Here is a 56,865-nt window from a genome sequence, read left to right as displayed (position 1 = left end):
TACCGTAAAACACGTTTTACAGTGCAAAAGCATATGCTTTCATACCATAAAACACGTTTTACAGTGCAAAAGCATATGCTTTCATACCATAAAACACGTTTTACAGTGCAAAAGTATATGCTTTCATACCATAAAACGTGTTTTACAGTACTAAATCGCATGACAAAGTACCATAAAACGTGTTTTATGGATAATGCAATAAGTTTTTTATATATGAATGCAATTTAAATTTACTACGATGAAAAAGGAATATATCATTTACAAACTGTCTGACGCATCCAAAGAGGCTTGCAAAATAGACAACGATTTGTTTCCAAAATACAATGTGAAGCGCGGGCTTCGTAACGAAGACGGTACGGGTGTACTGGTCGGTCTGACAAAAATAGGTAACGTTGTCGGCTACGAACGTCTGCCGGAAGGCGGCTTGAAAGCAATCCCCGGAAAGCTCTTTTATCGCGGATACGACGTGGAAGACATCGCGCATGGTCTGATCAAGGAAAAACGTTTCGGTTTCGAAGAGGTTGCCTACCTGCTCCTGTCCGGAAAGCTTCCCGACAAGGAAGAGTTGGCGGGTTTCAGGGAACTGATCTGCGACAGCATGCCGCTCGAACAGAAAACGAAGATGAACATCCTCGACCTCGAAGGACAGAACATCATGAACATACTGGCACGTAGCGTGCTCGAAATGTACACTTTCGATCCGAACCCCGACGACACGTCGCGCGACAACTTGATGCGCCAGTCGATCGAGCTGATCTCGCGCTTTCCGACCATCATCGCCTATGCCTACAATATTTACCGTCACAGCCAGCAGGGCCGTTCGCTGCATATCCGCCACCCGCATGAGAACCTGTCGATTGCCGAGAACTTCCTCCATATGCTCAAGAAAGACTTTACCGACCTGGAGGCACGTACACTGGACCTGTTGCTTGTCTTGCAGGCAGAACACGGCGGTGGTAACAACTCGACTTTCACTGTCCGCGTGACCAGTTCCACTGGTACGGACACCTATTCATCCATTGCCGCCGGTATCGGCTCGTTGAAAGGCCCGTTGCATGGAGGCGCCAATATTCAGGTAGTCGATATGTTCCACCACTTGAAGGAAAACATCGCCGACTGGAAGAACATCGACGAGATAGATACTTATTTTATGCGGATGCTGAATAAAGATGCGTATAACAAGACCGGCTTGATCTACGGTATCGGCCATGCCGTCTATACGATCTCCGATCCCCGTGCCGTCGTCCTGAAAGAGTTGGCACGCGATCTGGCGAAGGAGAAAGGACGCGAAGAAGAGTTTGCCTTCCTCGAATTGCTCGAAGAACGTGCCATCGAATGTTTCGCCAAGCATAAGGGAACGAAGAAACGTGTCTCCTCAAACGTCGATTTCTATTCCGGCTTCGTTTATGAAATGATTGGGCTGCCACAGGAAATTTACACGCCGTTGTTCGCTATGGCCCGTATTGTCGGCTGGACCGCCCACCGCATCGAAGAACTGAACTTCGAAGGAAAACGCATCATCCGCCCGGCCTACAAGAATGTACTCGAAGAGCAGACTTATACGCCGATTGCCGAAAGGTAAACGCTGTATGTACGACCGTATGTTAAAGTTTCATTTATAGCGTCTGTGTCCTGGCGGGCTTGACCCGCCATCTCATACTAAACTGGTTTACAATGATTAGTATGAGGTTGCGGGTCAAGCCCGCAATGACACGCTAAAGCGTTAGGACTTACTTTTGACACATCCCGCAATGACATGCTAAAGCATTAAAACTTACTTTAGACATATCCCGTCATGGTATTGATGCTATAAAAATTAATCTTTAAGAAGGAACGGCATTACAAGAGATTGATGCCGTTCTTTTTTATGTATTCTTCTATAAACGCCTCCCGGTAACTGTTTCCGATCGCAATTTCGTATTTTCTGATAAAGACATCATTATTGTCGAACGACTCGATATGCGTCGTGTTGACGATATAAGACTTGTTTATCCTCAGAAAGGTGTTATGCGGGAGCAGCTCGTTGATCGACTTCAGATTCATCCGGGTAATGATGCGTTGGTCGACAGTCTGTATCACGACATAATCTTTCAGCCCTTCAACGAAAAGAATGTTCCGGAAGAAGATTTTGAAGAAGCGCCGTTCGGCTTTCACGAACATACAGTCGTCTATCACCGATTCGATACTGCTGCTTGGCGTCTCCACTGTCAGCAGGCGATGATAGACAATGGCCTTTTCCACCGCCTTCCGGAAACGTTCCTGTTCGATCGGTTTGACGAGGTAGTCGATGGCATCCACTTCATAACTATCCAACGCATATTCGACGTAGGCGGTCGTGAAGATCACCAGCGTGTTGCGGTGGATGGTACGGGCAAAATCCAGTCCGTTGATACCCGGCATCTTAATATCCAGAAAGACCAGGTCGACCGGATGTTGTTGCAGGAACAGCCCGGCTGTGGCTGCGTCGCCGAAGCTGCCTGCCGGATGCAGTGCAGGTGTTTCCTGTATCAGTAATTCGATAGCTTTGCGGCCTAACGGTTCATCATCTACTATAATGCAATTCATAATTTTATTTGTAAATCGATTGTATATGTTATCTTGTTTTCTTCTATACGCAGCGTATGGTCCTTCCCATACAGGAGTTGCAGGCGCCGTTTGATATTGGCAAGCCCTAAGCCTCCGTCCCGTTTTTCCTCCTGACTGAAAGTGGGCTTTGAATTGACGCATATAAACTGCAGGCATCCTCTTTCCACCCTAAAAAGGAGATGGACATACGAGAGATTGCAGTTATCATTATTGTGCTTCACCGCGTTCTCCACAAAAGGTATCAGCAGGAGCGGAGGGAGCGAGACTTCTTCGACCGGACCTTCGCGGGTGATAATAAAATTGAAGTTATCCCGTCTCAACTTTTCCAGATTGAGGAAATCGGTTAGGAAATGAATCTCATCTTCCAGCCGGACGGACACTGCGTTGCGGTCGTTCAGCTGATATTTTAGCAGTTCATTCAGCTTGCGAAGCACCTTTGCCGCCTCTTCCGGATTTTCCTGCGTCAGCACATTGGCATTGTTCAACATATTGAAGAGAAAATGCGGGTTGATCTGGTTCTTCAGTTGTTCCAGTTCCGACTGCATCGTGGTTTCTTCCAGCTCCCGTATCTCCTGTTCATAAATGACCCAATGCTGGAAAAGCAGAATGGAAGTCGTACCGGCAATCGTCAACGCCAGCGAAAAGACCGAAGAAAAGAAGTTCAGAATAATAATCGACCAATCCGCTTCCTGTAAATTCTTTTGAAGATCATTGTTCGAAATCAATTGCAGGCATATAACCAACAGGATGGTCATAAAAACTACTGCCGCCATCATCATCAGATAGGAAAAGAACCGGTTCCTGAACAGCAAGCGCGGAACCAATATATACACGTTTGCATAGATCGGTATCAAAAATACCGCCATCAAAAGAGAGCCGACTATGGGATGGTCTCCGAATGGATATTCGTTATAGAAATTTGCAATTGCCATAATAAGGCTCACTGCCAACAGTAAAGAATGGCGGAGGATATGGTATTTACGGCTGATCAGAAGTTCTACGATTGCATTCATCGGCTTAGAGTTAAGTGCATATTAATCCTGTTTTCCGTATCGCCTTGTACTTCTTCTAAGGAGTATGTTTCGTATAACAGTTCTAACCGGCGACGGATATTGTCGAGCTTGGAAACATCATGATGCCGGACGGAACTGGCACAACTGAAGATGAGTTCTCCTTTTTCCACCCGGAAGGCCAGATGGATGTAGTATTCTTTCTCTATCCGTTCGCTCTGATAGATGAAATATTCGACGAACGGGATAAAAAGCAGGGGCGGAACCAACAAATAATTGACCGGTCCTTCTTTTGTGATCGTAAAACGCAGCATCGGGTTCAGCATCTTTTCCAGATTCAGGAAGTTTTCTAAAAAAGAGAGGTCGGCCGAAAGGAATACCTTTTCCCGGCTGCTGTCGTAGAGCTGATAGCGGAGCAGTTTTCCCAACTGGACGAGGATAGCGGATGTTTGTCGTGGGTCTACGACAGCCAATTCCGTTGCCTTGGATAGCATATTCAGCAGAAACTGCGGGCTGACCTGGTTCTTCAACCGTTCTAATTCCGAATGGAGCTTTTCTTTTTTCAACTCGCTTGCCCGTTGCCCGTAGTCGAGCCAGTGGCGAAGCAATGTGATCATCGAAGGACCGATGCAGCAAATCATAAATAGCAGAAAATTCGACACGATTTCCAATGGAAAGAAACGGTTCTTATAGAAATACGAATATTGCCCAAACTCCACTCCGTATGATTTATAGGTACAATAATCGTATAGAAATGCGGTCAGTATCAGGAAAGAAACCACTAAGAAAAGTGCCAGCCCGTATAGTCCGTACTTTTTCTTCAGCATCAACCGGGGGATCAGCACATATATATTCAGGTAGATCGCCGCAAGAAAGAGCATGAGGGAACCGGCGCTTTCAAGCAGGATGGCGCGGCGGAAAAAGACGTTGTCTTCATAAAATGTGAAATGCGCCAGATTGATCGAGATCATCATTACGAAGAAAATCAGGATAAGATGCCTGTATATCCTGTAGCGTGGAGCCATCAGGAAATTCATAAGCATATCGTCCGAGATGTTCTGTCTTGTCTGCATATTTGTTTTATCTTATATCCGATAAAGATGGTTATTTTTCTTAGAACCCGTACTTAATTGCCGCACTAATATAAGGGGAAAGCGAAAAATGCGGATCGAAATCTTTTCCCGTATCCTTGAAGAAGGCCTTTAAGGTACGGTCTGTATAGAACGCTGTCCGGTAAGGGGAGATGCCGAGCGTAACAGGGAGCGTCAGGTTTTTGCCCAATACAAACTCCGGTTGAAGCCCGGCTACGATATATTGTTGGGTGAACATTTGCTTTTTATCGTCTTGCTCCGTAAAGGCAAGCATACCATCCATAGAGGCAATCAGTTTCAGGTTGAACGACTCGTTGAGCCGGACGCCGCACGACATCTCGATCGCATTCACCATGGATATTTCCACCGTATAACGCCCCGTCAGTGTCCAGTTGATATAAAAGCCCGGGAAAACCATCGGATAGCCAAACGTACTGTTCAGCATAATCCCTCCGCCTATATCGAGGTTGGGCTTCAGATGGCAGACAAAGAGAACGCCTCCATTTCCCATCAGATCCTTGAAAGAGAATTTGGAGAACTTACCGGCATCCGTATAAATCCCGATCCCGACGGAAGCGATCAACGACCATTTTTCACTGATCGGGCGCGTATGCATCAGACCGATTTGCGCATCGAGGATGGAAGAGAGGTTTATTTCGGCGGCAAGTCCGTCGTTGTTCATCGTGGTATATGATCCTCCGCACGTAATGCCCCATGCAGAGATCAATTTATCATGCTCGTCTGTTTTCGCAACGATCGGGATATTAAAACCGGCCTGCACGACTTTGGCATCCCCTTTTCCTCCGGTCTTATTGTTGTCTACGTCCCGGAAATTTGTTGCAGACATATACTCTGCTTTCAGAAATGCCTGCGCCATTACCGGTTGGCTGCCTGTCAGGACGGCAAGAATCAAACTTCCTACTAAATATTTCATACTCTTTTTTTATAATGTGTCTGCAAAACTATAAAAGTCGGCAACGCTGTTATTTTAAAGAGATGAAAAGGGGAAATACATAGATGAAATACCTGTTTTAATATACTTTCGCCCGGATTTCTCCGGCATCGACCTTTTCTGTTTGTGTCAGGATGATCTTGCCGGTCTGGTCGGCAAGGAAGACGCGGGGAATGGTGTTATCGGCAAAAAGGGAGTAGACTTTCCGTTCCGGGTCCGTGAAAAATTCCATATCATAGCTGTGTTTCCGGAAATAGGCCGAGACTTGTTCCTCCGTTTCGTCGCGGGCAATCAGGAGGACGCGGACGGACGGGTTGTCTTCGTATTCTTTATATAGGGCGTTTATATTTGGAAAAGCCTGCTGGCAATCCCGACAGATCGTGCTGAAGAAAATGATCAAAGCTGTTTTGTCTTTCAAATCATTTACCGATATCGTTTCATGCCGGTTGGCAATGCTGAACGCGGGTAACGGGTCGCCTTCCTTCAAGGCAAAGCTGCCGGAAGAAGGTACATCTTCCCGGACACAAGCCTGGAAAGATAACAGGCTGATTATGCAGAATAAAAGGTGTTTCATAGCGACAAATATATAGTTTAATCGTTATACTTCATATCTTGTTGCATGGTTATTTGTATATTTCCTGTATATTTGCCTCTCGATTTCTAACAAGAAAAGTAAAATGGCAGAAGTTACACCTGTAGTCCGGTTTATGCTGATTGGTACATTGAATGCACTGATTACGGTCGCTGTAGTCTGGTTGATGATGGATGAATTCGACTGCAATTATATTGCAACGAATATCACCGCCTACATCATTGCCCAGATCAATAACTTCTTCTGGAGCAAATACTGGATCTTTACTTCCCGCGAAGGGAAATTCCGCCGCGAGGTCCCCTTGTTCCTGATCGCTTTTGGTTGTGCCTATTTCGCCCAGTTCCTTGCCCTGCTCGTGATGGTCGAAGTGCTCGACTTGAATGAATACCTGGCACAGTTCCTGGGGCTTTTCGTGTATGGAGCTGTCAATTATCTGATGAACAAGCGGGTGACGTTCTTGCATCGGTAACTATAATATCCGCCACCTCCGCCCGTGCCTCCCGGATCAAATCCGCAGGGGCAAGCTGTATCTGCAAGCCTCGCTGTCCGGCGCTTACATAGATATGGTCGAATTGTTCGGCTGTATGGTGGATGTAAGTCGGGAAATGTTTCTTCATGCCGATGGGAGAGCAGCCGCCGCGAATATAACCGGTGAGCGGGAGCAATTCCTTGACGGGGATCATTTCGCAGCTTTTGTTGCCGGAGACTTTGGCGGCTTTCTTCAAATCGACTTCGTTGGCTCCGGGGATGACACAGACGAAATAACCGTTTTTATCGCCATGCAGGATTAACGTTTTGAAAACCTGTGCTACATTCTCGCCCAACTGAGCGGCAACGTGTGTTGCGCTCAGATCGTTTTCATCTACTTCGTAGGGGACCAGCTGGTAGGCTACTTTGGCCTTATCCAGCAGGCGTGCTACGTTTGTCTTGTTAATTTTCATTGTTTATATTCCTTTCATAGAAAGTTGAACCCGCTTACGGACGAGATCAACGCTTAAAACCTTTACTTTCACATGCTGGTGGATCGAGACGACCTGGGTCGGATCACTGACGAAACGGTCCGCTAACTCGGAGATGTGCACCAACCCGTTTTCCTTTATACCCACATCGACGAAACATCCGAAGTTTGTGATGTTCGTGACGATACCCGGCAAGACTTGTCCCTCTTTCAGGTCTTCGATCGTCTTGACCGTCGGGTCGAAAGAGAATACTTGGATGGCCTGGCGGGGATCGCGTCCCGGTTTGTCAAGCTCTTCCATGATGTCGAGCAGTGTCGGCATACCGACTTTGTCCGTAACGTATTTCTTCAGGTCGAGCTTCTTCTTCAACTCCTTGTTGGAGATCAGTTCGGCAACCGTGCATTTCAGATCTTTTGCCATCTGTTCCACGATCGGATAACTTTCCGGGTGTACAGCCGAATTATCCAGCGGATTCTTACCTTCCTGAATACGGAGGAAACCGGCGCTCTGTTCGAATGCCTTTTCACCCATACGGGGAACTTTCATCAGTTCGCGGCGGGATTGGAAAGGACCGTGCTCGGTACGGTAATCCACGATGTTCTGCGCCAGCGTTGGACCGAGGCCGGAGATATAAGTGAGCAGATGCTTACTGGCCGTATTGACATTGACGCCGACCAGGTTCACGCAGCTTTCGACGGTCTGGTCGAGGCTCTTTTTCAGCGCGCCTTGTTCGACGTCGTGTTGGTATTGGCCTACGCCGATGCTTTTCGGATCGATCTTAACCAATTCGGCAAGCGGATCCATCAGGCGGCGGCCGATACTGACGGCTCCACGAACCGTCACGTCGTATTGCGGAAACTCGTCGCGGGCTATCTTGGACGCCGAATAGATGGAGGCGCCATTTTCGCTGACAACGAACACCTGCACCTTGCGGTCGTAACGGATGTTGGTAATGAACTGTTCCGTCTCGCGGCTTGCCGTCCCGTTGCCGATAGCAATTGCGTCGATGGCATAGGTCGAAACCAGCTGGGCTACTTTTGCTGCAGCCTTACCTTTTTCGTTCTGGGGCGGATGCGGATAGATGGCTTCGTTGTGCAGCAACGCCCCTTGTGCGTCGAGACAGACCAGCTTACAGCCGGTCCGGTAACCGGGATCGACTCCCAACACGCGCTTTTGTCCCAATGGGGGAGCCAGCAACAGTTGGCGCAGGTTCTCGGCAAATACGCGGATCGCTTCTTCGTCGGCTTTCGCCTTGCTGAGATTGGCAAACTCGGTTTCGATGGAAGGCTTCAGAAGACGTTTGAACGAGTCATCGACGGCGGTCGCTACCTGTTCGGAGGCTTCATTCCGTCCCCGTACGAAACGGCGTTTCAGGCGGTCCAGGCAGTTATCCGTATCCGGTGAGATGCCGACACGCAGGATGCCTTCGGCCTCTCCCCGCCGAAGTGCCAGCAGACGGTGCGAACTGGCCCGGTTCAACGGTTCGCTGAAGTCGAAGTAATCACGATATTTGGCGCCTTCTTCCTCTTTTCCTTTGATCACTTTGGAGGTGATGATTGCTGTGTGTGAAAAGGAATTACGTACGGCGTTACGGGCTTCTTCGTTCTCGTTCACCCATTCGGCAATGATATCGCGGGCTCCCTGCAAGGCTTCCTCGGCGTTTTTTACTTCTCCCTTTATGAATGCTTTTACCCGTGCGAGCAGGTTCGGTTCGTTTTGCATCATCACGACCTTGGCAAGCGGTTCGAGACCTTTCTTGCGGGCTATCTCCGCCTTAGTGACGCGCTTGGGTTTATAGGGAAGGTAGATGTCTTCTATTTCCGTACTGTCCCACGAGTCCTCGATACGCTTTTTCAGTTCGGGGGTCAGCTTCCCTTGTTCTTCTATAGAGGAGAGGATCGTCTCTTTTCTCTTTTTCAGCTCGGTCAGCTTATCCAGCTGGTCCTTGATATTCCCGATCTGTACTTCATCCAGTCCTCCGGTTACTTCTTTCCGGTAACGACTGATGAAAGGGATGGTTGCACCTTCGTTCAGCAATCCGATGGTTCGCTCCACCTGTCCGGCGGGGATGTTCAGGATGCGTGAGATGAGTGCATGGAATGATGTGATCATATAGCTTTTAAAATCTTTATGTTTAAGTCGCAAAGATAATAGTTTGGCGTTTATTTAGCTTCCGCTCACGAGTTCTTTCTCGAAATATTTGCAAGTGACGTTTATTTTCAAGACATTTGTCACTCGAATGTTTTTCTTATATCATAAAATTTTGCATGTATGATGTCAGTCTTTCCTGATGAAAAAGTATTAGAACAAGAATATAAGGATTTATCCGGTTTGCTTTCAAATATCGTTAGTTCCGTTCCGATGTATCTCTTTGTGAAGGATACGGGTAATGATTTCCGCTATGTTTATGCCAGTCCGATGATGGAACAGTTATTTGGGCAGTATCACGGAGATATTGTCGGAAAAACTGATTTTGAACTATTTAACGATCCCGTAGTGGCACAGGCTTTCCGGGATAAGGATCTGGATGTGTTGAAAAGCCGGAAAACACAGCGGTTTGTTGAGCAAATGATAGACAGGGAAGGTGTCCTTCGCTCGATCGATACGATGAAGATGTTGGTTCCCCGTGAAGGAAAAGACCCTTATTTGTTGGGAATGTCCTGGGATATCACCCGTCAGCAACAGATCGAAGAGGAGCAGCAGGAAAACAACAAGCGTCTGGCCCTTTCCTGTCAGGCCGGGAAGATATATCCCTGGATTTGGGATGTGATCAATGAGACAGCCGAGCTCTCTTTTGCCAAAGACGGAGAGATTATTCATACGTTTATTACCCACGAAAGCTTTACTGAAAAGATACATCCGGATGAGCAACAAATGTACCGGGATGTGGTGAATGCTTTTGCACGGGGAGAAACCGATTCGCTCCGCCTGAGTTTCCGTTGCCATTATTTCTCTGACGAATATGTGTGGCTGGAAAAGATAGGGGAAGTCTATGAATATGACAAGGACGGCAAGCCATCCAAAGCAATTGGTATTCTGCGCGATATTACGGTGGACAAGCAACATGAGGAAGATGTCCGGGCCAAACATCTGGCAGAGGAAAGCGACCGGATGAAATCGGCCTTTATCGCGAATATGAGCCATGAAATCCGTACGCCGTTGAATGCGATCGTAGGTTTCTCTACTCTGCTGGCACAGGCCGATACGGAAGAAGAGAAGCAGGAGTATCTGCAGATTATCCAGTCGAGCAACGAGTTTCTGTTGCAGCTGATCGGAGATATTCTGGACATCTCCAAGATCGAATCCGGCAAGTTGGAGTTCGTGTACACTACTTTCCGTCTGAATGAGATATTCCAACCGCAGGAGCGGGCCTTTTCCCTTCGGGCCGAAACGGGTGTGAAGGTCTGTTTCGAGACCGATGGCAATGATTATTATATCGAATCGGAAAAGACGCGGTTAACGCAGGTGATTACCAATTTCCTGTCTAATGCGATAAAGTTTACCTCTTCCGGTTCCATCCGTTTCGGATATAGAATTACGGAAACGGGAATTTATGCGTATGTCACAGATACGGGAACCGGTATCGCGAAAGAACATCTGTCGTCTGTCTTTGACCGCTTTGTCAAATTGGATATGTTTAAACAGGGAACAGGGCTCGGGCTTTCCATCTGCAAAACCATTATTTCGATGCTAAAAGGGGAAATAGGCGTCGAGTCGGAAGTAGGAAAAGGGTCTACCTTCTGGTTTGCGATTCCCTGCACGCCGATAAAAGTTTCCTAATCCGGCTGGTTCAGCCGGATGATCCGGTCAGCCAATAATCGCAATTCTTCCGGATTATGGGAGGAGAAAAGAACCGTTTGACCGCTTATGGCCTGCCGCTGGCGAATACGTCCGATAATCCGGCTGCACAAGGCTTCGTCCAATCCTTTGAACGGTTCGTCCATCAGCAGGAGCGGGGAAGGATAGGCGAGGGCGCGGGCGATTGCAACCCGTTGTTGCTGCCCGAAACTCAATTCATACGGAAAACGGTTTTCCAGCCCCTCTAATTCCATCTCCTTTAGTAAGGAAACAGCTTGTTGCAAAGCGGCCTCTTTCTTTAAATGAGCCGCTAAAGGGAAAGCGATGTTTTCTGTTATTGTCAGTTGGTCAAGCAGTTCCGGTTCTTGGAATACGCAGGCTATTCCTCCTTTACAGGCCTTTTCGATCTCTCCTTGTGTCGGTTGCAAAATGTTGCCGGCAAGGTTGAGCAATGTTGTCTTGCCGGTTCCGGAAGGTGCTGTGATTCCGTAGATAACACCTTTCTCAAAGGTATAGCTGAAATGGGACAACACAGTCTGTGTGTCGTATTGGAATGAAACATTGTCCATCCGGATTTCGCAATAACCCTTTGGTGCCAGCAATTCGGAGGTATGTTTGTTATAATATATAGGAAATTGCTGTTTCCCCAACCAACTGATCCCTTTATCAAAAAGATAACTGATCAGTATCGCTACAATCGTCCACGCCATCAGTTCGGGAACTGCAATGAAGACTTGTGCCTGTTTCATCTCCCCTCCGATACCCGGATTACACTGCGCCAATACTTCTCCCATGATAATGGCACGCCAGCCGAAGCCGGATGCAGAAGCGAGGCCGCTATACAGGAATGGTTTCAATTGTGGATAGATGACTTGCGTCAACTTGTTCCACCGTCCGATCCGGAATTGGCGGGCCATGATTGAAAGTTCTTTCCGCTGGTTGCGGATTCCTTTTGTCAGGTTTTCCGTAAGGAGCGGAAACATGGTCAGGAAAGCAATCATCAGGGGAATGCTTTCCTGACGGAGGAAAATCAATGCCAGAAGGATAAAGGAGATAACCGGAACGGACCGCATAATTGCCAGCAAGGGACGGAACAACTCGTATATCCATTCCCGCTTATTGAACAGGAAAGCGATTCCCGTAGCAGCGATCAAAGAGATTAGCATGCCTGTAATGCCCCGTAGCAGAGTGGCTGCAACAGACTGATAGAACGATCCGGATGTGAAAAGCGTAACGAGTGTCTCCAACAGGCGGGGCACGGACGGCACCAGGTCCGGCAAGCCGACAAGCATTGCCAGCAGTTGCCAGGCGAGCAATAAAAGGCCGATCGATATGAGTGTAAAGACGCTTTTCTTCATGATCCGGCTATTTATAGAAGCCTTCGTCCGGGAGTTTCCCGCCGAGGGCTTTCGGTTCATATTCTTCTATCAATTGTAAGAAACGGACTATGTTTTCTTTTGCTTCGGAGGCAGGCTTATAATCGATCTTACACCGTTCAACGCTTTCGGGAGTCAGCATTCCCGGTGCAAAGACACCTTCCGTTTCCAGTATGCAGATCGCCTGTTCCGGATGCCCGGTTGCAAAACGGCAGGAAGATCGGAGCAGGCTGTCCATTTCAGCCTGTTTTTCTTTTAGGGCAGGTGCATAGAGTACCGCTGTCTGGGCGAATCCGGAAAAGGCGGAATCCGGCCTGTTAAGGTCTGCCAGGATTTGCAGCGTGCTGTCCTTACGCAAAGCCATACTCAGGAATGGCTCCCCCAAGACGGCGTTGTCCACCTTTCCGGCCAGCAGTCCTTGCATCACTTCGCGTGCAGTCGTGAATGTGTAGTTTCGGGAATAATCGAGTTTATGCCTGTCGAGATAATAACGTGTGAGGATATCCGGCGTAGTTCCTGCACCGAATATATGCAAAACGGGCTTACCCCCTTCGGAAGTTTCTTTGGTGGGTTTGCCGACCAAGTAGAGAGTGCCCCATATCGGACATCCGGCCAAATGGTATTGTACACCTTTATTATACAGGTTGGCGGCGCTGATCATAGGCAGTACGGCGATATCGGCTTCTCCCTTAATCATTTCAGCCTGCATCAAGTCAGGAGAATCGACCAGCCGTACAAGAACCGGCTTGCCGTCAATTTCCGGCGCATTACCCATCCATTCGGCAAAAGCAATGGCAGACGGGCCGCGAAGGACGGAGACGCGTATCGCTTCGGCTTCTTTCTTCGGACTGTTGCAACAGCATAAAATAAATAGCAAACAAAGGCATCTGAGAAATGTCATCGCTTCAAAATTTACGCAAACTTAAACAAAAACGCTGGATTTGCAGGAAGGAATGTATATAAAAAATTAAAGGCTGTCTCACGACAACCCCTAACCAACTTTGTTAACCTTAAATCTAATACTATTATGAAAAAACCACAGTGCAAATATACGGGTATTCCTGTAGCTGTCAATAGATAATGTATTAAATTTTGTTCTTTCGCTTTTAATAAAAGCTAATATCTTTAAACTGCTTGTTTTTTATACGTCATCAGGCTTACCAAAACCATTGCAAGAACTGATAACGGCAATGCAAACAGGATCGGATCGATAGCAAACCAGGGATAAACATCGATCAAGACATCCCGGCCACATAACATTTTGCAGAGGCCGACTGCACCTGCTTCCGCTTTATGAAGGAACAACATCGCAAAAAGACTTGCCAACGCCCCTGTCCATAAACTGGCAAGCGCTCCTTCCTTGGTCGCTTTCTTCCAGAAAAGGGAACAGAAGTAGGCGGGAAGGAAAGTAACGGCACAAACCCCCATGAACAGGGCTGTTCCGCGTGCGATAATACCTGCACTCAGCGTATAACAGATAATGTAACTGACCAAAATGGCACAAAGCACGCCGATACGTACGCCCATTGTCGAGTTCGTGTTGCTCTTCTTATGTCCCAACCCGGGGAAAATATCGGCGCCGAAAGAGGCTCCCATTGTATGGAACTGCGCACTGAGCGTGGACATACTTGCCGACAGGATACACAACATAAACACGGCGCTGAACCATTCCGGCATCGCCCGGCCGATAAACAGCGGGATAATTTTGTCCATATCCTTGATCGCTTCGGAAGCAACCACGCCTTCCGTTTTCAGGAAAAACAGGTTCGACAGGGCACCGACATGATAAATGGCTCCAACTGTTACAATCAGGAAGACACAGCCGATCAAGACGCCCCGGTTCAACTGCTTGGTGCTTTCCACCATCATAAAGCGTACCACCAACTGGGGTTGCGCCAGGCAACCGATACCGACACCCAAAATGAGAGAAGTCACCAGCGTGTACCACTGTGGAGATCCGGTTACCGGCATTGCCGTCCATCCCTGATGCCCCAATTCTTTAAAGCGTTCCGGAACCAGCGGAGCTATCTCCGTCAGCTTATGGTTGGCTTCGATGAAACCCATATCCATCACCCGGTAGAACCAGAAAAGGAGGAACAGCATACAGGCAAACATGATGACCGCCTGCAGGGCATCCGTGTACAGCACACCTTTGATACCTCCCGTGATCACATAGGCGGCAACAATAAGAGTGAAGATCAGCAAGGCCAGATGCAGGTCTATATGGAACATCTGTTCGATAAACACGGCACCTCCCTTCATCACGACTGCTGCATAGAGCGGCATACCGATAAAGATGACGGCTGCGATAAAAACCTGTATGGAGCGCGACTTATAATGAGCTCCCAATAGTTGCGGGAAAGTACGGGCATTATACTTCTCGCCTAATTTGCGGGTGTTACGCCCGAAGACGATAAAAGCGATGACAACGCCCATAAACATATTCAACAAACACAGCCATTGGATTCCCATACCGAATGTGGCGGCAACACCCCCGAAGCCGACAATGGCGGATGCGGAGATAAATGTCGCCCCATAGGAAAGGGCCATAATGATGGGGTTTACTTTCCGTCCCCCCAGCAAATAGTCGCTGGCATTTTTCGTCTGTTTATATCCGATGTATCCCAGCCATGCCAGGATAAACATATAGATGATTACTACGATACCTAAAGTCAGTGTATTCATTTTTCCGGCTCTTGTGAGTTAGTACTGTCTTCGTCGCCTTTATTCCAATGGGTTACGCCAAACCAAATGGAATAGAACAGGCATATCAAGGCTAACAGATAGGCAAGCCAGATGCCAGGGTCGCTAATTCCGAACATGTAGAGTTGTTTTATAGTTTAATCAAATCGCTTTCGCAAATATATTCCAGATTCTGGCGGCGGATCACTTCGCGGGCTGCTTCCCGGTTGTTTGTGCGCAGGATCAGGATCGATTTCTCTTTGACGGAGAAACAATACATGTATTCAATGCTCAATCCGGCTTTTGTGAAGCAGGACAATGTCTGTGCAAAGCTGCCTGCACAGGAATCGGTGACGATTGCCAGTACGTCGGTCAGGTTTGCACTGACGTTATTACTTTTCAGGATTTTGTACGCTTCTTGCGGGTCGCTGACGATAATGCGCAGGATACCGTATTCGGATGTGTCGGCAACGGTAGCAGCAATAATCCGTATCTTTTCTTCGGCCAGCATTGCGAGGATTTCACTGAGCTTGCCATATTTATTTTCCAGGAAAATAGAAATCTGATTGACTGTCATTTTGAATTATGAATTATGAGTTATGAATTTTGAATCTTTAGCAAAGTTTGCGTAAGTCTTTTACACGGACTGCCTTTCCTTCCTGTACCGGCAGGGAGCCTTTGGCCACAAGTTTCAGGTGGGGAGTCAGCAGCAACTCGTCTTTCAACTGACGGGTAACGTCTTTTGCCAAACGTTGCAGCACGCTGTAATCGTCGGTAAAGAGATCGCTCAATTCTACTTCGATCAGCATTTCGTCGTTGTTTCCTACCGTTTCGATCGTGATCAGGTAGTTGCTGCCCAGTTCCTTGAACTGCATCAATATTTTTTCTATCTGGATCGGGAAGAGGTTGACACCTTTCAGGATGATCATGTCGTCGCTGCGGCCTTTGAAACGTGCTAACCGTCTGTGTGTACGTCCGCAAGGACAGTCTCCCGGCAAGAAGCAGGTGAGGTCGCGTGTACGGTAGCGGAACAAGGGCATGGCTTCCCGGTTGATAGTGGTCAGGACCATTTCTCCGACTTCGCCTTCTTTTACCGGCTGCAAAGTGACCGGATCGACAATCTCCACGATTACGTTGTCTTCCCAGATATGAAGCCCGTTTTGTTCCGTACATTCGAATGCGACACCCGGACCGTTCATTTCCGACATTCCGAAACAGTTATATGCTTTTACGCCTAACAGCTGTTCGATGCGGCGGCGTTGCTCTTCCGAGTGAGGTTCGGCACCGATACAAACGGTATGCAACTTGGTATCACGGCGGGGATCGAGACCTATTTCATACATCACTTCCGCCAGACGGGTCGCATAGCTGGGGATGATATGGAGGCAGGTCGTTCCGAAATCCGTAATAAACTTAATCTGCCGTTTGGTATTCCCGGCTGCGGCAGGCACTGTCAGGCAACCTAATTTTTCAGCTCCGTACTGGAATCCCAAGCCGCCGGTAAACATACCGTAGCCGGATGTGTTCTGGAAAACATCGGTGTCGCGTATGCCGACCATATACATACAGCGTGCAACCTGATTTGCCCATTGATCGAGGTCTTTTGCCGAGTGCAACACGACAGTCGGGTTACCGGTCGTTCCGCTGGACGAGTGGATACGTACGCAGTCTTTAATAGGTATGGCAGCCATTCCATAGGGGTAATTGTTGCGGAGATCGTCTTTCGTCGTAAAAGGGATCTTTTGCAAATCATCCAAGGATTGAATACTATCGGCTGTTATGCCGTTTTCTTTGAATACTTTACTGTAGAAAGGAGAATTTCCGGCTAATTCTATTGTCTTTTTTAATCGCTCCAACTGTAGCTTTTCCAGATCTTTGCGACTCATGGTTTCAATATCTTTCTGCCAATATTCCATCGTTTTTCGTATTATTATGTGTTTAATTCATGAAATTAGACTGCAAATGTATCTTTTATTTTGGATAGATTGTATATTTCTGGTCGAAAATATGGAAGAGGAAATTTTTTTAGGATTGTTAGCTGAAATATTTTTAGTACATTTGTCAAGTTAGGTAATGTAAGAGTTGTGACCCTTAAATAATTTCACAAATGAGTAAATATAGCGATTTCTCGAAAGAAGAACTGATCCATCGCATTGAAGTGCTGGAAGCCGGGATGACGTTTTACGAAAATCAACAAAAGTCTGAAATACAAGATGAAAACCTTCTTAATCAAAGAAAGTTGAATTTTTTGAATATTCTTATGAATACGATCTTGTCCAATATTTTTGTGGCAATATCGGTAAAGGATATTTTTGCCGGTTTCAAATATATCTACTTTAATCAGGCGGCGGAACAATTCACTGGAGTTAAAGCTGATGATATAATCGGAAAGACCGATTTTGAATTGTTTCCTGATTCCCGCCGGGCGCATGAAATGCGTACGGAAGACTATTCGACCATCAAAAACGGGCGACTGGAAAAATATATGGTGGAATATGAAAAACCGGATGGCGGAATCCGTATCGTGAATAATATCCGTTTGCTGATTACCAATCCGGACCCGGAGGCTTCTCCGTTGATTTTAACGATGATGTGGGATATTACCGAACAACGGGAGAATGAGCTGAACTTGATCAAAGCGCAAGAAGCAGATAAAATGAAAAACGCTTTTATTGCGAATATGAGCCATGAAATCCGGACTCCGTTGAATGCAATCGTCGGATTCTCCCATCTGATTACGGAGACGGACAATGCCAGCGAGGCACAGGAATACCTGTCCATTATCAGTAACAGCAGTGAACAGTTGTTGCAGCTGATCAACGATATGCTCGATTTTGCGAAAATAGAATCGGGTACGCTTAATTACAACAAATCGTGGGTGGATTTGAAAGATGTTTGCCATAATATATATGTAAGCCAATCTCTGAAAATGACATCGGATGTTGCTTTGTTGTTCAATGAAAGCCTTTTGCCTTCTATCCGGGTATTTACAGATGCACAACGGATAGAACAAGTGCTAAACAATCTGATGTCCAATGCGATCAAATGCACGACTTACGGTTTCATTTCCTTGTCTTACAAAGTCGAAAAAGAGTGTGTCCGCTTATCCGTTACCGATACCGGTGTCGGGATTGACTCCGATAAGCTGTCAACGGTATTTGAACGTTTTGTCAAACTGGACAGCTTCCGCCAGGGGACAGGTTTGGGACTGTCGATCTGCAAAATGATCGTGGAGAAATTAGGTGGCGAAATCGGCGTTGAGTCTGAACCGGGTAAAGGTTCCACTTTCTGGTTCACACTTCCTATAGACAACGAAGAGGAAAAACTCGACACCGAAGGAAATGAGGATATCGTTTTTGCAAAAGACGCTGTACTTGATGCGCTGCCGGGGCAATATACGATATTGATAGCAGAAGATGTGCTGGAAAACTATTTATTATTGCAGGCGATTCTCAAAGGGAAATACCGGCTATTGCATGCCGTAGACGGAAAGCAGGCCGTGGAAATGTTCCGCAAATATAATCCGGATATAATCCTGATGGATATTAAAATGCCGGTGATGGATGGCTATGCCGCAACAAAAGAGATCCGGGCATTATCGGCAAGCGTACCGATCCTTGCTTTGACGGCTTTTGCGTTTAAACAGGAAAAAGAGCAGGCAATGGAATATGATTTTACCGATTATCTGACCAAACCGGTAGATATTCCGATGCTGAAACATAAGATTAAGTATTATTTAAATAAGATAGAGGTATGAAAAATGTATTTTTATTCCTGGCTACAGGATTTGAAGAGATTGAAGCTTTAGGTACGACGGATATCTTACGTCGGGGCGGTGTCCGGGTTTCTACGGTATCGATTATGGGAGAACTGAAGGTTATGGGCGCCCATAATATACCGGTAGTGGCCGACTACTTGTTTGAAGATGCGGACTTTAGTGCGGCGGATGCGTTGGTATTACCGGGTGGGATACCCGGCAGTAATCATTTGAATACCTGTACGCGGTTGAAAGAACTGGTCATGCAGAAATATGAGGAAGGAAAGCTTTTGGCTGCTATCTGTGCCGGGCCGATGGTATTAGGCGGATTAGGATTGCTGAAAGGACGTAAAGCGACCTGTTTCCCTTATTTCGAACCGACTATGGTCGGAGCTATACCGACAGAGAACGGGGTGGAACAAGACGAAAATATCATAACCTGTAAAGGGCCCGGTTTTGTGTTCGATTTTGGCTTGACAATCCTGAAAAACCTTAAGGACGAGGAGATCGCGGAAGAAGTCGCAGCCGCTTTGCTTGTGGCTAATCCGGAGTCGTCGAAGGCCGAATCGTGAATTTCCGGGGATAGTTGAACGCGATTGCCAATAACGCGCCGGCCCCCAATAAATAAGGATAATAGAGATATTGCATTATCTCGATAGGAGAGACGTGTCCTAAGCCTGCTGCCATCAGTAACTGTGCTCCGTACGGAATAATACCTTGTACAAAGCAGGAGAAAATGTCCAGTAGGCTTGCGCTGCGTCTCGGATCTATTTTGAAACGGTCTGCGATGTCTTTGGCTATCGGGCCTGCCATAATCAAAGCGATGGTATTGTTTGCAGTGCAAAGATTGGCGAAACTGATTAAAGCGGCAATACTTACTTCTGCACCTTTTGAGGAACGGATATGGGAAGTCAGCTTTAAAATAATCCAATCGATCCCACCATTATACCGTATCATTTCCAGCATTCCTCCGGCCAGCAAAGTGACGATAATCAGTTCACCCATATTGGTAATACCAAGCCCCATCGAAGCATTCCATCCCCAAATATCAAAACCTCCGGTAATCAGTCCGACAACGCCGGAAAGGATAATTCCGATTATCAGAACCATCATTACATTTACACCGCAAATTGCTGTTACCAAAACCACCAGATAGGGCAGAACCTTGATCCACTCAATAGGTCCCGTTTCGTATGTACTGTCTATCCCGCTACCGATCAATACATATATAATACCTGTCAGGATTGCGATAGGAAGAGCGATACGGATATTTACCTTAAACTTATCGTTCATGTTGCAGCCCTGTGTCCGGGTTGCAACAATAGTCGTATCTGAGATGAAGGATAAGTTGTCACCAAACATAGCCCCGCTCACGACTACACCCAGCATGAGCGCATCGGGCATTCCGGTTTTATCCGCAATCCCGACAGCGACGGGGGCCAAAGCGACAATTGTTCCGACTGAAGTCCCGACTGAAATCGAAATAAAACAAGCTGCTAAAAAGATGCCTGCTGCCAATAAATTGCCGGGCAGAATAGACATAGCCAAGTTTACGGTGGCATCGACAGCCCCCATCGCCTTTGCCGTTTGCGCGAAGGCTCCGGCAAGGATGAAGATCAGCACCATCAGCATGATGTTACTGTTAGCGGCTCCCCGGCAAAATTGTTCGATCCGGTTACTTAGTTTTCCCCCTTTGGAAATAGCTATGGCAACAACCGAAGCAACCACAAACGCCACTGTAATGGGCATCTTGTAGAAATCTCCGGCAATAATGGAAACAACCAGGTAGGACAACAGGAAAACGGCCAGTGGCGTCAATGCCCACGGGTTTGGGGCGTGATGGAGTCGGGAACTATTTTGATCTGTCATTGCAACCGTAATATTAGAACGTGAATCGTAGCGCAATCCTGATACCTCCCTTTTTGATATCCGGGTGATTCAGGTAAGTCAGTCGTCTATAATAATCGATGCGCAATATCTTGAATATGTTTTCCAGACCGACGCTACATTCCATATAAGGCGTATTGCCTAATGGCTGTGTTCCTTCCGGCAGCAGGAAGAGTCCCGGAGTCAAAGTCGGATTGTTTTTATCCGTCAACCCGCCGTATATCATATTAAAGGAAACCACTTCGCGCAGACGCAGCCACTTAATTCCCGGAATGCGGTTTAGTATCCAACCCTTCAGGTAGTAAGTCGCATTAAAGGATACATATTGGTCGGTGACAAACTCCAAGGCACTCATCATGTGGAACGCTTCCGGCTGGATTGTAACGGACTGGTTTGTGTTGGGTAGGACCAGCAGAGGGAAAGGAACTTTATCCCAAACCTTTCCGGCTTTCAATTGCGCATCGATATGTCCGAATGAAGACAACCAGATACGCTTTTCGGCGCTGATCTCCGTATGGTTATAATTGTAGTCACCTCCTAATACGCCTTTAATGCCCAACTGGTGGGAGAGTTTGAAGACCGGGGCATCCTTAGACAGGTTGAATACAGATTCTTTACCCGAGCGTCCGTTATAAGACCGTTCACCCGGAGCGAAGCGCAACTGTGTTCCGATCTCGGATGTCGTAAAATCTTTCAGCAGGTATAATTTGCCGGTCTCGTCGCGTTTAATGTACTGGAGCGTTCCGGCTGCTTCATTGTTTTGATTCATCAGCCATGACTTCCAAGTCAATCCGTTCAGCCATTCCTTCTCATATTGCAATACACTTTTACGGATGTACTGCATCTTTGTAACGGGCTCGCCGACTTTCCAGGCGACAAAAATGTTATCTTTACTGGTAAAAAGGAAGTCCTGCCCAGGCGTGTACACGTCATATTCCTGGATAAACGATAAGTTGTTGACCGGATTTTCCCCTTCGTGATATTCTTTTTTATTGAAACTATGCGTCAGCTTCAGGTTGTATTTTAATTTACGGTCGTTTGTCCCATATGCCAGATAGCCGCTTGCAAACCAATACGGACTAAGATTTGCCGTTGTCATTCCTCCGACACGCATACGGAAACCTTCCAGATGGTTTGCACTGAAGGTCGTATTCATCGGGCCAAAGTCGAACTTGGTCACTTTTTTATCGTTCGCAGTCGGAATATACCCCGTAATCAGTATCTCCGCCGTCTTGATAATGGCATTGAAAGCTGGGACCTTGCGCAATTGAGCCAATAAGTCTTTCAAGGCATCTTCTTTTTCTTTCAGAGGTATGGGACGGTTATGCATCCAGAAAGTATCGGGTTGCGCGGTCGCTTCCGGCAAAACATGTAACGCCCCCAAGAGGCCGAAGACCGAATCGGCATTCTGGACATTGAAATTATAGTTATCATAGTTCCTGAGCTGATGGGCATATAGTTGTTGTGTCCCTTTTACCACATAGAAATTGACAAAGGTGTTTTCCTGGTCGATCACCCAGGTACTGTCCGGCATCCGCTTGAATTCCTGTTCGATACGCAGTTTGTCTACCCAGTTCAGGTTGATGTTGGCAGGTGTGTTCAACAGTACCTTTTTGACAGCATAATTACCGTCGAGAGTTATGTAAAGCCGTCCGGTAAACCCGTAACTTTCACTGTTCGCCGGAACGAAAGCGAGGTCAACGCATTTATCACCTCCTATATCGAGCGTGTCCATGATATAGTAGTGGTAATAAGTTGTCGCCAACGTAGAGGATAAAGGGCTGACAAAACGGTTCAACAGGATAGGGATGTTATTATCAAAGATATTGACGCTCTTGAATATTTCTTCCAGATTGGAAGTGATACCACCGCCATCATCCAAAGATTTGTCGATTCCCTGCATGCGCTTGGCCCTTACTATTGTCTTCTCTGTCTTCGGACTTTTCCGGTAATAGAAATCCGACAGGTTTTCACGAACGGAAACGGTCAGGATCGGTTTACCGTTGAATTCGGATGTGTCCAGATAGTTCTTGATAAATTTAAACTTCTTCAGAAATTTATTCTTGTCAAGATTTGGGTTGAAGTTGTCCAACGACAAACTCAATTTTTCATACACTTCTGTCTGGTACTCCGGTTTGGCTTCAATCCGGTTGTCATTCTTATGTGCAATTACATTTTTGATAAGCTCGACAGCCGGATTATCTTTCCGGGTATATTTTTCCCGCTTCGGTTTGATTACGACTTCGGATATTTCGAAAGCGGTCGGTTTGAGCAAAAACACTAAATTGTCGTTCTTTTGACCGGGTTTGAGATCGATAAACTTAGTGTCATATCCTAATGAGGCGGCTGCCAGCTTCGTATATCCCTCATTATTTTGAAGAGTAAACGCTCCGTCGTCGTCTGTCATTGCCCCGATAGTGGATCCGTCAAAATATACGGACACAAATGGGAGCGGCTCGCCGGTGATCGAATCTTTTACGATACCGGAAGCCGATGTAAAACCCTGAGCGTATAAGATGGAGATGCCTGTTACTGACTGTAACAAAGCTATTAATAATATATAACCAATAAGTTTCATCATGTATGTAACGTTCTTCCTTCTCGGAAATGTAGGAACAAAGGTAGACTTTTTTATTGGTTAGATAAGTATGGCAATATTAAGTTTTTTATCTTTTAATATTTATACAGGATAGTAAAGATGAGATTTATAGATAAATTCTCCATATATTTGTTCTCTCTTAAAAAAAAAAGGAGAGATTGGGTCATGGGATTTATCAATAATTGGTTATTTGCCTTATTATCCAAGAAAAACCTCAAAATTTAATTATGATTAAAAATTTGAAGCAAACAATCGCTCAAGAAGCAAGATTGGAAGATGTAGTTCAGAAATATGCGGAATTGCATCGTGGAAGTAAATCAGGAAAAACACTAATGTGTAGTTGTCCATTTCATAAAGATGACGAAAAATCTTTTAAAATAAAAGTAACGGATCAAATCTACGAGTGTGATGTCTGTAAAGAAGCCGGTGACGTTGTCCGCTTGACACAACTGTTAGTCGGTTGTAATGAAGGGGAAGCATTACGCCTTTTGGTGGATTGGTTCCATATTCCGATTGATGAAAATGGATTGGAATGCCTTGCCCGCAAGAGTAAGCGGAAAAAGGAAAAAGAAAAGAGTATGTTTACTGCCAAGCATAGAGAAAAAGAGTTCAATATGTTATTAAACTCTTTCACCTCCAACTCATGCAGTAGTCCTCTTTTAGCCTATGCCCATCAATATTTGGAGCTTGGTGTGGCGGCAGATATCCTTCCGGATACCTATGAACAGATTTCCGGATGCAAGCTCTTCCCTGTCCGGGATGATAGCGGAAGTTTACAAGGTTTTCTTAAATACGTTCCGGAAGAAAAAGAAGAAGAAGAAGGCTTTTGCATTCCTGCAGATTTGAGAGAAACAAACCTGTTGGGGCTTTATCAGGCAATCGAGGCTATAAAACGATGCGGTTTTGCATATTTGGTATGGAACAGCAAGGATTTAATGATCATGCATGCCGCAGGTTTCACCAATACGGTAGCCTGTTGCGGGCCGGAACTGACTTATCGGCACATCGAATCGCTTTTAAAACAGACGAATCAGGTTGTCTTTATGTACCCCGATGAAATATCCAAGCAGGTCAGAGCGACAAAAGCGGCCGCCCGATTATCGCATCTTTCAATAACTCCATATCGTTTTCCTTTGCCAAGAAAAGGATTATCATCTTTATACTATAAGATGGAACCAGCCCGATTTGAGTATTTTATCCGTCAGTCTACCCGTCTGAATTATCTGGATGCGGTAAACGTACGTCTTATTGCCCGATTAGAGGAAATAACGAAACAGCTGGCAAGCGTGCAAGTATTGGAAGAGAAACTCCAGTTACGGTCCGAGTTGATTCAAGTGCGGAACAAGATCGACAAGCTGACCGGTCTTTTAGATAGAAACTGGGACTATTTATATCGATATTTCGGATAAATTGATTGTGAGATAAAAAGCAGGATGAAAGCGCATACAAGAAAGAAAAAGATTATGGCGGTGACTCTGACCGGGTCAGTAGCCAATTTCCTGTTACTGGTTTTCAAATTTGTAGCAGGCGTATTGGGACACAGTAGTGCCATGATTGCAGATGCCGTCCATTCTCTTTCCGACTTTGTAACGGATGTAATCGTACTGCTTTTTATCAATATATCGTCAAAGCCGAAGGATGAAGGGCATGACTACGGGCATGGTAAGTATGAAACGTTGGCCACTTCGGTCATCGGTATCGTCCTGATGTGCGTAGGAGTCGGCCTTTTCTGGGAAGGGGCGAATAAGATATATGGATTTTATTTCATGGATGAGCCGCTTGAAAGTCCGGGAAAAATTGCCCTGCTCGCTGCTGTCGTATCTATAATAATAAAGGAGGCGTTGTTTCGTCTGACCCTTTCTGTCGGCAGGCGGGAAAACAGCCAGGCGGTTATTGCGAATGCCTGGCACCATCGTTCGGATGCTTTTTCTTCCATCGGTACGGCGCTTGGAATCGGCGGTGCAATCCTGTTGGGCGACAACTGGCGTGTGCTGGACCCGATCGCGGCTGTTATCGTCAGTATCCTGATTGTAAAAGTCGCTTTCCAGTTGGTCCTCCCTGCAATAAATGACCTGTTGGAGAAATCATTGCCTAAAGAAGTGGAAGACGAGATCCTTTCAGTCATTAACGAGACTCCGGATGTGAAGAACCCGCATAATCTGTGTACCCGCCGTATCGGCAATGATTTTGCAATCGAGGTACATATCCGTGTGGACGGCCAGACAACCGTCAGCCATGCACACGAACTGACAAAAGAGATAGAACGGAAATTGCGGTTGAAATACGGTCCGGCAACTCATATTGTTTTACATGTCGAACCGGTAAAATGAAGGAAGATGAACGATACGATAAAGTTATATAGAGGAGAAGTTTTCGACTTTACAGATTCGCCCTTGGACAGAACTGACGCTTTCCGGTATTTCCCCGACGGAGCGTTGGTCGTGAAGGAAGGGATCATAATCGATTGCGGGCCTTTCAAGGAACTCGAAAGCCGCTACGCCGGTTGTGAACGGATCGACTATTCCGGCAAGCTGATAATGCCGGGCTTTATCGATTCTCACATCCATTATCCGCAAGCCGAGATTATCGGGATGTATGGGAAACAATTGCTTGAGTGGCTGAACGACTATACTTTCCCGGCCGAACAGGCTTTCTCGTCTCCGGAACATGCCGAACGGATCGCACGCTTTTTCGTGCAGGAGCTGTTCCGGAACGGGACGACGACCTGTATGGCATATGCGACTGTGCATGCCGCATCCGTCAATGCTCTTTTTTCGGTTGCTTCGGAATATAATATGTGCATGATGACCGGTAAAGTGCTGATGGACCGCAATGCGCCGGATGGTTTGACCGACACGGCCGGACGGGGAGAGGCCGAAAGCCGTTCTCTGATCGAAGCCTGGCATAAGAAAGGGCGTAACCGTTATGTGATCACTCCCCGTTTTGCGATCTCCTGCTCGAACGAACAACTGAAGGCCGCAGGACGTTTGCATGAGCAATATCCGGATACATATATCCAAACGCATCTTTCCGAAAATAAGGAGGAAATCTGTAATACACTTTCCCTGTGCCCCGGCTGCCGGGATTATTTAGAAGTGTACGAACGGGCGGGACTGGTGACAGACCGTTCGGTTTTCGGCCATTGCATCCATCTGTCGGATTCGGAATGCCGCCGCTTGGCAGAAGCCGGTTCAGTTATCGCTCATTGCCCGACTTCCAATCTCTTTTTAGGAAGCGGCCTGTATGATATGCGGCAGGCCAACCAGATCGGTATGCAGACCACGCTGGCGACCGATGTCGGTGCCGGAACGTCTTACTCTTTGCTTCGTACGATGGGCGAATCTTACAAGGTGCAGCAACTCAACGGATATCCGATGTCTGTACTGGAATCCTTTTACAAATGTACTTTAGGAGCTGCAAAGGCGCTCCATCTGGAGGATGAAACAGGCAGTTTTGAAAAAGGCCGGAAAGCAGACTTCATCGTTCTCGATTATGCCGCCACCCCTTCCCAACAAATACGCCGGGAATATCTGGAACGCAATGGGAGATGGGAACTGGAGAACAAACTCTTCGGTTTGCAAACTTTAGGGGATGACCGTAACATTGTGGCAACCTATATCATGGGGAAACGAATGTGAAGTCTCTATGGCTGAAACAAAAGTGTCTGCGGTCGAAACTAAAGTTTCAGCCGAGGAAACTAAATTTTCGTCCCGTGAAACTAAAGTTCCATCGGCATGAAACAAAAGTTTCAACCGCACAGAATCGTTGAAACTAAAGTTTCAGACTTTCGTACGCTTGAAACTTTTTTGTAATCTCCTAAAACACTTGCATTTCGTTCCTGACTGTCGTCACGCCGATCAAGCGGTCGTAGCGGGCACCCATCGGGCGGAAGTAGACGTAGATGCTATATTCGTTTTGCGTCTGGTAGAAGTTGCCTTCTATTGGTCCGGTCTGTCCGACCGTAGATCCGGTAGGGACAAACAAATATTGGTAGTTGTAGCTGCCTTGTTTCAGCAGGACGGCTTTTTCGTATTGGTTTGTTTCGAAGTTATAGCCCATTTTACTCTTTTCGTCCAATACATTATTATACAGCTCACCGTTCAGATAGACGTTTCCATCGGGCAACGGGTCACAGGCAAGCGCGAAATGCACGATGTAGTAATCGGCTTCCGTATCGGGATCGTTGCAACCGCTGCAACGGATGAAGAAACGCCCGTCCTGGTCCTGGTCATACTGATAGGTCCCTTTGTCCCGCTTATAATCGGTCATTAACTCCACATTATAATAAGGGTTGTGATAAGAGATGTCTTCGACGTGCATCCCGTTATATTTGTTGCTCAGGAACTCCATACGCCGGTATTCGTTTCCGGCTGGGAAAATCAGGTTGCGGTTGTAAGCGTAGGAAATCTGGTTCTCTAAAATGCTCATCGGTTGCAGGTCGGTGACGGCATTATCGCGCCGGTTGTCCTGATAGACATATATCTTCAGGTCCGTTTGCGGATAGGTGATCGGGAAATTCTTGTTGTTGATGGTGAAACTGACCTGCTGATGGCTCTGGTTGGTGTCGATGTCCGTATTCCCGCTGACGGAAGCAGCGATGTTGATGACAGGTTCGGCCACCGAGAAACAGGCCGTAAACACGATCTGGTCCGGATTGTCTTCCTTATAGACCTGTATGGCGTAATTCCCGGAAACTTTGAACTGGACATCGTCGTTCGGAAGCAACAGGCGGTAGTTGGAATATTGGGTGGTTGTCCCGATGGAATTGGCAAAATCGTCGATTGTCATTCCCTGGAAACCGTTCATGTATTCGATGGGGCTTAGCTGCGATTGTGTCCAGTCGGCATTGCAGTGTATGACGTTGTAGGCATATCGTGTGTACCCGCTGCCCAAACCGTCGAAATTGATTTCGATCCGCTCGTCGCCGCCCAAAGCGATATAGGGCTCGGATATCAACTCGCCGGCCACTTTCACCTGAAGCGTCTTTATCTGTTTGTTGTTGACGTCGGTAAAATACTTCACTTGTGCATTTGCCCCGATGGAAAGGGCAAAAAGCGACATAAAAAGCAAACTGTACACTCTCTTTTTCATATTTCTTTCTTTGACAATGCAAAATTATGGAATTATTTCTTTAATTATTTCCTTTCGCCTGCTTTAAAGCATAAAAAATTGCTTACTTTTGCGGGAAAATTACATATAAACAATTTTAGTTGTATCATGGCAAATGTGATTAAGATTAAAAAGGGTTTAGACATTAATCTGAAGGGCAAAGCTTCGGACGTACTGTTAAACGGGGGGAAAAGCGATACTTACGCGATCGTTCCCGATTATTATAACGGTATTGTACCTAAAGTTGTTGCCAAAGTAGGAGAAAAAGTCAAAGCCGGTTCTGTATTGATGATCGATAAGAACCGCCCGGAGATCAAGTTTGTTTCGCCTGTCAGTGGCGAAGTAACTGCCGTAAACCGAGGAGAGAAGCGTAAGGTGCTTAGCATTGTTGTTAAGCCGGATGCGCAGATCGAGTACGAGGATTTCGGCAAGAAAAATGTAGCTTCTCTGAAAGGAGAGGAGGTTAAGGACGCAATCCTGAATGCCGGTTTGTGGCCTTATATCAAACAACGTCCGTATGACATCGTCGCTTCGCCGGCAGATGCTCCGCGTGACATCTTTGTTTCTGCATTCTACTCCGCACCGTTAGCGCCGAACTTCGATTTCATCGTGAAAGGTCAGGAAGCAGATTTCCAGACAGGGTTGGATGCATTGGCAAAGCTTACCGCCGGTAAGGTTTATGTCGGTGTCCGCAAAGGTTCTTCCGTCAGTGTGAAAGGTGTTGAAACAGTGGAAGTGGAAGGTCCGCATCCTGCAGCGAATGTGGGAGTACAGATTAATCACATCAAGCCTGTCAACAAAGGCGAAGTGGTTTGGACGGTAAATCCTGCCGATGTGATCGTAATCGGCCGTCTGTTCAATAAAGGTATTGCCGATTTCAGCCGCCTGGTTGTGCTGACCGGTTCCGAAACGACAGAAAGAGGATATATCAAGGCTATCTCCGGTTGTACGGTTGACAGCCTGGTTGCCGGAAAGATCCTGAAAGGGAACGAAGACGTTCGTATCATCAGCGGTAATGTGCTGACCGGTACGAAGGTGATGAAAGACGACTACTTAGGCGCTTACGACAATCAGATTACCGTAATCCCGGAAGGCGACGAAACATACGATTTCTTCGGTTGGGCTACTCCCGGCTTTGGAAAATACAGTGTCAGCCACTCTTTCCCGACTTGGCTGATGGGTAAGAACAAAGAGTATGTAATCGACGCCCGCATCAAGGGTGGCAAACGCGCCATGATCATGTCTAACGAATACGAAAGCGTATTCCCGATGGACATCATGCCGGAATACCTGCTGAAGGCAATCATCACGTTCGATATCGACAAGATGGAAAACTTAGGTATCTACGAAGTGGCTCCCGAAGATTTTGCACTTTGCGAATTTGTTGACACATCCAAGCTTGAAATCCAGAAGATCGTTCGTCAGGGCTTGAATCTGTTATACAAGGAAATGAATTAATAACATTAAAAAATTAGAATACATTGAAAGCGTTAAGGAATTACCTCGACAAGATTAAGCCGACCTTTGAGGAAGGCGGAAAGCTGGCGATGTTCCGTTCTGTTTTTGAAGGTATCGAAACATTCTTATTTGTTCCGAATGCGACTTCCAAATCAGGCGTACATATTCATGACTATATTGACTCGAAGCGTACGATGACCGTGGTTATCATAGCTTTGTTGCCCGCTTTGCTTTTTGGTATGTATAATGTCGGTTATCAGCATAACCTTGCGGTTGGTACTGATCCGGGATTTCTCATGACTTTTATTTTTGGTTTTCTGGCTGTATTGCCTAAAATCATTGTTTCGTATGTAGTAGGTTTGGGTATCGAATTTGCGGTTGCCCAGGTGAAGAAGGAAGAAATTCAGGAAGGTTTCCTGGTTTCCGGTATCCTGATCCCGATGATTGTTCCGGTGGATACTCCGCTGTGGATGATCGCTGTTGCCACTGCATTCGCTGTTGTTTTTGCAAAAGAAGTATTTGGCGGTACGGGATATAATGTATTTAATGTAGCCTTGGTTACACGTGCATTCCTGTTCTTTGCCTATCCGGCAGCCATGTCGGGCGACCAGGTGTTTGTCCGTACAGCCGACACGTTCGGTATCGGTGGTGGTCAGGTTGTGGACGGTTTCTCCGGTGCAACTCCGCTGGGACAGATTGCAATTGCAGGTAAGGAACTGATCAATTCGTTCCAGGCTGTCGATGTTCTCGGACATCCGATTTCCACATGGGACATGTTCTTGGGTCTGATTCCGGGTTCAATCGGTGAAACATCCGTATTGGCAATTCTGATTGGTGCCGTAATCCTTCTGTTTACAAGAATCGCAAGCTGGAAGACAATGGTTTCCGTATTTGTCGGTGGAGCTGTCATGTCATTGATCTTCAATATGGTCGGAACAACAGTTTCGATGTGCGTATCTCCGCTGGATCAACTGTTCCTGGGTGGTTTCGCATTCGGCGCCGTGTTTATGGCTACCGACCCTGTCACTTCAGCCCGTACGGAAACAGGTAAATATATCTATGGCTTCCTGGTTGGCGCCATGGCTATTATCATCCGCGCGTTGAACCCGGGTTATCCCGAAGGTATGATGCTCGCTATCCTGTTGATGAATGTATTTGCTCCGCTGATCGACTACTACGTAGTGGAAGCTAACATCAACCGCAGATTGAAACGTGTAATCAAATAAAGTAAGAAGGAGTATGGCTAAATATAAATGTAAAGTATGTGGATATATCCACGAAGGAAATAAAGCTCCGGATGTTTGTCCTATATGTGCAGCTCCTGCTTCCGATTTCGAAGAAGTGAAAGACGAGGCTGCAGCCAAGAAGGGTATGAACCGGGATAGCAATGTTTATACGGTTGTATATGCTTCGGTAATGGTTGTTCTGGTAGCCGTCGTGTTGGCTTTCACTTCCCAGTCGCTGAGAAGCTTCCAGCAGAAGAATGAAGAAAACGACAAGCGCCAGCAGATTCTGCGTTCCATCAACGTAGCGGTTTCTGCCAATGAAGCTGAAGCTAAATATAACGAATTGATCAAGGAGGCATTCCTGGTAAATGAAAACGGACAGAAGGTGGACGGCGATGCTTTTGCTGCCGATGTGGTAAAGGCTGCTACCGAACACGAATACCCGGTTTTCGTAGCTAATGTAGACGGCCAGACAAAATACATCATGGCTTTGCATGGTGCAGGTCTGTGGGGCCCGCTGTGGGGATATATTTCCGTAGATAGCGATAAGAACACGGTGTACGGCGCCGACTTCAGCCACCAGGGTGAAACTCCGGGTCTGGGTGCCGAAATCGCCAAGCCGGCGTTCAGCAGTGAATTTAAAGGCAAAAAGCTGTTTATGGATGGAACATTCAAATCTGTTGCCGTAGTAAAACCCGGCAAGAGTGTGGAAGGCCAGGATTATGTTGACGGTATTTCCGGCGGTACGATCACCAGTAAAGGTGTCGACGCGATGTTGTTCAACAGTTTGAGTGGTTATGTCAAATTTTTAACCTCACAAAATTAAGAGAAGATGGGATTATTATCGAATAAGAATAAAGAAGTTCTGTTAGGCCCGCTTAGCGCCAACAACCCTGTTGTCGTCCAGATGCTGGGTATCTGCTCTGCGCTGGCTGTAACATCAAAACTGGAGCCGGCTATTGTAATGGGTATTTCAGTAACGGCTGTTGTGGCTTTTGCCAACGTAATCATTTCATTGATTCGTAATACAATTCCTAACCGTATCCGTATTATCGTACAGTTGGTGGTTGTAGCTGCGTTGGTAACTATTGTTAGTGAAGTGTTGAAAGCATTTGCTTACGATGTAAACAAACAGCTTTCCGTGTTTGTCGGTCTGATCATTACCAACTGTATCCTGATGGGACGTCTGGAAGCATTTGCTTTGGGTAACGGCCCGTGGGAATCATTCCTCGACGGTATCGGCAACGGCCTCGGGTATGCGTTGATACTGGTGATCGTCGGTTTCTTCCGCGAACTGTTAGGTTCCGGCACACTGTTAGGCTTCCAGGTAATTCCGCAGGCATTCTATGACTTCGGTTATGTGAACAACGGTTTGATGATCTTGCCTCCGATGGCGTTGATCGTGATTGCTGTGATTATTTGGGTTCATCGTGCTCGTAACAAGGAACTTCAGGAAAATTAATGCTAACTATTAAAAGAATAATAGAATGGAAGAATTATTAAGCACATTCGTCCGCTCGATTTTTGTAGACAACATGATCTTCGCATACTACTTAGGTATGTGTTCGTTCGTGGCTGTTTCCAAGAATGTGAAGACAGCTTTAGGATTAGGTATAGCAGTGACATTCGTGCTCTTGTGTACACTGCCGATCAACTATATGCTTGAAAACTATGTACTGAAAGAAGGTGCATTGAGCTGGTTGGGACCGGATTTCGCAAACGTGAATCTGAGCTTCCTCGCTTTCATCATCTTTATCGCCGTTATTGCATCTTTCGTGCAATTGGTTGAAATGGTTATCGAGAAGTTTTCACCCTCTCTGTATGCTTCCCTGGGTATCTTTTTGCCGCTTATCGCTGTAAACTGCGCTATCCTGGGTGGTTCTCTGTTTATGCAGCAGAAAGCATTCCCGAATGTAGGTGTTGCAACTGTGTATGGCTTAGGTTCTGGTATCGGATGGTTGCTGGCTATCGTAGGTATGGCTGCTATCCGTGAAAAACTGGCATATTCAGACATTCCCAAACCGTTGAAGGGTCTTGGTATTACCTTCATCATCACCGGTTTGATGGGTATGGCCTTTATGTGCTTCTCAGGTCTTAAGATTTAAGTATTAACGCATTAAATAACAGATAAAGATGATTTTATTAATGTCGGGCGGACTTACAATCGCAGCCAGTGCAGTTGTTTTCCTTGTGATAACACTGATTCTGGTAGCCGCACTTTTGTTCGCTAAAGCAAAATTGGTACCATCCGGAAATGTAAAGCTGGAGGTAAATAAAGAAAAAGAAATAGAAACTCCGATAGGCGGAACGCTGTTGGGCGCTTTGCAGAGCGGGGGTATCTTCCTGTCTTCTGCCTGTGGTGGCGGTGGTAAATGTGGCCAGTGCCGTGCACAGGTAATCGATGGCGGAGGAGAAATCCTGCCGACTGAAAAGGGCTTTTTCTCTCGCAAGCAGATCAAGGAACACTGGCGTCTGGCATGCCAGTGCAAGGTAAAGGAAGATATGGTCGTTCAGGTTCCGGACGAAGTATTCGGCGTAAAGGAATGGGAATGCGAAGTGATCTCCAACAAGAACGTGGCTACTTTCATCAAAGAGTTTATCGTGGCATTGCCTAAGGGCGAACACATGGACTTCCTGCCGGGTTCTTATGCCCAGATCAAGATTCCTGCCTACTCAATGGATTATGACAAAGATATCGACAAGAACCTGATCGGTGACGAATATCTGCCGGCATGGAAAAACTTCGGTTTGTTCACGCTGAAATGCAAGAACGACGAGCCGACTATCCGTGCTTATTCTATGGCTAACTATCCTGCGGAAGGCGACCGTATCATGTTGACGGTTCGTATCGCCACACCGCCGTTCAAGCCGAAACCTCAGGTGGGCTTCCAGGATGTGATGCCGGGTATCGCTTCTTCTTATATCTTTACCCTGAAACCGGGTGATAAGGTGACGATGAGCGGTCCTTACGGTGATTTCCATCCGATCTTCGACTCCAAGCGCGAGATGATGTGGGTCGGCGGTGGTGCCGGTATGGCTCCGTTGCGTGCGCAGATCATGCACATGACAAAGACGTTGAAGACAACAGACCGCAAGATGTCATACTTCTACGGTGCCCGTGCGCTGAACGAAGTATTCTATTTGGAAGACTTCCTGGAAATCGAAAAAGAATTCCCGAACTTCACATTCCATCTGGCGCTCGACCGTCCGGATCCTGTAGCCGATGCAGCAGGCGTGAAGTACACGGCCGGTTTCGTTCACCAGGTAATCTACGATACTTATCTGAAGGATCACGAAGCTCCGGAAGATATCGAATACTACATGTGTGGTCCGGGCCCGATGTCAAAGGCTGTGGAAAACATGTTGGACAATTTAGGTGTGCCGCGTGAAATGTTGCATTTCGACGACTTCGGTGCATAAACGGTCATTCGATCAAAATAAAAGAAGCGGGAAGAGATTTTTTCTTTTCCCGCTTTTTATTTTAGAACTATTCTGTTTATTAGAATGTTATCCTTGTAAATCAAGGGAAGGGAAACTCGGTATTACAAATGGGTGACAAAAAAAATACATTTCTTTTGTAATATAGTGCAGCGTTTCCCGTTCTAAATACATCATACTTGTATATGATTTTAAAATTGCAATAGATTATGAAAGCGTTGATATTATCTTTTTTTGCGGTTATCTTAGGTTATTCTCTCATTTTTAATGAGAAGGAATCAGCGGAACAGCCTGTTATAAAGGATAGTAATTCTGTCTATGTCGACAGGCCGGCCAATACTCAAATAAGCGATTCCATTTTGATTTACAAAGACCAAACCGCATCCATCCTGTAATTTACAGCTCGTCATATCCGGGAATACCGTTCAGAAAGACATAAGTCTGGTTGTTGTAGTCGATCTTGCAACAATAGTGGTTGAGTCCATTGCTTACGATCAGGTATTCGACATGCAAAACCATATTATAACGCGCAATCTGGTCGAATACGGCATTTGTGATGCTGACGGTAGGGGCTTTGTACTCGACAATTACTAAAGGCGCTAAAAAGCGGTTATAAGCAACCGTATCGCAGCGTTTTGATGTTCCATTCAGTTTTACGAATACTTCATTGGCCAGAAGTTCTTTCGGATAATTTTTGAAAGAAATCAGATAGTTGACAAAATGTTGGCGTACCCATTCCTCCGGAGTCAGGGCTACATATTTACGGCGTACGGGATCAAAGATCGTACGTTTTCCATCTTTTTCTGTTACTTTAGGCGCGAAACCAGGCAAGTTTAATGTCAGCATTTACTATATTTGTTCTTTTATTCTGCGAAAACAGTCCATCAAAGGTAATGATTTATGAAAACAAAACAAGAAATTGTCGAGAATTGGTTGCCGCGCTATACGGAACGGAAACTGGAAGACTTTGATAAATATATCCTGCTTACCAACTTTACGAAATATGTGGAGCTGTTTGCAGAACATTTCAATGTCCCGATCTTAGGGCTGAAGAACACGATGCCGAATGCTTCCGCCAACGGTGTAACGATCATCAACTTTGGAATGGGGAGTGCGAATGCGGCTACAATCATGGACCTGTTGTCTGCGATCAAACCGACGGCAGTCCTTTTTCTGGGGAAATGCGGAGGGTTGAAAAAGACGAATAACCTGGGCGACTACGTCATGCCGATCGCTGCCATACGCGGGGAAGGGACTTCAAACGAATACCTTCCGGCGGAAGTACCGTCGCTTCCGGCCTTCTCGATGATGCGCGCCATTTCGTCTGCAATCCGCGACCGGGGAAAAGATTACTGGACCGGCACGGTTTACACAACGAACCGGCGGGTATGGGAATACGATAACGATTTTAAAGATTATCTTCGGCGGACGCATGCCACCGGCATCGATATGGAAACCGCAACACTGTTTACGGCAGGCTTTGCCAACAAAATCCCGACAGGCGCGCTGCTGATGATTTCCGATAAGCCGATGGAAGAAGACGGAGTGAAGACAGAAGCCAGTGACCGGGCCGTGACAAAAAACTTTGCAGAAGAGCATCTCATGTTGGGAGTGGAAGCGCTTCGTCAGATTATCGACGGAAAGAAAACAATCCGTCATATCCGCTTCAGTTGGTAATTGGAATAAAAGAAAGATTACGCGAAAATATGGCTAAAAAAGAATATACATACGAGGAAATATGCCGGGATATAGTGGCAAAAAAGTTTGCACCTGTCTATATTATGATGGGTGACGAGCCTTTTTTTATGGACCAGATAACGGAATTGTTGCTCGAAAATGTATTGGAGGAATCCGAACGGGATTTTAACCAGGTTATCATGTATGGAGCCGATACGGATGCAGCTGCGATTATAAATGCGGCACGCCGTTTTCCGATGATGTCAAAATATCAGTTAGTGGTAGTCCGGGAAGCACAATTAGTTCGTGATATAGAAGTGCTGTCGAACTATGTAAAAAATCCATTAATGTCGACTGTTCTGGTCATTAATTACAAATATAAAACACTGGACCGCCGTAAGGCATTAGCGGCTGCGACCGATAAAATAGGCGTATTATTCGAGTCTAAAAAAATCCCCGATTATAAGATGCCGGCCTTTATCAGTTCATTCATGCAACTACGTTCTATAGGGATCGATAATAAAGCTGCTCAAATGCTCTCAGATTTCCTTGGAAACGATTTAAGCCGCTTGAGCAAGGAATTGGATAAACTGGCGTTGATCCTGCCGGAAAAGGGAGCAAAACGCATCACGCCGGAGTTGATAGAGCAGAATATCGGAATCAGTAAAGAATACAATAACTTCGAGCTGATAAAGGCACTTGCCATGAAGGATGTCCTGAAGGCAAACAGGATTGCCCAGTACTTCGAAAAGAACCCGAAAAGCAATCCGATCCAGATGACCCTTCCTGTATTATTTAACTACTTCTCAAACCTGTTGATCTGCTATTATACGAAGGACCGTTCCGAGACCGGTCTGATGACGGCACTTGGTCTTAGGGGAACTTTTCAGGTCAAAGATTATCTTTTGGGGATGCGGAACTATTCGGCTATGAAGGTCTTTAACCTGATCAGTGATATCCGTATGACGGACGCCCGCTCGAAAGGAGTGGAAAATACATCGGTATCGGATGCCGAACTTCTGAAGGAGCTACTCTACAAAATACTTCATTAAACAACTTTTTATACCCAATAAGCAGAAAGAAGGGGCTTTTTCCTGGAATAACAAAAAAATAGACAGGGAAAATAAGCCTCTTCTTTCTGTTTTTCAGTGCATTATACTCATTTTAACCCACTCGTGAGTTGAATATTTATCCTCGCCTTACCATCCGTTCACAAAAATCATCAAAAAAGAGAGGTTTAGCCTTCACCAATGTCAAAAGAGATTGGCCAGGTAAGATAACATTCGTAAATCGGGACATTCTGTCAGTATCCCATAATATCAAAACAAATTATAGTATTGAAATGTAAACTTAATTACAGGTGTTACGATTGTAAACACGGCTGTTTGTATAATTTATGTACGAATACAATTGTATTCTGTAAACAAAATTCAATAAGAAAACATTTGTTTATGTTTACATTACTATTATAAACTGATAAAAACAGACCTTTCAGCCAAACTTCCTATTTTTCGCATAAATAAGCATAAACCAGTTAATTACGTTGAAATATTAATCTGACACGTTAATTATAAGGCTACATCTGTGTACAAATGCTCATAAAAACAAAGAACAATCTTGTTTTTGTGTTTTATAATAATAAGGATAACAATAAAATAGGTTATATAGTGAAAGTATTACTTTAATATGGTTTTTATGCTTAAAATCCCTGTTTACAATAATAACCATTACAAATGTATTCTGTTGTATATAAAAATATCAGTTTAAGTTTATACAAATAAATTGCACAATTGAGAATTATAGTTTATATTTGTATCGTTATTGATTTGTGTATGATTTTCGATAAAAAGCAGACACAATGTCAGTATTTTGCTAAACAAATTAAGGATATACAGAAAGATGATAGAACGTATCACTAAAATAAGGGAACGGGAAGGTATGACTCCTTCTAAATTTGCTGAAGCAATCGGTATCCAGCGTTCAGCCATGTCACATATTTTGAATGGAAGAAATAATGTTAGCCTGGATGTCCTTATTAAAATTCTGGAACGGTTCACTTATGTAGATTCCGACTGGCTCCTCTTCGGCAAAGGCGAAATGATACGGGAACATGTGTTGACACAACCTGATTTGTTCCAAAATACGGCGATAAATCCGTCCGAAGGGCAAGCTGCTCTCGAATATCGCAAGGAAACGAGGGTTGACACACCTGTAAACAATACAAAAATGCCTGTAGTAGAGCAAATTATACAGCAAGAAACGAATACTAAAAAAGTTAGTAAAATAATGATTTTTTATTCTGATAATACATTTGATACTTTTATAAGCGAAAAAGACAAGAAAGAATAGCTTGTTTTGGTTTATATATCATATTCATGTATCTTTGTATAGAATTTGACTAATCATTATATGAAGAAGTACATGCTTGACATGAAGGTGACTGAAAACCGCCGCCTTCACAAAAATTACTGCCTGCTTAAACTAACATCTGATCAGATCTTGCCGGAAATGCTTCCGGGCCAGTTCGTACAGGTACGTGTGGATAACTCTCCTACAACATTTCTTCGTCGCCCCATCTCTATTAATTATGTGGACAGAGCGACAAATGAATTGTGGCTACTGATTCAGTTGGTCGGTGACGGAACACGCCGGATGGCCGAATACAAGCCGGGTGATATTGTAAATATTATGTTGCCTTTGGGAAACAGTTTCACTACGCCTGCCGATAAAGGCGAAAAACTCCTGTTGATCGGTGGCGGGGTCGGTACAGCTCCGATGTTATACCTGGGGGCAGTCTTGAAGAATGCCGGATATACACCGACTTTCCTTTTGGGAGCCCGTTCGAAAGAGGATGTGTTACAATTGGAACAATTCGAACAGATCGGGACCGTATATGTTACAACTGAAGACGGTTCATTGGGTGAAAAGGGATATGTGACCAATCATTCCATATTGAAAGAAATTCATTTCGATCGGATTTACACTTGTGGACCTAAGCCGATGATGATGGCAGTGGCCAAATATGCGGACACTGTTTCCACCTCTTGCGAAGTCTCTCTTGAAAACACAATGGCTTGTGGTATAGGAGCTTGCCTGTGCTGTGTGGAAAAGACTAAGGATGAGCATCATGTGTGTGTATGTACTGAAGGACCTGTATTTAATATAGAAAAATTGACATGGCTGAATTAAACGTAAACATAGGTAATTTACAATTGAAGAACCCGGTTATGACAGCATCGGGTACTTTCGGGTACGGTGTGGAATATTCCGATTTCATGGATATCTCCCGGTTGGGCGGTATCTTTGTGAAAGGTACAACTATCCAGCCACGTGAAGGTAATTTGTATCCCCGCATGGCGGAAACACCATCCGGAATGTTGAATGCAGTAGGCCTGCAAAACAAAGGCGCACAGTATTTTGTCGATCATATTTATCCGGATATTAAGGATATCGATACGAACATGATCGTCAATGTGAGCGGTTCATCTGTCGAAACGTATGTGGAATGTGCCGAAAAGATTGCCGAACTGGACAAAATTCCGGCTATCGAACTGAATATTTCCTGCCCGAACGTGAAGCAGGGAGGTATGGCGTTCGGGGTAACGACTTGCGGGGCAAGCGAGGTTGTGAAGGCAGTCCGCAAGGTTTATCCGAAGACCCTTATTGTAAAACTTTCCCCTAATGTAACCGATATTACGGAGATTGCCCGGGCGGTAGAAGCTGAAGGGGCAGACTCCGTTTCACTGATCAACACGATGCTGGGAATGGCTATCGACGCCGAGAAGCGTAAACCGGTATTATCTACAATAACCGGTGGCCTTTCCGGTCCCTGCGTAAAGCCGGTTGCCCTGCGGATGGTATGGCAGACATATAAGGCTGTGAAGATTCCTATTATCGGTTTGGGGGGTATTTCCAATTGGAAAGATGCAGTCGAATTTATGCTTGCAGGAGCAACAGCTATCCAGATCGGGACATATAATTTTGTTGATCCGACTGTCAGTATAAAGGTAATAGAAGGGATGGAAGACTATTGCAACAGGCATGGATTTTCATCTGTCCGGGAACTGATCGGTGCATTGGATGTATAGGAAAATTATATGAAAGAATCCCTTTGAGGAAAATAAAAGAAAGAAAAGTCTGTAAAACGTGTATAACAAGCCGTTTTACGGACTTTTTTATTGTTTTTTTTCTATTTGGATTGCTATTATTCCAATTATTATTATATCTTTGCTCGTATATATAATAAACCTTGGATTTGTAATATCAAATTAATAATTTATAGAAGAAAAACATGAAGATCAGACTCCTTTTTTTGCTATGCTTGATGGCTGTATCAGCAGTGCTGAGAGCTAATGAGAAAACTGTAATACCCATTACAACCGACAATATTAGCCTTATTTATAAGGTAGATGACAGCAATGGGCGGTTATACCAGTCCTATCTGGGGCAAAAGTTATCTTTTGACTCGGATATCGCACAGTTGCCGCTCGGGAATGAAGCGTATATAACACATGGAATGGAAGACTATTTCGAGCCTGCAATCCGTGTTTTACATAATGACGGGAATCCTTCTTTGCTTTTGAAGTATGTTTCCCACGAAAGCAAGCAACTTCAGCCGGGAGTGAATGAGACTGTGATTACACTGAAGGATGATAAATATCCTGTAGAAGTGAAGCTGCATTTCATTGCCTATCCGAAGGAAAATATTATTAAAGAATTTGCGGAAATATCCCATCAGGAGAAAAAGCCGGTAACCCTTTATAATTATGCCTCCTCTTTGCTTCACCTGAACAGCGGTAAGTACTTTCTGACCGAGTTTTCGGGAGATTGGGCGCACGAAGTGAACATGAAGGAAAGCGAGCTTTCTTTTGGAAAGAAGATGCTGGATACGAAATTGGGAAGCCGTGCCAATATGTTCTGTTCCCCGTTTTTCCTGCTTGCCCTGGATCGGAAAGCGGAAGAAAATGCGGGAGAAGTTTTGTTTGGAACAATCGGATGGACAGGTAATTACCGTTTCACTTTCGAAGTGGACAACGAAAACAGTTTGCGTATTCTTTCCGGGATCAACCCGTATGCTTCGGAATATTCCCTGAAACCGAACGAGGTGTTCCGTACACCGGAATTTATATTCACGTACAGCGCGGAAGGAAAAGGAAAAGCCAGTCGCGATTTCCAACGCTGGGCACGTAGATATCAGTTGAAAGACGGTGAAAAGCCCCGTATGACCTTGCTGAATAACTGGGAAGCGACCTACTTTGACTTTAACGAAGACAAATTGGTTGCGATTATGGACGAAGCTGCGACTTTAGGGGTAGATATGTTCCTGCTTGACGACGGCTGGTTTGCCAATAAGTATCCCCGTAGCAGTGACCATCAGGGATTGGGCGACTGGCAGGAGACAGTAACCAAGTTGCCTAACGGTATAGGAAAGTTGGTTAAGGAAGCGACGGACAAAGGTATAAAGTTCGGTTTGTGGATTGAACCTGAAATGGTAAATCCGAAGAGCGAACTGTATGAAAAACATAAGGATTGGGTGATTCATCTGCCTAACAGGGATGAATATTACTTTAGAAATCAGATGGTTCTGGATATGAGCAATCCGGAAGTGCAAGATTATGTGTATGGCATTGTGGACGGTTTGATGACGAAATATCCGGGTATTGCCTATTTTAAATGGGATTGCAATAGTCCGATTACGAATATCTATTCTCCGTATTTGAAGAATCAGCAGTCTCATTTATATATCGAACACGTACGTGGTTTATATAATGTTTTGGAACGTATCAAGCAGAAATATCCGAACTTGCCGATGATGTTGTGTTCCGGTGGCGGTGGCCGTTGTGACTATGAAGCGCTGAAATACTTTACCGAATTCTGGCCGAGTGACAATACCGAACCGGTGGAACGCATCTTTATTCAGTGGGGATATTCACACTTCTTCCCTGCAAAGAGCATGGCCGCCCACGTCACGAGTTGGGGAAAACAGCCAGTTAAGTTCCGTACGGATGTTGCCAGTATGTGTAAGTTAGGCTTTGATATCCGGATCAATGAAATGAGCCAGGCTGACCAGCAATATTGCAAGGAAGCTGTGGCAAACTTCAAACGTTTGAGCGACGTGATTCTGGATGGCGACCAGTATCGTCTGGCATCTCCTTATGAAAGCGAACACGCTGCCGTTATGTATGCGAATGAAAGTGCAAACAAGGCTGTTCTGTTTGCTTTCGATATGTATCCGAGATATGCAGAGATGATGCAACCCCTTCGTTTACAGGGATTGAAAAAAGATGCCCGTTATGAACTCAAGGAAATCAATCTGGTTCCGGGAACTAAGTCCAGACTGGAATGCAACGGTCGGACCTTCTCGGGTGAGTTTCTGATGAATGTGGGGATTCCGGTCTTTTCAAGCAGACCGACAAACAGCCACGTGATTGAAATCACGGAGGTCAAATAAAACAAATACCTGTAATTGCGTGTTGCAAAGCAATAGAGTATGTTTGAACAGATAAATGACATATTACAAAACACGGTTATTACTCCTTACACGGCAGCAGTCAAGTTACTGATCAGTTTCTTTTTGGGAGCAGTCATCGGGATAGAGCGTCAGTTCAGAAGACGGGAGGCCGGTATGCGTACCTTTACCCTTATTTGTATGGGTTCGACAGCCGCTATGCTGGTCTCTATCTGGATTCCGCAATGCTATCCCAACTTCCTGAACGGTGATCCGGGACGTATTGCAGCACAGGTGCTTTCAGGTATCGGTTTCCTGGGGGCTGGGGCGATCATCCAGAGTCACGGGAGTGTGCACGGGTTGACTACCGCTGCATGTATTTGGGTAATGGCAGTGATAGGTTTGGCAGTAGGAGCCGGGATGTATGTTCCGGCTGCTATTGCAACTGTCATAACACTGTTTATCTTGGTGAGCTTGGAACGATTGGAGAGAAGGATGTTTCTGAATGGAGTTAATAAGATTTTGACTATTACCTGTTCTACAGCGACACCCGACTTGAAAGTAATGCGTAAGATATTGGAAGACAAGGGCGTTTTCATCGTAAGTGTTTCCTTTGAGACTTTCTATCTGGACGACCGGTCTGTGATCACCTATAAAGTAAATGTGAAAGCTATCTCTTCTTATACAAACCTGTTCAATGAAATACGGAAATTGGGCATTGTTACACAAATCAGATTGATGGCATAAGCCATCAATCCAATTCTCCTTTCAGCATTCTTCCTGCGATGCGTGCAGCATCTTCAATAAACTTGCCACAGGGACGCTTCTGATAATATTCTTTTGTACGGGCAGACGGTGCCGGAGTTGTTGCTGCGGCATCTTCAGGCGGTAAAAGCCGACGGCAAATAACCGTTCCATGCTTTTCTTTAAACAGATCCGCCATTTTCTGTACTATCGCATAATTTTTCGTACGGGCTTCCTGGTCATTAATATCCAAGACAGGATATTTGAAACCGGCCAGCATCGCCATTGCGCTGACAGTTCCGCAAATCTCACGCATGCGTCCTACACCACCTCCGAAAGAGACAGACATTTTCTTTGCCAACTCCATATCCAGTTCGAATACATCCGAATAGGCTAAAAACACAGACTGTGCACAGTTATATCCTGCTTCGAAGTTCCGGACTGCCCGGCTTGCACGTTCTTCGATATCAAAGTCTTTCATAATAATACCGTCTTGCGTTTCTTAGCATTCGTAATCCACACAAGCTCTGTCTGCTTTCACCGGGCCTATAATACCTTTGGATACGGCAACATGTTCGGGATGGTTTGCATATGTGCAGACATCTTTCAAAGTGTCCAGCTCCGTAGTCAGGATAATATCCCATGTCTCTTCCGGATTCACATTGAAGTCGACGCGAATCATGCGCAAAACATCGATTTTATCGATCAAAGCTTCCAAATTTGTTTTGATTTCCTGCATTTTAGCCTGTTTGTCGGCCGGAGTTGCAAACTCTTTCAGTTTAAACATTACGATGTGTCTGATCATTGTCTTATTAATTTAGTTACATTTTTTCATCCAAATATGAGTCTTTATAGCCGAGGAAATACAAGATACCGTCCAGTCCGATCGTAGAAATAGATTGTTTGGCGGTAGCTTTCACTTTCGGCTTGGCATGGAAAGCAATTCCCAGGCCGGCAATACTGATCATTGGCAGGTCGTTGGCCCCGTCGCCTACGGCAACAGTTTGGCGGATATCTACATTCTCAACCTGTGCAATCAAACGAAGCAATTCGGCTTTCCGCTTGCCATCGACGATATCGCCTACGTACCGGCCTGTCAACTTTCCGTTCTCTACTTCCAGTTCATTAGCATATACATAGTCGATATTGTATTTCTGTTTCAAGTAATTACCAAAATAGGTGAATCCGCCGGAAAGGATCGCGATCTTGAAGCCGACCTTTTTCAGGATACGCATCAGCCGGTCAACCCCTTCTGTAATCGGCAGGTTTTCTGCAATTTCCTGCATGACGGACACATCCAATCCCTTCAGCAGCGCACAACGTTGACGGAAACTCTCGCAGAAATCGATCTCGCCCCGCATTGCCGCTTCCGTAATCGCCTTAACCTGGTCGCCGACACCGGCACGTATGGCCAATTCGTCTATTACTTCCGTTTCGATCAGCGTCGAATCCATATCGAAGCAGATCAGGCGGCGCATACGGCGGAACATACTTTCTTCCTGGAATGAAATATCCATTTCCTGCTCAGCCGAAAGTTTCATGAAGTCAGCTTTCATCTGCTCTTTATCCCGGGGAGTTCCCCGCACGGAGAATTCAACGCTTGCCTTAGGTGTACGGGCGTTCTCATCCAGCGGAATACGTCCGGTCAGGCGCTTGATGTCGTCAATGTTCATATCCTGGTCGGCAACAATGCGGGTTACACCGGCAATTTGACGGGCAGTCAGTTTCCTTCCTAAGATCGTTATGATGTACCGGTTCTTTCCTTGCATGGAAACCCATTGATTATAGGCATCTTCGGTAATCGGATTGAAGCGGATATTTACACCTAACTCATAGCTTTTGAAAAGTAATTCTTTCAATATATCTCCGGAATTTCCTTCACTGCTTTGAAATAAAATACCTAAAGACAAGTTATTATGGATGTCTGCCTGGCCTATGTCCAGAATAACCGCGTTATTTTTGGCCAGTATCTCGGTAAGGGCAGCAGTTACCCCCGGACGATCCGTACCATTTATAGTTATCAGTATTATTTCGTCTTTTTGTTCCATATTCACTATATTTATAAGGCAAAGGTACACAAGATATGTACAAAAACCGATTGTTTTGTAAACAAAATTCGCATATCCATTGTTATTCATTTAGACACATTATATTACTAACAGAACCTGGCAACCTTAAGAAGTCCTGACTGGCAGGCAAACAAAGATGAAGATTCAGTTTGAAATTAAGGAAAAATTGCCTGAAATTATTGCTGAAATAATGCATTCAGACAAATGGCAAACGAATGTCCTGGAAAAGATGAACGGCCTGGAGCGGGTAACGATCAAAGATTCTAACTACGATTCAGAGGCATGTATTGAAATCTGGAAGAATGAAATCCACATCCGGACGGCATGGTCCAATTACACCTATCGTATTTTTACCCGTGGAAATGCTGTTTGGTGTGAGTATATCGGGGCTTATCGTGGTTTACTCGAACAGCATCTTTTACCTTCTCTCACTCCTAAAATGAATATCCTGGATTCGGAAGTAACAGAAAGTTCATTAACCGGAAACAAGAGGCAAACCTTGCGAACCTACAGTACGGAGAATCTGAAATTGAAAAACTTCCGTCGTGACAACTTCAAGGAAGAATACAACGTCGCTTCCCCGCAAGACCACCCGACAGTCGTATATGACGAATATATAAAGGAAGGGATGCCGATGCCTTCACCTTATAGTAAAGACAAATAAATACGGTAATCATGATAAAAGAGAAAGCGTCTTTCCTTTGAGGGGAAAGGCGCTTTCTTTTTTACCGGGGAATATGAGATTCTTATTTGTCTCCCTTAACAATACCGGCATCCGTGTCTATATTGTTCAGTTTCTTGCTGCCGCCTTTGTACTTGCGTCCGAATTCGAAATTCCAGGAGAAGGTAAGCAGGAGCATCCGGGATGCGGAGGTTGAGAAAGACTCCATTTTGTAAGGCGCATACCTGTTTCTGTTCTCGTCTTCGCGTTTATACAGGGAAGAGAACGGAAGCATGATGCCGGCGCCGGCTGTAAACTTACCCTGATTGTACCGGAGCATAAATAAATGAATGTTTTCACCACCGTGCATTGTCTCTCCGACAAAGTTATTCCTGGGGCTTCCGATCTGGAACATCCCCATAAATTTCTTGTACATCGCCATAACCGATGCCGTGTAATACAGGTTTGTATAGGTATGCCGGTAAGTCCGTCCGTCGCTGATAAAATGGTTGACGCCTCCGGTGATGTTGAACATCAGGATGTTTTTGATAGGGCCGAAACGTATGTTCAGGTCTCCGCTTACCTTTTGCCAACTATTCTGGTTGGCATACGTACGGATGAATTTATTGTTTTCAAAGAGTGTCTCTTCCATAATCATATCCGGGCTATACCAGTAATAGAGATTGACACCTCCGGTGAAAAGGCCTTTTCTATACTCGTAATTCAGGTAAGTGTTGTAGTTCATGTAAGGAGTCAGATACGGATTACCGCGCCTGATCTGCAACGTGTCTATGATCTGTTCGATAGCACTTAGCTCTGACAGTGCCGGAGATGTGTTTCCGACGCTTCCGCCCAAACGGATAAATGTATTGTCCGTCATGTTGTATTGCAGGGACACCTTCGGACGGAACGAATAATACTGGTAACTGTCTTCACCTTCCTGTTTGAACCAGGAACGCGCAACGCCTACACCTCCCATGTAATTGAGTCTCTTCACTTTCCCGCTAAACTCGGCAAACAGGTATGTTTCCGATTGCTTCATCCGGGTATTTCCGCCGACTGTCCCCGCATAAGTATTGTCCGTCCAGGCCTGCGAATGCTTCACCCCGCTGCTCAAACGTCCGAAATCCCAGTTCTTTTCATATATACCTTCACCGATCAGAGAATATTTCTTTCCGAGAACATTGGAAAGGACATCCGATAAGACTTCTTCTTCCTCTTTCTCTGTATAATTCTGATTTGCATCCGTGTTGATATAAGTTCCTACGATGTTGGCTGTTACGGTCTGTTTGTTTTTCAGCGTGCGCATGTAGTATAAGTCGAGCGACGGCAAATGAGACCTGCTTTCTCCACCGCTTCTGACATCCGTTATTTGTTCCGGCGTCCGTTTCTCGTACAGCAGGCTGTGCGACTTCTTTCTCTCTTTTGTGAAGGAATAGCGCAACGTCGCGTTGAAGTAATACTTATCAGCTTCTACAAGGCTGTAATTTAAGGATGTGTTGTGAGTTGTTTCCATTATATAGGTAGGAATACCATTCAATACACGCTGCATGTTCATCCCGTCGCCGAAGTTATAGGTCTCCAAGGCTTCTTTCCTTGCGTTAAAGTTCCGGTAGCGGGTCGAGTATTGCAGGCCGAACTCTGATTTCTTATGATTCAGCCGGATAGCGACCTGGTCGTCTCCAAAGACTGTGACAGGCGAGTTGGACAGGTTCATATTGACACTTCCCCCTGTCGTTTCCCGCTTTACGATATAATCCAGTACGGCAGCCACATTCCCATATCTGACACCCGGATTGTCGTGATATTCGACCCGGATAATCTCTTTCGGCGATAAGGCCTGTACATCGAGCGCTTCCACCTTGATGCCATTGATGCAGAACTGAATATCCCCTTCGTCGGCTTTCACCTCGTTTGTCAGCGGGTTTACCTGAAGCCGCGGGAGCATCATAGTACTGAGCAGGTTGATACCGTTCGTCGCATTTTGCTTTTGCTGATCGGTGGGAAAGGCAATCCGGCGGTCCGAATAGGAGCGGACGGCGGAGGCCTTTATGGTTACTTCTTCCAATGCGACGGAAGACGGTTGAAGCAGCACCTTGCCCAGATCGATGCTCTTGGCTATACCTAAGATTGAAACATAAGTCGTCTCATATCCCAAATAGGAAACAACGAGACGATAGTCTCCGGGCTTTATCTTTTCAAGGCGGAAAGCGCCTTTTTCATTACTGTTGGTTCCTGCGATAAAAGCAGAATCCAGTGTTTGAAGAACGATATTAGCGAACTCGACAGGCTGGCTGTCTCCGGCGTCTCTGATTTCTCCTTTGATTTGTATTTGCTGACTGTGTATCCCTGCGGAAAAGAGCATAAGGATAGCAGCTATAATGATAGTCTTCATTACAGTATGTGTTTATGGGATTAATAAATAGAAAAGTTTAAGAATACGAGGAAGGAGGGAGGAATATTATTCCTCCCAGATCACCTGTCCGTTGAGTATGACGGCTTTAAGATTAGGAATGTGGATATTGAATGTCAAGTCTTTATTATCTGTTCCCTGTGGCTTGGCTATCAGGATTGTATCGCCGCTGACCAGTAAATCGGGCAGGTAGTGTCTGTATCCTTTATAATACAGGTAGCTTCGGCCGGTAACAGCCATCATCTCCCGTTCCGGAAAGTAGGATGTCTTTTCCGTATTTATCAATACTTGCTTTGCCGTCAAGTCGGGATTCTCTATCCTGATAATCCGGTACTGATCGGATATCCTCGTATAAGACTTGTAGCCCAGGCAGGCGTAGGCCGTCCAGACAAAGAGCGGGAACACGTATAACAAGGCGAACAGCAGGATTAAATATAGATTACTTCTTTTCATGATTGCCAGTGTTTAATGTAGATGAATATTGATCGTATGCATTTGTCAGCTCTTTCAGCTCGACGCCCAGGAGGTGCATTTCTTTAAAGACCGCCGGAAGGACTTCCTCTATGAACTGGTTATGCCGCATCCGCCGTATCTCTTTTTCTGCATCAGGCGAGATAAAATAGCCGATGCCCCTTTTGTTGTAGATGATTTCGTTCGCCTGCAGACGTTCATACGAGCGCATGACGGTATTCGGGTTCACCTCCATTTCGAGCGCCAGCTCCCGGACGGACGGTATACGGGCTTCGGCCTGATACTCGCCACTCAGCACCCGGTCGCAGATTCGGTCGGCTATCTGGATGAATATGGATTGATTCGTATTGTAGTTCATCTGATTTCCTTTTCTTTAAGTTTGAGATAAGCGATATAAAGTATGCCGAGAGTGGCTGCATAGAAAGCGACAGCATGGTACTGGACCAGGAAATTGATCATATAATACATCGGAGTCATCTCCATAAAAACACCCTGCTGCGGGCCTAATCCGTTCATAACAAACTTCGTAATGATGTAGACCGTACCTCCCAACAATATAGCGTAAGCCAGTATGGCTATGAGAAAAGCGTATTTCCGGAAAGCAACATAAGACAGAAAGACAATAGAGGAGAGGAAAGCAAGGATCGGCAAGGATACTTTGAAAGCATTCATCACTCCCGAAAAACTAATGACGGAATAACCGGGTATCGCCAGAGACACAGCGTAGAACGACGGCCATAACATCACGTGAAAGAGAGCTATCAACAGGAATCCTTCCACAAGCAACGTCACGAATTTCTCTATTGTATTAGCCGGAAGCGTCAGATAGAGTCCTTTGGAGCTGTGTACCTTTTTCCCTGCATAGCGGCAGAAGTAAATGAAATAGCAAAACAGTCCGATGCCATAAAAGAAATACTGCTTCCTGGTAAACTCCTTCATTGTCGTATCTCCTAATGTAAGCAGGAAGAAGACGATGAGAGCCACAAGAAAGGCACCTATAGCAAAGACCGCTTGCGATTTGTGTTCTATCCAGTCTGCACGCAGCAGCAGTTTAATTCGTTGTAAACTAATCTTATTGTTCATGGTTGTATGTGGTGTTTATCGGTTGAACATGTTTTTGATTTTCTCAGGATGCAGGGTCGCTGCATTGAACAGGAGTTCGAGGGAGACAGGAGTCTCTTCGCCTTTCGTGTTTTCACCTACGCCCATGAGTCCGAACGGAGTCTGGTTCTGGTAGAGAACCGTTTCTTCCGGACTGACGAGGCGGAAGAAGAGTTTCCGGCCGATTTCGTTTAACGGACTGTTCAGTATAACTTTCTTGTTATCCAGAATCAGTACCGCGTCTATCAGACTTTCCAGATCACGCACCTGGTGAGTCGAGATAATAACTGTCTGTTGCTCATTCGTGAACGAGGCCAACAGCTTGCGGAACACGTCTTTGGAAGGGATGTCCAGCCCGTTGGTCGGTTCGTCCATCAGCAGGAGTGGAGTATGGACGGCAAACGCCAGCGTGATAGCGACCTTTTTCCGCTGTCCCTGCGACATCTTATCGAGACGGGCAGAGAAATCCACTTCGAACGATTCGAAACAGGCTTTCAGGATATCGTCGCTGAAAGTAGGGTAGAAGGGAGCATACATCCGGACATACTGCATGGCCGTCACATCCGGCATATTGATTTCTTCCGGCAGCAGGAATAGCTTTTGCAGCAGTCCGGCGTTCCGCTCTGCCGGATTCTGGCCGAACACCTGGCAGATGCCTTTATTCAGGAAAAGTTGTCCGCTCAGGATATTTAGCAATGTAGTCTTCCCTTCGCCGTTCTTTCCCAACAGACCATAGATGCAACCCGGCTGGATGTCCAGGTCAATCCTGTCGAGGACAGGATTATTTCGTTTGTAGCTGAGACTTGCCTCTTTTAATGTAATCATATGCTTGCTCTTTTAGTGTATTAGCTTATTAGTACACTGCAAATGTAATACTATTTATTAAGCAAACAAGAGAAAAGGGTAAATATTTTATGTGAAAAAGAAAAACTTATACCTATAATATATAATGTAGACTACAGTGCAAAAAAAGTTTCATGGGCATGGAACTAAAGTTTCTCCTGCATGAAACTAAAGTTTCCTCGGCATGGAACTAAAGTTTCACCTTGACGAAACAGGTGAAACTATATGAGAAAGCCGAAATGTTCCGGGCAACGAACAGCCAAATGATAGGGAGGGAGTGTAAAATATAGTTAATGATATGCTATAAAACATCCTATTTGTGTTCTCTTGATGCAATAAAACATATAAAAAATCTTGCAATTAAGCAGAAAAGTGTTATATAGTTTGGCTCGTAAGAGCTTTTGCCCGTATATTTGCAACCGTTAAGAACAAGAAAGCGATTCCTTAGCGAAGGTGAAGCCCTTGTTTATTCCTGAAAATCAGGAGTCGGAGCGAGTAGTTTCTGCAACACTCCGATTAAGTTTAACATAAATATGATGATATGAAGGTAAGAGCTTATGTTCTCCTTGTTGCGGTTGCGCTGTTCGCAGTATCAGCCGGAACTAAAAACGCAAAGCCAACAGTCGGTTTAAACCCTGGTGACTTTGCCCCGAGAATAGAGTCTTTAGGAAACGAAACGAGTTTCAGTTTCCAAAATCATTCAGGACGTTACACATTGCTGAATTTCTGGGCAGCTTACGATGCTGAATCGCGGGCCCGTAACGTTCAATTATGGAATGAAGTTAACAAGTTGAGTTCAGGCAAGATTGCGATGTATTCGATCTCTTTGGACGAGAAAGAATCCATTTTTACCGAGACGGTAAAAGCCGACAAATTGGAAGGCACGATGCAATTTCATGAAGGACTTGGCAGAAAGTCAGAGTTGTTTGGGAAGTATAACCTGCAAAAGGGATTCCGTAACTTCCTGATAGACGACAAGGGTGTTATCATCGCCGCCAATGTAACCCCGGAAGATCTGACGAATGTATTGAAGAAGATTTAATCAGTTAGATTATTATTAGAAAAAGGCTGGTCCGGTAACGGGTCAGCCTTTTTTATGCTTTGGTATTTGAATAGTCAGTGATTTCTATTTGTTTTCGGTTTAAAAAACGTATTTTTGCGGTAGTATAAAAACGCTCGATATTACCAACAATAGTATGCCTTATAAATACTCATTCCAGTTAGTAGCTGTAGTGATACTTTTGCTAACCTTCATATCATGTGGTCCTCCGGCTGATTCATCGAAGGAAAAACATATACTCGTAATTCAATCTTACGAAAAACATTTTTCTGCCTACAAGGAAATGAAGAAGGTTCTATCCGATGATTTGCATAAAAGGCGTGTACGGGCAAGTATATACTCTTTCTATCTGGACTGCGAGCAATTCACTGAAAAGCAACAAAGACAGAAGACATTTGACAAACTGAACGAATTGTCTTCCTGGAAACCGGATATCATCCTTGTCAATGATGACCAAGCCTTGAATGCATTGATAACGTGCGAACATCCGTTTGTCAAATCGATACCGGTCGTTTTCATGGGAATCAATTATCCCAATATATCTTTTATTGAAAAACACCCGAATATCACAGGCTTTAGCGACAAACCGGACTACCGGGCCAATATAAAATTGATACAGCAATTAATAGGCAATTGCATCATTATAAGAGTTGCCGATGATACCTTCGCTGATAATATGATTTTGGCGGATATGAATGAGCAGATAAAAGGTTTGTGCGCCTCAAACAATATCTTTTCGACAGACAGAGTCCGTTTGTCCGGTAAAAACGGCATCTCGATAACGAATATTCCTAAGATAAAGCCAGATTCAATATATATCAGCACACTCAATGCGAAATCGGCTCATGCGCTAATCAAGGGGTTCGGCGAAAACTATTACAACAAAGCTTACCTGGCGACAAAGAGGGATTATATGACTATTTCCCTGGGACGGCTCAGTGCTTTTCCTTGTTTTACTGTTATGAATGAGCTAATAGGCTGTAATAATGGTATTGTAGGTGGATATATGGCAACATTAGAGGAGCAGACACACGAAGCCGCCGGTCGGATTACTGATATTCTGAATGGAGTTCCTTTGTCAGAGTTCCCTCAAATCCAACAAAGCAAGAAGTCATATGTGTTTGACTATAATGTGTTGAGTAAATGGGGTATCGGCTTATCACAACTACCTAACGATGCCATCATTCTTAATATGCCACTGACTGTGCGTTATAAAATATTCATTTCTATTCTTGCAGTTATTTTCGGTATTCTGTTGCTGGCTGTCTTTATCTACCAGCGCAAGCAATACAGGCGGGAAGCGCAACACAAGAAAGAAGCCCAGGAAAAACTACGTCAGGAGAAAGCCTTTCTTTCTTTTGCTTTGGAGAGTGGAAATATCTTTGCTTTCCGGTATAAGAATGGTATTTTTGAGTTTGATAACGAATTCTACCATTCCTTGGGTATTCCACCTATACCAATTACAGCTGATGAGTTCCAAGAAACCATCCATCCTGATGATCAGGAGGAATTTATAGTAAACCGGGGAAAATTGGACACTGGGTTTCCTGCCCGGCAGATAACGCGCCGACGTTATGACTTTAACGGAAAGGGCCATGAATGGTGGGAGTTCCGTTATGCGCAAAATAAAAACATAGAGGGTTTCTCCTCAAATGACAATTCAGTGGTGGTAAGTGGCTTGTGCCTGAATATCCAGCAGATTAAGAATACAGAGAACAATCTTATTCAAGCCCGCCATAAAGCGGAAGAGTCGGACCGGATGAAATCTGTTTTCCTGGCCAATATGAGCCATGAGATACGGACGCCGCTTAACGCTATCGTCGGTTTCTCGCAGCTGCTCAATTCTGACGTGTCGTTAGAGCCGGAAGAGAAAGTCGAATTCCTCGATCTGATAAGTAAGAACAGCGACCTGCTATTGAAGTTAATCAGCGATATCCTGGATTTGTCGCGCATCGAATCCGGATGCCTGTCTTTTTCGTATGAGAACATAGACTTAAGCAAACTGATAGAAGATGTCTACCATACTCACCGGCTGATGATGCCGGAAGGCGTAGAGCTGCGGATGCAGGTGCCTGATGTGCCGGCCATTATTCATACGGACCGTTTGCGCCTGACACAAGTTTGTACGAACTTTATTAATAATGCGAGAAAATTTACCACGCAGGGATACATCGAGATTAAATACGAACTGAGTAAGGACAGCCGGTTCATCCTTCTTTCCGTATCAGATACCGGCAAAGGTATTCCTGAAGAAAAGAAGGCGTTGGTTTTTGAACGTTTCCAGAAACTGGACGAGTTTGCACAGGGAACGGGCTTGGGTTTGGCAATCTGCCAAAGTATTATTAAAACCTTTGGTGGCAATATATCGTTGGAATCTACAATCGGAAAAGGTAGCACATTCACGATTGCGCTGCCATACACTCCTGGATTGGAGATATCTGAAAATTAATTCTCAATAATACGGTTGTTCTCAGCCGCTTCTTTTTGCCATTGCGGAACGACAGTCTTCAGGAATTGGTCTTTGGCGATCCGTTCAGCTTCTATATCGAGGCCGATATACCGTTGCGCCTTTTCTTTAGTGGAAAGGTCAGGCATAGAGACTTCCCCTGTGTAACCCTGGCGCATCAGTATTTTCATAATCAGGATGCGGGCTTGTGTCGCTTTGTCGAATCCGTCGCTCAAAATGCGCATGACTTCCTGGGGAGCATGAAAGGCCGCCCCGTGGGAGGTTACTCCGAAATCCCAGCGCCATTGTGCCTGGCGAAGCAATTTCAATACATTCTCCATCTGCTGTTCCGTCGCTCCTTTGTCCCAGGCGAACTTGGCTTCGATATGAGCTTTTGTCAGTTCTTCTTCCAAGCGGTTGCGAAGGGAGAGTACTTTATTCTGCCGATCGTAGACATTATTTCTCAGCGTTTCCTCGCTTTCCCTGTGGCAAGCTTGGCAGGTGCGGTCAATCATTGCCAACGGGCTCTGAATATGATGATCGTTATACCGGTTTCCACCTTCTCCAACAGCCGGCATGTGGCATTCACCGCATGAGACACCCCGTTGGGCGTGAATACCCATTTGCGCCAGCTCATAATCAGGATGCTGGGCCTTCAGTAAAGGTGTCCGGCTTAATTTATGGGTAAAGTCGGAGAAATGTATGCTGTCGTAATAGGCTTCTATGTTTTCTACCGTGTAGCCCCGGTCCCAAGGCAAAGTCAGCACACGCTCTTCTCCATGAAAATAATATTCGGCATGACACTGTGCACAGACGAGGGAGCGCATCTCCTGATCGGTTGCGTCTTCAATCTGCTGTCCTTGACGGGAATAGGCTTCGGTCAGAAAAGAACGGGTGATACGCAAACTCATACTTTCCTGTTCGTGACAGTCGGCGCAGCCAATCGGGTTGACGACTTCACTTCCCAGTTCGGCCCATTTCTTTTTATAGAGCGTCTTAGCGTCAGTCCTCGTCAACAAGCGTGGAATATCCGGGCTTTTACAAGCCCAGCAGGCTGCCGGCTGTGGTCCGCTTTTGCAGTCCATAGGCGCACCTGTGCGCAGGCTGTTGTAAACATCTTCTATGGCATACATATGTCCTCTGGGTGTTGCATAATCTTTTGAGAAGGCATATCCGGCCCACAAAATAACCATCCGGGGGCGCATAGCCAAAATATCCGCCTGCTGGTTTCCGTTAAATAAACTTTGGAAAGTCGTGTCGGTTGTATTTTTCCAGGTTTGATACTCGTTTGAATAACGCAGGTCCATAGACTCGTTAGAAAAGAGGTCAACGTTATCTAACTCTTGGTCTTCATCAGTATCATCAATAAACTTTATGCCGTCTTGATGATGTAATGTTCTACCGAAAACAATTACAACAACAATCGTAACAATACCTATAATTGTGAATATTTTATATCGTAACTTCAATGTCTTTTACCCTTAAGTTATATAATAAGTGTCTTTTATGGGCTGCTAATATATGAAAAATTTCCTTATAACGACCGATGAAGTCTGAACAAAAGAAAAAACAGATTGTTTACTACCATATAAAGCAAAGTATTTATTGAATAATCTAAAAAAACATGAAAAGTATGATACCATATGCAGAACCGGAGAGTGGCAAGATAGCCTTGATTCAAGAAATATTGGATATTAATGACATCCAGGATATAGATTTATTACATAAGTTCCGTGAAGAGTTTATGAATGCTCAAGACAATACGGTAAGAGGGGAAGAGCTCTCACCCGATAATCATTGGGGATAAACACAAGAATGAGGCAAATTATACAATAACCCTCTTTTTGGGCGTTTTTCTATTTCGTCCGAAATCTTGATCCATTTTAGATTGACTCTTTTCACGGTTTTAATCTTCTTTACTGACAACAGATGGAGTGAGGTGCGCAGGTTGTCTGAAAAAGCGTACAATTTGATTACCGAAAACAGAAAATGTCGGCAAAGTGATAAACCTTAACTCCCGGAGAATCGAATATTTGAAAATAAAACGGATGGCGTTCCAAATATCTCAAGGAAATTCAGGTGCTTTTTTGCCATGAAAACGGTCCTCTTTTCAATTACGACCGTCCAAATCTCCATTACGACCGTCATAATCTTCGCGAGGTGCCGAGTGCACTACCTATTAGCACGGTCGTAATGGAAATTAGGACGGTCGTAATGGCAGAAAACGCTCGAAAAAGGAGAAAAAGTCCCTTTTTGAGGTCGAAAAAGTGGATTAACATTTGTTTTGTTTCGGATGTCTTTTGAGGCTGAAAAATGCGTTTTATACAATAAGCCCCCCTGCAACAGGCTCTCTTTTGCCGGCTCACCCCGAAAAGTTGTGGAGAAAGCAAAAAATAATTATTTTTGCTCAAT

51 protein-coding genes are annotated in these 56,865 nt (G+C 45.3%); 25 read left to right on the top strand and 26 right to left on the bottom strand.

Going from position 1 to position 56,865, the window contains the following annotated elements:
• The first annotated feature begins 238 nt into the window (after positions 1-238).
• A complete protein-coding gene (locus DWW90_RS17205; protein WP_115498970.1) occupies positions 239-1,582 on the top strand; it encodes a citrate/2-methylcitrate synthase in 1,344 nt (447 codons plus the stop codon).
• A 257-nt stretch (positions 1,583-1,839) separates the two neighbouring features.
• On the opposite strand, the gene DWW90_RS17200 is transcribed toward DWW90_RS17205, so the two are convergent.
• The 5 genes from DWW90_RS17200 to DWW90_RS17180 all read right to left on the bottom strand — a co-directional run bounded on the left by DWW90_RS17200 (position 1,840) and on the right by DWW90_RS17180 (position 6,213).
• Positions 1,840-2,565: a LytTR family DNA-binding domain-containing protein gene (locus DWW90_RS17200; protein WP_122345856.1), complete on the bottom strand. Its 726-nt coding sequence runs from the start codon at positions 2,563-2,565 to the stop codon at positions 1,840-1,842.
• Positions 2,562-3,599: a sensor histidine kinase gene (locus tag DWW90_RS17195; RefSeq protein ID WP_233547794.1), complete on the bottom strand. Its 1,038-nt coding sequence runs from the start codon at positions 3,597-3,599 to the stop codon at positions 2,562-2,564. The genes DWW90_RS17200 and DWW90_RS17195 overlap by 4 nt, the downstream gene beginning before the upstream one ends.
• The gene (locus DWW90_RS17190) at positions 3,596-4,669 is read right to left on the bottom strand and encodes a sensor histidine kinase (protein ID WP_122345855.1); all 1,074 of its coding nucleotides are present in this window, start codon (positions 4,667-4,669) and stop codon (positions 3,596-3,598) included. Before DWW90_RS17190 ends, DWW90_RS17195 begins: the two co-directional genes overlap by 4 nt.
• A gap of 40 nt (positions 4,670-4,709) precedes the next feature.
• The gene (locus tag DWW90_RS17185; protein ID WP_122345854.1) at positions 4,710-5,621 is read right to left on the bottom strand and encodes a DUF6268 family outer membrane beta-barrel protein; all 912 of its coding nucleotides are present in this window, start codon (positions 5,619-5,621) and stop codon (positions 4,710-4,712) included.
• Positions 5,622-5,718: 97 nt separating this feature from the next.
• Positions 5,719-6,213, bottom strand: a complete 495-nt coding sequence (locus DWW90_RS17180) for a TlpA disulfide reductase family protein (protein WP_122345853.1) — start codon at positions 6,211-6,213, stop codon at positions 5,719-5,721.
• Between the two features lie 103 nt (positions 6,214-6,316).
• Here DWW90_RS17180 and DWW90_RS17175 point away from each other — a divergent pair, with 103 nt between their 5' ends.
• Positions 6,317-6,700, top strand: a complete 384-nt coding sequence (locus DWW90_RS17175) for a GtrA family protein (RefSeq protein ID WP_122331176.1) — start codon at positions 6,317-6,319, stop codon at positions 6,698-6,700.
• On the opposite strand, the gene ybaK is transcribed toward DWW90_RS17175, so the two are convergent.
• A complete protein-coding gene (gene ybaK / locus DWW90_RS17170) occupies positions 6,657-7,172 on the bottom strand; it encodes a Cys-tRNA(Pro) deacylase (RefSeq protein ID WP_122345852.1) in 516 nt (171 codons plus the stop codon). The genes DWW90_RS17175 and ybaK overlap by 44 nt on opposite strands.
• A 3-nt stretch (positions 7,173-7,175) precedes the next feature.
• Entirely contained in the window at positions 7,176-9,302 is a 2,127-nt protein-coding gene (locus DWW90_RS17165; RefSeq protein WP_115498977.1) for a Tex family protein, read from the bottom strand.
• A 159-nt stretch (positions 9,303-9,461) separates the two neighbouring features.
• Here DWW90_RS17165 and DWW90_RS17160 point away from each other — a divergent pair, with 159 nt between their 5' ends.
• Positions 9,462-10,970 carry an ATP-binding protein gene (locus DWW90_RS17160; RefSeq protein ID WP_122345851.1) on the top strand — a complete coding sequence of 503 codons (1,509 nt, stop codon included), beginning with the start codon at positions 9,462-9,464 and terminating at the stop codon, positions 10,968-10,970.
• Here the strand turns inward: DWW90_RS17160 and DWW90_RS17155 are convergent.
• The 6 genes from DWW90_RS17155 to DWW90_RS17135 all read right to left on the bottom strand — a co-directional run bounded on the left by DWW90_RS17155 (position 10,967) and on the right by DWW90_RS17135 (position 16,962).
• Complete coding sequence (locus DWW90_RS17155; protein ID WP_122345850.1) at positions 10,967-12,346, bottom strand: ATP-binding cassette domain-containing protein; 1,380 nt, start codon at positions 12,344-12,346, stop codon at positions 10,967-10,969. The genes DWW90_RS17160 and DWW90_RS17155 overlap by 4 nt on opposite strands.
• A gap of 7 nt (positions 12,347-12,353) precedes the next feature.
• Entirely contained in the window at positions 12,354-13,265 is a 912-nt protein-coding gene (locus DWW90_RS17150; protein ID WP_122345849.1) for an ABC transporter substrate-binding protein, read from the bottom strand.
• Between the two features lie 224 nt (positions 13,266-13,489).
• Positions 13,490-15,049: a sodium:solute symporter gene (locus DWW90_RS17145; protein ID WP_115498987.1), complete on the bottom strand. Its 1,560-nt coding sequence runs from the start codon at positions 15,047-15,049 to the stop codon at positions 13,490-13,492.
• Positions 15,046-15,186 carry a symporter small accessory protein gene (locus DWW90_RS20675; RefSeq protein WP_167451648.1) on the bottom strand — a complete coding sequence of 47 codons (141 nt, stop codon included), beginning with the start codon at positions 15,184-15,186 and terminating at the stop codon, positions 15,046-15,048. The genes DWW90_RS17145 and DWW90_RS20675 overlap by 4 nt, the downstream gene beginning before the upstream one ends.
• Positions 15,187-15,197: 11 nt before the next feature.
• A complete protein-coding gene (locus DWW90_RS17140) occupies positions 15,198-15,623 on the bottom strand; it encodes an acetolactate synthase (protein WP_115498988.1) in 426 nt (141 codons plus the stop codon).
• Positions 15,624-15,660: 37 nt separating this feature from the next.
• On the bottom strand, positions 15,661-16,962 hold the full coding sequence (locus DWW90_RS17135) for a phenylacetate--CoA ligase family protein (RefSeq protein WP_115498989.1): 1,302 nt from the start codon (positions 16,960-16,962) through the stop codon (positions 15,661-15,663).
• 191 nt (positions 16,963-17,153) lie between these two features.
• Here DWW90_RS17135 and DWW90_RS17130 point away from each other — a divergent pair, with 191 nt between their 5' ends.
• Both DWW90_RS17130 and DWW90_RS17125 read left to right on the top strand, forming a co-directional pair.
• Positions 17,154-18,803 (top strand): ATP-binding protein, encoded by a 1,650-nt coding sequence (locus DWW90_RS17130; RefSeq protein ID WP_122345848.1) that lies wholly within the window; start codon positions 17,154-17,156, stop codon positions 18,801-18,803.
• Positions 18,800-19,375, top strand: a complete 576-nt coding sequence (locus tag DWW90_RS17125) for a DJ-1 family glyoxalase III (protein WP_122345847.1) — start codon at positions 18,800-18,802, stop codon at positions 19,373-19,375. Before DWW90_RS17130 ends, DWW90_RS17125 begins: the two co-directional genes overlap by 4 nt.
• Here DWW90_RS17125 and DWW90_RS17120 read toward each other — a convergent pair.
• Both DWW90_RS17120 and DWW90_RS17115 read right to left on the bottom strand, forming a co-directional pair.
• A complete protein-coding gene (locus tag DWW90_RS17120; RefSeq protein ID WP_353890084.1) occupies positions 19,344-20,684 on the bottom strand; it encodes a Na+/H+ antiporter NhaC family protein in 1,341 nt (446 codons plus the stop codon). The two genes, DWW90_RS17125 and DWW90_RS17120, sit on opposite strands and share 32 nt — an antisense overlap.
• A 1-nt stretch (position 20,685) precedes the next feature.
• On the bottom strand, positions 20,686-23,271 hold the full coding sequence (locus tag DWW90_RS17115) for a DUF5686 and carboxypeptidase-like regulatory domain-containing protein (RefSeq protein ID WP_122345845.1): 2,586 nt from the start codon (positions 23,269-23,271) through the stop codon (positions 20,686-20,688).
• Between the two features lie 245 nt (positions 23,272-23,516).
• Between DWW90_RS17115 and DWW90_RS17110 the strand changes: the two genes are divergently transcribed.
• Genes DWW90_RS17110 through guaD form a run of 3 tightly spaced genes read left to right on the top strand, consistent with a single transcriptional unit; the run spans position 23,517 to position 26,927 of the window.
• Positions 23,517-24,698 (top strand): CHC2 zinc finger domain-containing protein, encoded by a 1,182-nt coding sequence (locus DWW90_RS17110; protein ID WP_122345844.1) that lies wholly within the window; start codon positions 23,517-23,519, stop codon positions 24,696-24,698.
• Between the two features lie 24 nt (positions 24,699-24,722).
• Complete coding sequence (locus DWW90_RS17105; RefSeq protein WP_122345843.1) at positions 24,723-25,619, top strand: cation diffusion facilitator family transporter; 897 nt, start codon at positions 24,723-24,725, stop codon at positions 25,617-25,619.
• 6 nt (positions 25,620-25,625) lie between these two features.
• On the top strand, positions 25,626-26,927 hold the full coding sequence (gene guaD, locus DWW90_RS17100) for a guanine deaminase (RefSeq protein ID WP_122345842.1): 1,302 nt from the start codon (positions 25,626-25,628) through the stop codon (positions 26,925-26,927).
• 178 nt (positions 26,928-27,105) lie between these two features.
• On the opposite strand, the gene DWW90_RS17095 is transcribed toward guaD, so the two are convergent.
• A complete protein-coding gene (locus tag DWW90_RS17095; RefSeq protein WP_115498997.1) occupies positions 27,106-28,380 on the bottom strand; it encodes a DUF5103 domain-containing protein in 1,275 nt (424 codons plus the stop codon).
• 126 nt (positions 28,381-28,506) lie between these two features.
• On the opposite strand from DWW90_RS17095, the gene DWW90_RS17090 reads away from it, so the two are divergent.
• From DWW90_RS17090 to nqrF, 6 genes are read left to right on the top strand one after another with little or no spacing between them, the layout of a single operon-like run.
• On the top strand, positions 28,507-29,856 hold the full coding sequence (locus DWW90_RS17090; RefSeq protein ID WP_122331163.1) for a Na(+)-translocating NADH-quinone reductase subunit A: 1,350 nt from the start codon (positions 28,507-28,509) through the stop codon (positions 29,854-29,856).
• A 23-nt stretch (positions 29,857-29,879) separates the two neighbouring features.
• The gene (locus DWW90_RS17085; protein WP_122345841.1) at positions 29,880-31,082 is read left to right on the top strand and encodes an NADH:ubiquinone reductase (Na(+)-transporting) subunit B; all 1,203 of its coding nucleotides are present in this window, start codon (positions 29,880-29,882) and stop codon (positions 31,080-31,082) included.
• Between the two features lie 13 nt (positions 31,083-31,095).
• Positions 31,096-31,908: an NADH:ubiquinone reductase (Na(+)-transporting) subunit C gene (nqrC, locus tag DWW90_RS17080; protein ID WP_115499000.1), complete on the top strand. Its 813-nt coding sequence runs from the start codon at positions 31,096-31,098 to the stop codon at positions 31,906-31,908.
• 6 nt (positions 31,909-31,914) lie between these two features.
• Positions 31,915-32,544 (top strand): NADH:ubiquinone reductase (Na(+)-transporting) subunit D, encoded by a 630-nt coding sequence (locus DWW90_RS17075; RefSeq protein WP_115499001.1) that lies wholly within the window; start codon positions 31,915-31,917, stop codon positions 32,542-32,544.
• A 25-nt stretch (positions 32,545-32,569) separates the two neighbouring features.
• Positions 32,570-33,187, top strand: a complete 618-nt coding sequence (gene nqrE / locus DWW90_RS17070) for an NADH:ubiquinone reductase (Na(+)-transporting) subunit E (protein ID WP_115499002.1) — start codon at positions 32,570-32,572, stop codon at positions 33,185-33,187.
• A gap of 40 nt (positions 33,188-33,227) precedes the next feature.
• Positions 33,228-34,502 carry an NADH:ubiquinone reductase (Na(+)-transporting) subunit F gene (gene nqrF / locus DWW90_RS17065; protein ID WP_187574924.1) on the top strand — a complete coding sequence of 425 codons (1,275 nt, stop codon included), beginning with the start codon at positions 33,228-33,230 and terminating at the stop codon, positions 34,500-34,502.
• A 414-nt stretch (positions 34,503-34,916) separates the two neighbouring features.
• Here the strand turns inward: nqrF and DWW90_RS17055 are convergent, their stop codons facing one another.
• Complete coding sequence (locus DWW90_RS17055; RefSeq protein ID WP_122345840.1) at positions 34,917-35,366, bottom strand: type I restriction enzyme HsdR N-terminal domain-containing protein; 450 nt, start codon at positions 35,364-35,366, stop codon at positions 34,917-34,919.
• A gap of 54 nt (positions 35,367-35,420) precedes the next feature.
• Between DWW90_RS17055 and DWW90_RS17050 the strand changes: the two genes are divergently transcribed.
• The 7 genes from DWW90_RS17050 (at position 35,421) to DWW90_RS17020 (ending at position 43,392) form a co-directional block, all read left to right on the top strand.
• Positions 35,421-36,197: an AMP nucleosidase gene (locus DWW90_RS17050; protein WP_115499006.1), complete on the top strand. Its 777-nt coding sequence runs from the start codon at positions 35,421-35,423 to the stop codon at positions 36,195-36,197.
• A gap of 29 nt (positions 36,198-36,226) precedes the next feature.
• The gene (holA, locus tag DWW90_RS17045) at positions 36,227-37,249 is read left to right on the top strand and encodes a DNA polymerase III subunit delta (RefSeq protein ID WP_122345839.1); all 1,023 of its coding nucleotides are present in this window, start codon (positions 36,227-36,229) and stop codon (positions 37,247-37,249) included.
• 847 nt (positions 37,250-38,096) lie between these two features.
• Complete coding sequence (locus DWW90_RS17040) at positions 38,097-38,546, top strand: helix-turn-helix domain-containing protein (RefSeq protein ID WP_122345838.1); 450 nt, start codon at positions 38,097-38,099, stop codon at positions 38,544-38,546.
• Between the two features lie 60 nt (positions 38,547-38,606).
• The gene (locus DWW90_RS17035; RefSeq protein WP_122345837.1) at positions 38,607-39,386 is read left to right on the top strand and encodes a dihydroorotate dehydrogenase electron transfer subunit; all 780 of its coding nucleotides are present in this window, start codon (positions 38,607-38,609) and stop codon (positions 39,384-39,386) included.
• On the top strand, positions 39,374-40,285 hold the full coding sequence (locus DWW90_RS17030; RefSeq protein WP_122345836.1) for a dihydroorotate dehydrogenase: 912 nt from the start codon (positions 39,374-39,376) through the stop codon (positions 40,283-40,285). The genes DWW90_RS17035 and DWW90_RS17030 overlap by 13 nt, the downstream gene beginning before the upstream one ends.
• A gap of 203 nt (positions 40,286-40,488) precedes the next feature.
• On the top strand, positions 40,489-42,648 hold the full coding sequence (locus tag DWW90_RS17025) for an alpha-galactosidase (protein WP_122345835.1): 2,160 nt from the start codon (positions 40,489-40,491) through the stop codon (positions 42,646-42,648).
• Between the two features lie 39 nt (positions 42,649-42,687).
• The gene (locus tag DWW90_RS17020) at positions 42,688-43,392 is read left to right on the top strand and encodes an MgtC/SapB family protein (RefSeq protein ID WP_115499012.1); all 705 of its coding nucleotides are present in this window, start codon (positions 42,688-42,690) and stop codon (positions 43,390-43,392) included.
• A 4-nt stretch (positions 43,393-43,396) separates the two neighbouring features.
• Here the strand turns inward: DWW90_RS17020 and DWW90_RS17015 are convergent, their stop codons facing one another.
• The 3 genes from DWW90_RS17015 to serB are packed head-to-tail and all read right to left on the bottom strand — an operon-like array spanning position 43,397 to position 45,437.
• Positions 43,397-43,870, bottom strand: coding sequence for a C-GCAxxG-C-C family protein (locus DWW90_RS17015; RefSeq protein WP_122345834.1), 474 nt, complete (start codon positions 43,868-43,870; stop codon positions 43,397-43,399).
• Between the two features lie 21 nt (positions 43,871-43,891).
• The gene (locus DWW90_RS17010; protein ID WP_122345833.1) at positions 43,892-44,194 is read right to left on the bottom strand and encodes a Dabb family protein; all 303 of its coding nucleotides are present in this window, start codon (positions 44,192-44,194) and stop codon (positions 43,892-43,894) included.
• 16 nt (positions 44,195-44,210) lie between these two features.
• Entirely contained in the window at positions 44,211-45,437 is a 1,227-nt protein-coding gene (gene serB / locus DWW90_RS17005) for a phosphoserine phosphatase SerB (RefSeq protein ID WP_115499029.1), read from the bottom strand.
• Between the two features lie 157 nt (positions 45,438-45,594).
• Between serB and DWW90_RS17000 the strand changes: the two genes are divergently transcribed.
• Positions 45,595-46,122: a hypothetical protein gene (locus DWW90_RS17000; protein ID WP_115499014.1), complete on the top strand. Its 528-nt coding sequence runs from the start codon at positions 45,595-45,597 to the stop codon at positions 46,120-46,122.
• Between the two features lie 82 nt (positions 46,123-46,204).
• Here DWW90_RS17000 and DWW90_RS16995 read toward each other — a convergent pair whose 3' ends face one another.
• The 5 genes from DWW90_RS16995 to DWW90_RS16975 all read right to left on the bottom strand — a co-directional run bounded on the left by DWW90_RS16995 (position 46,205) and on the right by DWW90_RS16975 (position 50,929).
• Positions 46,205-48,514, bottom strand: a complete 2,310-nt coding sequence (locus DWW90_RS16995) for a TonB-dependent receptor (protein WP_122345832.1) — start codon at positions 48,512-48,514, stop codon at positions 46,205-46,207.
• Between the two features lie 66 nt (positions 48,515-48,580).
• Complete coding sequence (locus DWW90_RS16990; protein ID WP_115499016.1) at positions 48,581-48,985, bottom strand: hypothetical protein; 405 nt, start codon at positions 48,983-48,985, stop codon at positions 48,581-48,583.
• A complete protein-coding gene (locus DWW90_RS16985; protein WP_115499017.1) occupies positions 48,972-49,361 on the bottom strand; it encodes a GntR family transcriptional regulator in 390 nt (129 codons plus the stop codon). The genes DWW90_RS16990 and DWW90_RS16985 overlap by 14 nt, the downstream gene beginning before the upstream one ends.
• A complete protein-coding gene (locus DWW90_RS16980; protein ID WP_122345831.1) occupies positions 49,358-50,086 on the bottom strand; it encodes a hypothetical protein in 729 nt (242 codons plus the stop codon). The genes DWW90_RS16985 and DWW90_RS16980 overlap by 4 nt, the downstream gene beginning before the upstream one ends.
• 15 nt (positions 50,087-50,101) lie before the next feature.
• Positions 50,102-50,929 (bottom strand): ATP-binding cassette domain-containing protein, encoded by an 828-nt coding sequence (locus DWW90_RS16975; RefSeq protein ID WP_122345830.1) that lies wholly within the window; start codon positions 50,927-50,929, stop codon positions 50,102-50,104.
• A gap of 559 nt (positions 50,930-51,488) precedes the next feature.
• Here DWW90_RS16975 and DWW90_RS16970 point away from each other — a divergent pair.
• Both DWW90_RS16970 and DWW90_RS16965 read left to right on the top strand, forming a co-directional pair.
• Positions 51,489-51,989 (top strand): thioredoxin family protein, encoded by a 501-nt coding sequence (locus tag DWW90_RS16970; RefSeq protein WP_115499020.1) that lies wholly within the window; start codon positions 51,489-51,491, stop codon positions 51,987-51,989.
• 154 nt (positions 51,990-52,143) lie between these two features.
• A complete protein-coding gene (locus DWW90_RS16965) occupies positions 52,144-54,456 on the top strand; it encodes an ATP-binding protein (RefSeq protein WP_122345829.1) in 2,313 nt (770 codons plus the stop codon).
• Here DWW90_RS16965 and nrfA read toward each other — a convergent pair.
• The gene (gene nrfA, locus DWW90_RS16960; protein ID WP_122345828.1) at positions 54,453-55,922 is read right to left on the bottom strand and encodes an ammonia-forming cytochrome c nitrite reductase; all 1,470 of its coding nucleotides are present in this window, start codon (positions 55,920-55,922) and stop codon (positions 54,453-54,455) included. The genes DWW90_RS16965 and nrfA overlap by 4 nt on opposite strands.
• A 164-nt stretch (positions 55,923-56,086) precedes the next feature.
• Here nrfA and DWW90_RS20670 point away from each other — a divergent pair, with 164 nt between their 5' ends.
• A complete protein-coding gene (locus tag DWW90_RS20670; RefSeq protein ID WP_199662210.1) occupies positions 56,087-56,260 on the top strand; it encodes a hypothetical protein in 174 nt (57 codons plus the stop codon).
• Positions 56,261-56,865: the final 605 nt, after the last annotated feature.

Source organism: Parabacteroides sp. AF17-28 (assembly GCF_003479205.1).
GTDB classification, from domain to species: Bacteria; Bacteroidota; Bacteroidia; order Bacteroidales; family Tannerellaceae; genus Parabacteroides; species Parabacteroides acidifaciens.
The sequence above is the reverse complement of the archived record's forward strand: the minus strand, read 5'-3'. Positions and strand labels throughout refer to the sequence as shown.

Coding starts and splice junctions, on each gene's coding strand:
- DWW90_RS17205 (WP_115498970.1), top strand. CDS start 239: ATGAAAAAGGAATATATCATTTACAAACTGTCTGACGCATCCAAAGAG.
- DWW90_RS17200 (WP_122345856.1), bottom strand. CDS start 2,565: ATGAATTGCATTATAGTAGATGATGAACCGTTAGGCCGCAAAGCTATC.
- DWW90_RS17195 (WP_233547794.1), bottom strand. CDS start 3,599: ATGAATGCAATCGTAGAACTTCTGATCAGCCGTAAATACCATATCCTC.
- DWW90_RS17190 (WP_122345855.1), bottom strand. CDS start 4,669: ATGCAGACAAGACAGAACATCTCGGACGATATGCTTATGAATTTCCTG.
- DWW90_RS17185 (WP_122345854.1), bottom strand. CDS start 5,621: ATGAAATATTTAGTAGGAAGTTTGATTCTTGCCGTCCTGACAGGCAGC.
- DWW90_RS17180 (WP_122345853.1), bottom strand. CDS start 6,213: ATGAAACACCTTTTATTCTGCATAATCAGCCTGTTATCTTTCCAGGCT.
- DWW90_RS17175 (WP_122331176.1), top strand. CDS start 6,317: ATGGCAGAAGTTACACCTGTAGTCCGGTTTATGCTGATTGGTACATTG.
- ybaK (WP_122345852.1), bottom strand. CDS start 7,172: ATGAAAATTAACAAGACAAACGTAGCACGCCTGCTGGATAAGGCCAAA.
- DWW90_RS17165 (WP_115498977.1), bottom strand. CDS start 9,302: ATGATCACATCATTCCATGCACTCATCTCACGCATCCTGAACATCCCC.
- DWW90_RS17160 (WP_122345851.1), top strand. CDS start 9,462: ATGATGTCAGTCTTTCCTGATGAAAAAGTATTAGAACAAGAATATAAG.
- DWW90_RS17155 (WP_122345850.1), bottom strand. CDS start 12,346: ATGAAGAAAAGCGTCTTTACACTCATATCGATCGGCCTTTTATTGCTC.
- DWW90_RS17150 (WP_122345849.1), bottom strand. CDS start 13,265: ATGACATTTCTCAGATGCCTTTGTTTGCTATTTATTTTATGCTGTTGC.
- DWW90_RS17145 (WP_115498987.1), bottom strand. CDS start 15,049: ATGAATACACTGACTTTAGGTATCGTAGTAATCATCTATATGTTTATC.
- DWW90_RS20675 (WP_167451648.1), bottom strand. CDS start 15,186: ATGTTCGGAATTAGCGACCCTGGCATCTGGCTTGCCTATCTGTTAGCC.
- DWW90_RS17140 (WP_115498988.1), bottom strand. CDS start 15,623: ATGACAGTCAATCAGATTTCTATTTTCCTGGAAAATAAATATGGCAAG.
- DWW90_RS17135 (WP_115498989.1), bottom strand. CDS start 16,962: ATGGAATATTGGCAGAAAGATATTGAAACCATGAGTCGCAAAGATCTG.
- DWW90_RS17130 (WP_122345848.1), top strand. CDS start 17,154: ATGAGTAAATATAGCGATTTCTCGAAAGAAGAACTGATCCATCGCATT.
- DWW90_RS17125 (WP_122345847.1), top strand. CDS start 18,800: ATGAAAAATGTATTTTTATTCCTGGCTACAGGATTTGAAGAGATTGAA.
- DWW90_RS17115 (WP_122345845.1), bottom strand. CDS start 23,271: ATGATGAAACTTATTGGTTATATATTATTAATAGCTTTGTTACAGTCA.
- DWW90_RS17110 (WP_122345844.1), top strand. CDS start 23,517: ATGATTAAAAATTTGAAGCAAACAATCGCTCAAGAAGCAAGATTGGAA.
- DWW90_RS17105 (WP_122345843.1), top strand. CDS start 24,723: ATGAAAGCGCATACAAGAAAGAAAAAGATTATGGCGGTGACTCTGACC.
- guaD (WP_122345842.1), top strand. CDS start 25,626: ATGAACGATACGATAAAGTTATATAGAGGAGAAGTTTTCGACTTTACA.
- DWW90_RS17095 (WP_115498997.1), bottom strand. CDS start 28,380: ATGAAAAAGAGAGTGTACAGTTTGCTTTTTATGTCGCTTTTTGCCCTT.
- DWW90_RS17090 (WP_122331163.1), top strand. CDS start 28,507: ATGGCAAATGTGATTAAGATTAAAAAGGGTTTAGACATTAATCTGAAG.
- nqrC (WP_115499000.1), top strand. CDS start 31,096: ATGGCTAAATATAAATGTAAAGTATGTGGATATATCCACGAAGGAAAT.
- DWW90_RS17075 (WP_115499001.1), top strand. CDS start 31,915: ATGGGATTATTATCGAATAAGAATAAAGAAGTTCTGTTAGGCCCGCTT.
- nqrE (WP_115499002.1), top strand. CDS start 32,570: ATGGAAGAATTATTAAGCACATTCGTCCGCTCGATTTTTGTAGACAAC.
- nqrF (WP_187574924.1), top strand. CDS start 33,228: ATGTCGGGCGGACTTACAATCGCAGCCAGTGCAGTTGTTTTCCTTGTG.
- DWW90_RS17055 (WP_122345840.1), bottom strand. CDS start 35,366: ATGCTGACATTAAACTTGCCTGGTTTCGCGCCTAAAGTAACAGAAAAA.
- DWW90_RS17050 (WP_115499006.1), top strand. CDS start 35,421: ATGAAAACAAAACAAGAAATTGTCGAGAATTGGTTGCCGCGCTATACG.
- holA (WP_122345839.1), top strand. CDS start 36,227: ATGGCTAAAAAAGAATATACATACGAGGAAATATGCCGGGATATAGTG.
- DWW90_RS17040 (WP_122345838.1), top strand. CDS start 38,097: ATGATAGAACGTATCACTAAAATAAGGGAACGGGAAGGTATGACTCCT.
- DWW90_RS17035 (WP_122345837.1), top strand. CDS start 38,607: ATGAAGAAGTACATGCTTGACATGAAGGTGACTGAAAACCGCCGCCTT.
- DWW90_RS17030 (WP_122345836.1), top strand. CDS start 39,374: ATGGCTGAATTAAACGTAAACATAGGTAATTTACAATTGAAGAACCCG.
- DWW90_RS17025 (WP_122345835.1), top strand. CDS start 40,489: ATGAAGATCAGACTCCTTTTTTTGCTATGCTTGATGGCTGTATCAGCA.
- DWW90_RS17020 (WP_115499012.1), top strand. CDS start 42,688: ATGTTTGAACAGATAAATGACATATTACAAAACACGGTTATTACTCCT.
- DWW90_RS17015 (WP_122345834.1), bottom strand. CDS start 43,870: ATGAAAGACTTTGATATCGAAGAACGTGCAAGCCGGGCAGTCCGGAAC.
- DWW90_RS17010 (WP_122345833.1), bottom strand. CDS start 44,194: ATGATCAGACACATCGTAATGTTTAAACTGAAAGAGTTTGCAACTCCG.
- serB (WP_115499029.1), bottom strand. CDS start 45,437: ATGGAACAAAAAGACGAAATAATACTGATAACTATAAATGGTACGGAT.
- DWW90_RS17000 (WP_115499014.1), top strand. CDS start 45,595: ATGAAGATTCAGTTTGAAATTAAGGAAAAATTGCCTGAAATTATTGCT.
- DWW90_RS16995 (WP_122345832.1), bottom strand. CDS start 48,514: ATGAAGACTATCATTATAGCTGCTATCCTTATGCTCTTTTCCGCAGGG.
- DWW90_RS16990 (WP_115499016.1), bottom strand. CDS start 48,985: ATGAAAAGAAGTAATCTATATTTAATCCTGCTGTTCGCCTTGTTATAC.
- DWW90_RS16985 (WP_115499017.1), bottom strand. CDS start 49,361: ATGAACTACAATACGAATCAATCCATATTCATCCAGATAGCCGACCGA.
- DWW90_RS16980 (WP_122345831.1), bottom strand. CDS start 50,086: ATGAACAATAAGATTAGTTTACAACGAATTAAACTGCTGCTGCGTGCA.
- DWW90_RS16975 (WP_122345830.1), bottom strand. CDS start 50,929: ATGATTACATTAAAAGAGGCAAGTCTCAGCTACAAACGAAATAATCCT.
- DWW90_RS16970 (WP_115499020.1), top strand. CDS start 51,489: ATGAAGGTAAGAGCTTATGTTCTCCTTGTTGCGGTTGCGCTGTTCGCA.
- DWW90_RS16965 (WP_122345829.1), top strand. CDS start 52,144: ATGCCTTATAAATACTCATTCCAGTTAGTAGCTGTAGTGATACTTTTG.
- DWW90_RS20670 (WP_199662210.1), top strand. CDS start 56,087: ATGATACCATATGCAGAACCGGAGAGTGGCAAGATAGCCTTGATTCAA.